Source organism: Streptomyces sp. NPDC028722 (genome assembly GCF_040637655.1).
Lineage (GTDB): Bacteria > Actinomycetota > Actinomycetes > Streptomycetales > Streptomycetaceae > Streptomyces.
On record NZ_JBEZWU010000023.1, the window covers coordinates 1 to 54,836 of the forward strand.

General features: G+C 71.6%; 56 protein-coding genes (1 of these 56 running past the window's edge). 16 read left to right on the forward strand and 40 right to left on the reverse strand.

All coding sequences use genetic code 11. The features are described 5' to 3' along the window. Positions 1-130: 130 nt before the first annotated feature. Both AB0F03_RS28465 and AB0F03_RS28470 read right to left on the reverse strand, forming a co-directional pair. Positions 131-925 (reverse strand): oxidoreductase, encoded by a 795-nt coding sequence (locus AB0F03_RS28465; protein ID WP_361996918.1) that lies wholly within the window; start codon positions 923-925, stop codon positions 131-133. Between the two features lie 363 nt (positions 926-1,288). Next, positions 1,289-1,837, reverse strand: a complete 549-nt coding sequence (locus tag AB0F03_RS28470; RefSeq protein ID WP_361996920.1) for a GNAT family N-acetyltransferase — start codon at positions 1,835-1,837, stop codon at positions 1,289-1,291. Between the two features lie 232 nt (positions 1,838-2,069). Between AB0F03_RS28470 and AB0F03_RS28475 the strand changes: the two genes are divergently transcribed. Further along, a complete protein-coding gene (locus AB0F03_RS28475) occupies positions 2,070-3,848 on the forward strand; it encodes a hypothetical protein (RefSeq protein ID WP_361996922.1) in 1,779 nt (592 codons plus the stop codon). A gap of 360 nt (positions 3,849-4,208) precedes the next feature. After that, entirely contained in the window at positions 4,209-5,315 is a 1,107-nt protein-coding gene (locus tag AB0F03_RS28480; RefSeq protein WP_361996924.1) for an NAD(P)/FAD-dependent oxidoreductase, read from the forward strand. 185 nt (positions 5,316-5,500) lie between these two features. On the opposite strand, the gene AB0F03_RS28485 is transcribed toward AB0F03_RS28480, so the two are convergent. Next, positions 5,501-6,916, reverse strand: coding sequence for a DEAD/DEAH box helicase (locus AB0F03_RS28485; RefSeq protein ID WP_361996926.1), 1,416 nt, complete (start codon positions 6,914-6,916; stop codon positions 5,501-5,503). Between the two features lie 345 nt (positions 6,917-7,261). On the opposite strand from AB0F03_RS28485, the gene AB0F03_RS28490 reads away from it, so the two are divergent. Both AB0F03_RS28490 and AB0F03_RS28495 read left to right on the forward strand, forming a co-directional pair. Further along, a complete protein-coding gene (locus AB0F03_RS28490; protein ID WP_361996928.1) occupies positions 7,262-9,523 on the forward strand; it encodes a helix-turn-helix transcriptional regulator in 2,262 nt (753 codons plus the stop codon). A gap of 13 nt (positions 9,524-9,536) precedes the next feature. Then, on the forward strand, positions 9,537-10,094 hold the full coding sequence (locus AB0F03_RS28495; RefSeq protein ID WP_361996930.1) for an XRE family transcriptional regulator: 558 nt from the start codon (positions 9,537-9,539) through the stop codon (positions 10,092-10,094). A gap of 159 nt (positions 10,095-10,253) precedes the next feature. Here AB0F03_RS28495 and AB0F03_RS28500 read toward each other — a convergent pair whose 3' ends face one another. The 8 genes from AB0F03_RS28500 to AB0F03_RS28535 form a co-directional block, all read right to left on the reverse strand. After that, positions 10,254-10,550: a hypothetical protein gene (locus AB0F03_RS28500; protein ID WP_361996932.1), complete on the reverse strand. Its 297-nt coding sequence runs from the start codon at positions 10,548-10,550 to the stop codon at positions 10,254-10,256. A gap of 144 nt (positions 10,551-10,694) precedes the next feature. Beyond that, positions 10,695-10,943: a hypothetical protein gene (locus tag AB0F03_RS28505; protein WP_361996934.1), complete on the reverse strand. Its 249-nt coding sequence runs from the start codon at positions 10,941-10,943 to the stop codon at positions 10,695-10,697. 186 nt (positions 10,944-11,129) lie between these two features. After that, positions 11,130-11,525, reverse strand: coding sequence for a peptidase inhibitor family I36 protein (locus tag AB0F03_RS28510; protein WP_361996936.1), 396 nt, complete (start codon positions 11,523-11,525; stop codon positions 11,130-11,132). A 448-nt stretch (positions 11,526-11,973) separates the two neighbouring features. Beyond that, the gene (locus AB0F03_RS28515; RefSeq protein WP_361996938.1) at positions 11,974-13,422 is read right to left on the reverse strand and encodes an FAD-dependent monooxygenase; all 1,449 of its coding nucleotides are present in this window, start codon (positions 13,420-13,422) and stop codon (positions 11,974-11,976) included. Positions 13,423-13,454: 32 nt separating this feature from the next. After that, positions 13,455-14,612, reverse strand: coding sequence for an MAB_1171c family putative transporter (locus AB0F03_RS28520; protein WP_361996940.1), 1,158 nt, complete (start codon positions 14,610-14,612; stop codon positions 13,455-13,457). A gap of 61 nt (positions 14,613-14,673) precedes the next feature. Next, positions 14,674-15,831 (reverse strand): hypothetical protein, encoded by a 1,158-nt coding sequence (locus AB0F03_RS28525; RefSeq protein ID WP_361996942.1) that lies wholly within the window; start codon positions 15,829-15,831, stop codon positions 14,674-14,676. Continuing rightward, complete coding sequence (locus tag AB0F03_RS28530) at positions 15,828-16,454, reverse strand: hypothetical protein (RefSeq protein ID WP_361996944.1); 627 nt, start codon at positions 16,452-16,454, stop codon at positions 15,828-15,830. The genes AB0F03_RS28525 and AB0F03_RS28530 overlap by 4 nt, the downstream gene beginning before the upstream one ends. 115 nt (positions 16,455-16,569) lie before the next feature. Then, complete coding sequence (locus AB0F03_RS28535; RefSeq protein WP_361996946.1) at positions 16,570-17,187, reverse strand: helix-turn-helix domain-containing protein; 618 nt, start codon at positions 17,185-17,187, stop codon at positions 16,570-16,572. 365 nt (positions 17,188-17,552) lie between these two features. On the opposite strand from AB0F03_RS28535, the gene AB0F03_RS28540 reads away from it, so the two are divergent. The 3 genes from AB0F03_RS28540 to AB0F03_RS28550 all read left to right on the forward strand — a co-directional run bounded on the left by AB0F03_RS28540 (position 17,553) and on the right by AB0F03_RS28550 (position 19,677). Continuing rightward, positions 17,553-18,290, forward strand: a complete 738-nt coding sequence (locus tag AB0F03_RS28540; protein ID WP_361996948.1) for an SDR family NAD(P)-dependent oxidoreductase — start codon at positions 17,553-17,555, stop codon at positions 18,288-18,290. A 48-nt stretch (positions 18,291-18,338) separates the two neighbouring features. Continuing rightward, a complete protein-coding gene (locus tag AB0F03_RS28545; RefSeq protein ID WP_361996950.1) occupies positions 18,339-18,731 on the forward strand; it encodes a SchA/CurD-like domain-containing protein in 393 nt (130 codons plus the stop codon). Between the two features lie 79 nt (positions 18,732-18,810). Next, a complete protein-coding gene (locus tag AB0F03_RS28550) occupies positions 18,811-19,677 on the forward strand; it encodes an NAD(P)-dependent oxidoreductase (RefSeq protein ID WP_361996952.1) in 867 nt (288 codons plus the stop codon). A 64-nt stretch (positions 19,678-19,741) separates the two neighbouring features. Here the strand turns inward: AB0F03_RS28550 and AB0F03_RS28555 are convergent, their stop codons facing one another. Genes AB0F03_RS28555 through AB0F03_RS28565 form a run of 3 tightly spaced genes read right to left on the reverse strand, consistent with a single transcriptional unit; the run spans position 19,742 to position 21,796 of the window. Next, positions 19,742-20,002: a phosphopantetheine-binding protein gene (locus AB0F03_RS28555; RefSeq protein WP_361996953.1), complete on the reverse strand. Its 261-nt coding sequence runs from the start codon at positions 20,000-20,002 to the stop codon at positions 19,742-19,744. A gap of 25 nt (positions 20,003-20,027) precedes the next feature. Further along, on the reverse strand, positions 20,028-21,023 hold the full coding sequence (locus AB0F03_RS28560) for a beta-ketoacyl-ACP synthase III (RefSeq protein ID WP_361996955.1): 996 nt from the start codon (positions 21,021-21,023) through the stop codon (positions 20,028-20,030). Continuing rightward, positions 21,020-21,796, reverse strand: a complete 777-nt coding sequence (locus tag AB0F03_RS28565) for an NAD-dependent epimerase/dehydratase family protein (protein ID WP_361996957.1) — start codon at positions 21,794-21,796, stop codon at positions 21,020-21,022. The genes AB0F03_RS28560 and AB0F03_RS28565 overlap by 4 nt, the downstream gene beginning before the upstream one ends. A gap of 201 nt (positions 21,797-21,997) precedes the next feature. Between AB0F03_RS28565 and AB0F03_RS28570 the strand changes: the two genes are divergently transcribed. Then, positions 21,998-22,429 (forward strand): SCP2 sterol-binding domain-containing protein, encoded by a 432-nt coding sequence (locus AB0F03_RS28570; RefSeq protein WP_361996959.1) that lies wholly within the window; start codon positions 21,998-22,000, stop codon positions 22,427-22,429. Positions 22,430-22,502: 73 nt separating this feature from the next. Here AB0F03_RS28570 and AB0F03_RS28575 read toward each other — a convergent pair whose 3' ends face one another. From AB0F03_RS28575 to AB0F03_RS28585, 3 genes are all read right to left on the reverse strand, one after another. Further along, the gene (locus tag AB0F03_RS28575) at positions 22,503-23,672 is read right to left on the reverse strand and encodes a nucleotide disphospho-sugar-binding domain-containing protein (protein ID WP_361996961.1); all 1,170 of its coding nucleotides are present in this window, start codon (positions 23,670-23,672) and stop codon (positions 22,503-22,505) included. Between the two features lie 120 nt (positions 23,673-23,792). Next, positions 23,793-24,590, reverse strand: coding sequence for an FkbM family methyltransferase (locus AB0F03_RS28580; RefSeq protein WP_361996963.1), 798 nt, complete (start codon positions 24,588-24,590; stop codon positions 23,793-23,795). Positions 24,591-24,640: 50 nt separating this feature from the next. Then, positions 24,641-26,134, reverse strand: coding sequence for an FAD-dependent monooxygenase (locus AB0F03_RS28585; protein ID WP_361996965.1), 1,494 nt, complete (start codon positions 26,132-26,134; stop codon positions 24,641-24,643). A 266-nt stretch (positions 26,135-26,400) separates the two neighbouring features. On the opposite strand from AB0F03_RS28585, the gene AB0F03_RS28590 reads away from it, so the two are divergent. The 3 genes from AB0F03_RS28590 to AB0F03_RS28600 all read left to right on the forward strand — a co-directional run bounded on the left by AB0F03_RS28590 (position 26,401) and on the right by AB0F03_RS28600 (position 30,308). After that, positions 26,401-27,615, forward strand: coding sequence for an amidohydrolase family protein (locus AB0F03_RS28590; protein ID WP_361996967.1), 1,215 nt, complete (start codon positions 26,401-26,403; stop codon positions 27,613-27,615). A 139-nt stretch (positions 27,616-27,754) separates the two neighbouring features. After that, positions 27,755-29,056, forward strand: coding sequence for a nucleotide disphospho-sugar-binding domain-containing protein (locus tag AB0F03_RS28595; protein ID WP_361996969.1), 1,302 nt, complete (start codon positions 27,755-27,757; stop codon positions 29,054-29,056). Between the two features lie 55 nt (positions 29,057-29,111). After that, entirely contained in the window at positions 29,112-30,308 is a 1,197-nt protein-coding gene (locus AB0F03_RS28600) for a cytochrome P450 (protein WP_361996971.1), read from the forward strand. A gap of 113 nt (positions 30,309-30,421) precedes the next feature. Here the strand turns inward: AB0F03_RS28600 and AB0F03_RS28605 are convergent, their stop codons facing one another. The 17 genes from AB0F03_RS28605 to AB0F03_RS28685 are packed head-to-tail and all read right to left on the reverse strand — an operon-like array spanning position 30,422 to position 43,617. Beyond that, positions 30,422-31,120 carry an N-acyl homoserine lactonase family protein gene (locus tag AB0F03_RS28605; protein WP_361996973.1) on the reverse strand — a complete coding sequence of 233 codons (699 nt, stop codon included), beginning with the start codon at positions 31,118-31,120 and terminating at the stop codon, positions 30,422-30,424. Then, positions 31,117-32,727, reverse strand: coding sequence for an FAD-dependent monooxygenase (locus AB0F03_RS28610; protein WP_361996974.1), 1,611 nt, complete (start codon positions 32,725-32,727; stop codon positions 31,117-31,119). Before AB0F03_RS28610 ends, AB0F03_RS28605 begins: the two co-directional genes overlap by 4 nt. Before the next feature lie 11 nt (positions 32,728-32,738). Beyond that, the gene (locus tag AB0F03_RS28615) at positions 32,739-33,773 is read right to left on the reverse strand and encodes a Gfo/Idh/MocA family oxidoreductase (protein ID WP_361996976.1); all 1,035 of its coding nucleotides are present in this window, start codon (positions 33,771-33,773) and stop codon (positions 32,739-32,741) included. Continuing rightward, positions 33,770-35,233 carry an NDP-hexose 2,3-dehydratase family protein gene (locus AB0F03_RS28620; protein WP_361996978.1) on the reverse strand — a complete coding sequence of 488 codons (1,464 nt, stop codon included), beginning with the start codon at positions 35,231-35,233 and terminating at the stop codon, positions 33,770-33,772. The genes AB0F03_RS28615 and AB0F03_RS28620 overlap by 4 nt, the downstream gene beginning before the upstream one ends. Positions 35,234-35,267: 34 nt before the next feature. Next, positions 35,268-36,335: a glucose-1-phosphate thymidylyltransferase gene (locus tag AB0F03_RS28625; RefSeq protein ID WP_361996980.1), complete on the reverse strand. Its 1,068-nt coding sequence runs from the start codon at positions 36,333-36,335 to the stop codon at positions 35,268-35,270. Then, on the reverse strand, positions 36,332-37,378 hold the full coding sequence (gene rfbB / locus AB0F03_RS28630) for a dTDP-glucose 4,6-dehydratase (RefSeq protein WP_361996982.1): 1,047 nt from the start codon (positions 37,376-37,378) through the stop codon (positions 36,332-36,334). The genes AB0F03_RS28625 and rfbB overlap by 4 nt, the downstream gene beginning before the upstream one ends. Then, a complete protein-coding gene (locus AB0F03_RS28635; protein WP_361996984.1) occupies positions 37,378-37,668 on the reverse strand; it encodes a DUF6059 family protein in 291 nt (96 codons plus the stop codon). The genes rfbB and AB0F03_RS28635 overlap by 1 nt, the downstream gene beginning before the upstream one ends. Before the next feature lie 32 nt (positions 37,669-37,700). Next, a complete protein-coding gene (locus AB0F03_RS28640) occupies positions 37,701-38,024 on the reverse strand; it encodes an antibiotic biosynthesis monooxygenase family protein (RefSeq protein ID WP_361996986.1) in 324 nt (107 codons plus the stop codon). Beyond that, entirely contained in the window at positions 38,021-38,350 is a 330-nt protein-coding gene (locus AB0F03_RS28645) for an antibiotic biosynthesis monooxygenase family protein (protein WP_361996988.1), read from the reverse strand. Before AB0F03_RS28645 ends, AB0F03_RS28640 begins: the two co-directional genes overlap by 4 nt. 1 nt (position 38,351) lies before the next feature. Next, positions 38,352-39,101 carry an SDR family oxidoreductase gene (locus AB0F03_RS28650; RefSeq protein WP_361996990.1) on the reverse strand — a complete coding sequence of 250 codons (750 nt, stop codon included), beginning with the start codon at positions 39,099-39,101 and terminating at the stop codon, positions 38,352-38,354. Positions 39,102-39,126: 25 nt separating this feature from the next. Continuing rightward, positions 39,127-39,585, reverse strand: a complete 459-nt coding sequence (locus AB0F03_RS28655; RefSeq protein ID WP_361996992.1) for a DUF1772 domain-containing protein — start codon at positions 39,583-39,585, stop codon at positions 39,127-39,129. Beyond that, positions 39,582-40,055, reverse strand: coding sequence for an SRPBCC family protein (locus AB0F03_RS28660; RefSeq protein ID WP_361996994.1), 474 nt, complete (start codon positions 40,053-40,055; stop codon positions 39,582-39,584). The genes AB0F03_RS28655 and AB0F03_RS28660 overlap by 4 nt, the downstream gene beginning before the upstream one ends. A 3-nt stretch (positions 40,056-40,058) precedes the next feature. Beyond that, positions 40,059-40,316, reverse strand: a complete 258-nt coding sequence (locus AB0F03_RS28665; RefSeq protein ID WP_361996996.1) for an acyl carrier protein — start codon at positions 40,314-40,316, stop codon at positions 40,059-40,061. A 49-nt stretch (positions 40,317-40,365) separates the two neighbouring features. Then, the gene (locus AB0F03_RS28670; protein WP_361996997.1) at positions 40,366-41,586 is read right to left on the reverse strand and encodes a ketosynthase chain-length factor; all 1,221 of its coding nucleotides are present in this window, start codon (positions 41,584-41,586) and stop codon (positions 40,366-40,368) included. Next, a complete protein-coding gene (locus AB0F03_RS28675; RefSeq protein ID WP_361996999.1) occupies positions 41,583-42,854 on the reverse strand; it encodes a beta-ketoacyl-[acyl-carrier-protein] synthase family protein in 1,272 nt (423 codons plus the stop codon). The genes AB0F03_RS28670 and AB0F03_RS28675 overlap by 4 nt, the downstream gene beginning before the upstream one ends. Next, the gene (locus AB0F03_RS28680; protein WP_361997001.1) at positions 42,851-43,297 is read right to left on the reverse strand and encodes a cupin domain-containing protein; all 447 of its coding nucleotides are present in this window, start codon (positions 43,295-43,297) and stop codon (positions 42,851-42,853) included. The genes AB0F03_RS28675 and AB0F03_RS28680 overlap by 4 nt, the downstream gene beginning before the upstream one ends. Beyond that, complete coding sequence (locus AB0F03_RS28685) at positions 43,294-43,617, reverse strand: TcmI family type II polyketide cyclase (RefSeq protein ID WP_356945811.1); 324 nt, start codon at positions 43,615-43,617, stop codon at positions 43,294-43,296. The genes AB0F03_RS28680 and AB0F03_RS28685 overlap by 4 nt, the downstream gene beginning before the upstream one ends. Positions 43,618-43,821: 204 nt before the next feature. On the opposite strand from AB0F03_RS28685, the gene AB0F03_RS28690 reads away from it, so the two are divergent. Further along, entirely contained in the window at positions 43,822-44,826 is a 1,005-nt protein-coding gene (locus tag AB0F03_RS28690; protein ID WP_361997003.1) for an acyltransferase domain-containing protein, read from the forward strand. A gap of 116 nt (positions 44,827-44,942) precedes the next feature. After that, positions 44,943-46,151, forward strand: coding sequence for a cytochrome P450 (locus AB0F03_RS28695; protein ID WP_361997005.1), 1,209 nt, complete (start codon positions 44,943-44,945; stop codon positions 46,149-46,151). Between the two features lie 81 nt (positions 46,152-46,232). On the opposite strand, the gene AB0F03_RS28700 is transcribed toward AB0F03_RS28695, so the two are convergent. From AB0F03_RS28700 to AB0F03_RS28720, 5 genes are all read right to left on the reverse strand, one after another. Then, entirely contained in the window at positions 46,233-46,775 is a 543-nt protein-coding gene (locus tag AB0F03_RS28700; RefSeq protein ID WP_361997007.1) for a DUF1707 domain-containing protein, read from the reverse strand. A gap of 35 nt (positions 46,776-46,810) precedes the next feature. Continuing rightward, positions 46,811-48,007, reverse strand: coding sequence for a cytochrome P450 (locus tag AB0F03_RS28705; protein ID WP_361997009.1), 1,197 nt, complete (start codon positions 48,005-48,007; stop codon positions 46,811-46,813). Then, positions 48,004-49,671 (reverse strand): BTAD domain-containing putative transcriptional regulator, encoded by a 1,668-nt coding sequence (locus tag AB0F03_RS28710; RefSeq protein ID WP_361997011.1) that lies wholly within the window; start codon positions 49,669-49,671, stop codon positions 48,004-48,006. The genes AB0F03_RS28705 and AB0F03_RS28710 overlap by 4 nt, the downstream gene beginning before the upstream one ends. A 181-nt stretch (positions 49,672-49,852) precedes the next feature. Next, positions 49,853-50,626, reverse strand: coding sequence for a class I SAM-dependent methyltransferase (locus AB0F03_RS28715; protein ID WP_361997012.1), 774 nt, complete (start codon positions 50,624-50,626; stop codon positions 49,853-49,855). Beyond that, entirely contained in the window at positions 50,542-50,997 is a 456-nt protein-coding gene (locus AB0F03_RS28720) for a DUF1772 domain-containing protein (RefSeq protein ID WP_361997014.1), read from the reverse strand. The genes AB0F03_RS28715 and AB0F03_RS28720 overlap by 85 nt, the downstream gene beginning before the upstream one ends. A 280-nt stretch (positions 50,998-51,277) precedes the next feature. On the opposite strand from AB0F03_RS28720, the gene AB0F03_RS28725 reads away from it, so the two are divergent. After that, a complete protein-coding gene (locus AB0F03_RS28725; RefSeq protein ID WP_361997015.1) occupies positions 51,278-52,066 on the forward strand; it encodes an SDR family oxidoreductase in 789 nt (262 codons plus the stop codon). A gap of 70 nt (positions 52,067-52,136) precedes the next feature. Here AB0F03_RS28725 and AB0F03_RS28730 read toward each other — a convergent pair whose 3' ends face one another. After that, the gene (locus AB0F03_RS28730) at positions 52,137-53,849 is read right to left on the reverse strand and encodes an MFS transporter (protein WP_361997017.1); all 1,713 of its coding nucleotides are present in this window, start codon (positions 53,847-53,849) and stop codon (positions 52,137-52,139) included. Positions 53,850-54,058: 209 nt separating this feature from the next. On the opposite strand from AB0F03_RS28730, the gene AB0F03_RS28735 reads away from it, so the two are divergent. Further along, positions 54,059-54,553, forward strand: coding sequence for a MarR family transcriptional regulator (locus AB0F03_RS28735; RefSeq protein ID WP_361997019.1), 495 nt, complete (start codon positions 54,059-54,061; stop codon positions 54,551-54,553). A 123-nt stretch (positions 54,554-54,676) separates the two neighbouring features. Beyond that, positions 54,677-54,836, forward strand: the beginning of a protein-coding gene (locus tag AB0F03_RS28740) for a DUF4097 family beta strand repeat-containing protein (protein WP_361997021.1). 605 nt of this gene lie beyond the right edge of the window; only the first 160 of its 765 coding nucleotides appear in the window; the start codon lies at positions 54,677-54,679; its stop codon lies off the right edge, out of view.

Here is a 54,836-nt window from a genome sequence, read left to right on the forward strand (position 1 = left end):
GACGATCGCTGCCCGAGACGCGTTCCCCACCACGAGACCATGATCCAAGATCACGGGCTCGACGTCCCACCCGCTTACCGTGCACGAGCTCGTTAAGCGGCCGGGCAGGCGGCCCCCTGGAGGCGAGGGATCAGGTGGTCTTGATCTGGCCGCCGTCAATGACGAATTCTGCGCCGGTGATGTTGGCGGCGCGGGGAGAGGCCAGGAAGGCGGAGAGTTCGGCTACTTCCTGGGGTTCGGTGATTCGTCCTGTGGAGATGCCCATCTGCTGGGGCACGATCTTGTCGAGGGTCTCCTCGGCGCTTTTGCCGGTGCCGGCTGCTGCGGCGTCGGCGAAGCCGCCGGGGGCGGTCCAGAACGGGGTGCGGACCGGCCCGGGGGCGATGGCATTGACGCGTACGCCCTTGGGAGCGAACTCCTCCGACAAGGCTTTGGTGAGGTTGCTCAGCGCAGCCTTGGCCGCTGAGTAGTCGACGACCATGGGGAAGGGCAGGCGGGCGTTGACGGAGCTGATGTTGACGATCGCTCCGCCGTTGTCGGCGAGCAGATGAGGCAATGCGGCGCGGGTGGTGCGGACCGCGCTGAAGAAGGTCAGATCGAAGACGCCCTGCCACTCGGCATCGTCGATGTCCAGGAAGCTGGAGCGGGGGCGGGTAGCGCCGAGATTGTTGACCAGCACGTCGATCCGACCGTGGCGCTCGGCAGCGGCATGGATCAGCAGGTCGGGGCCGTGGGCGTCACCCAGATCGACGGGAACGAAAGTGGCGCCGTACCTCTCGCACAGTGCGGCTAGCTCAGGAGTTTGGGTACGGCTGCCGGCGACGACCCGGGCGCCTTCACGGCCGAGGGTTTCGGCAATGGCCAAGCCGATGCCCTTGCTGGCGCCGGTGACGACAGCGACCCTGTCGGTGAGACCCAGGTTCATTGGCATAACTCCCGTACTGCGAGTCGAGACTGGAAAATCGCCCGAGAACTGTCAGATTACGTTCATTATTACGGACGGGATCACACCATGGTCCATCGCCACGGGTCGGGTTCGGAGAATTCCCGCCTAGGGGTTTTCGTTCGGATCACCGTGCGGACCAGAGAATGCTTGCGGATGGTGTTGGAGACGGGGGGACTCCGCAGGCGTGTACGGCTGCACGACCTGCTCGGCGGAACGACACTGCTGCCTCTCGGTCTCCGTCGGTATCAGCCCGATCGGGGCATCACCTCCGCCGCCCAGACTTCTGTCGACCTCAATGCCAGCCCGTTGATCCTGCCGAACCCGCGGCATGACCCTATGACTTCACGCCTCGTCATTCATCCGCGCATACATGAACATGTCCCGGCGTTCGTCCCCCACCAGTTGCCACCCCCGCAGCAGCCCTTCACGTTGAAACCCCACACGCTCGGCAGTGCGTACGGAGGCCGTGTTCCAGGGCTCCACCCACAGTTCGAGCCGGGGAATCCGCAGATCGCGCAAGGCCCAGCCGGCCACCGCGTCGAGCGCAGCCGCGGCGGCACGCTGACCACGCGCCGACCTGACGACCCAGTACCCCAGGGACGCGCGGCCCTCGTCCAGGTTCTTCAGCCACAGCCCCACCTGACCGACCGGCCGATCGTCAGAGGCCACGATGACGAACGTATACCCGGCCCCTGTGGTCGCCCGGCTCCACTGCCGTTCGATGAACGCGACACCCGCCGGCTCCGAGTACGGCGACGGCACCGTCGTGATCAACGGGATGTAGTCGTCCTCCGAAGCCTCATGGACAAGCGGCAGGTCCGAAAGGCGCCACGGCCGAAGGGTGAATCCACCACCGGCAGTGAGTTCCGGTACGTCAAGGGGTTGTTTCATCCAGCCATCCTGCCGTGCTCCGGGAACGGCCCGCACCCAGGTTTTGGAGCCTGCTCCGCGAGCCGGCCGCGCACGGTCATGTCCGCCGCCGCACAGCACCGTTTCGCGATCGCCGGCGACCCCGCACAACGTTTCCGTCCAGTGGACCGGCGCAGCGCTTCGTGATCGTGGTAGGTACGGGTTGACTGCCGGTGTTCTCGCTCTGGGGGCCGACGGAGGCCAGAATGCTGGTATGTCGTGGGGGACGCTGCGGTCGTGGTGGATGGTGTCGGGTCTCGTGCTGGTGGTGGCGGCGCTGACCGCCGGGCCGTTGGTGGTGAAGACCGCGCACGTCGGGGGCCCGGTGTGGCTGGTGCCGGTGATCACCGTGGCGGCGGGGGTGATGCTGGGTGTGTGGAAGCCCCTGCTCGCCGCACGCAGCGACGCCTTGGCGGCCCGGACCAGGGACAGGGCCGGGCAGGAGGCGCTCGCTGCGGCGGTCCTGGAGACGTTGCCCACCCGCAAGGGAAGGATACCGAGGGTGGAGGAGGTCACCAGCCGGGCGGTCCTCAACATCCACGAGGCCATCCCGCTGCGCGCGGGCACCGTCGCTGGGCTGTCGGCGGACCTGCCGAAGTACGTTCCCCGGGACACCGACGCCGCCCTGCGGGACTTTCTGACGCGGCAGTCCACCAGTGGGGGTTTCGCGCTGCTGGTCGGGCCGGCGGCTGCGGGCAAGACCCGTACCGCTTACGAGGCCGTGCGGCAGGTCCTGCCGCGCTGGCGGATGCTCATGCCCGCAACCGGCGCGGAGCTCAACGCGCTGGTGGCCGGCGGAAGCGATCTGGCGCGCAGTGTGATCTGGCTGAACGAGACCCAGGACTTCCTCACCGGCCCTGATCCCCTCACGGCGGTAACCGTCCGTCGCCTGCTCGCCGACGATGCCCACCCGGTCGTGCTCGTCGGCACGATATGGTCCGACCGGCACACCCTGCTGCGCGCCGCTCCCCCGCTGCCTGCCGGCGGCTCCGGAAGCGAAGACGGCGAGGCGGGCGGGACGGCCCAGGCGATGGATATGAAACGTAACAGCCGCGATGTCCTCGCCCAGGCCCGGCTCTTCACCGTGGCCGCCTTCAGCGACCGCGAATGGGAACGCGCCGAGGAACTCGCCACGTGCGATCCGCGCCTGGCCCAGGCCGTGCGTCACCGCGGCGAGGGGCTGGGACTGCCTCAGATCCTGTCGGCAGCCCCCGAGCTCGTCCAGCGTTGGGAAGTGGCCGACAGCCCCTACGGCAAGGCCGTCCTGACTGCTGCCGTCACCGCACGCCGCTGCGGACACCCCGACACCCTCCCCGCCGCCGTCCTGAAGGCGCTCACCGAGGACTTCCTGACCGGTTCCCAGCGCGCCGGTGCCGCCCCGAACTGGTACGAAGACGCCCTCGCCTGGGCTTGCCTGCCCGTCCACCCCACCACCGACATCGCCCCCCTCCGTCCCCACGCCCAGGCGGTGGGCCACATCGACGGCCACCGCGTCTCCGACATCCTCACCCACCACGCCGCGCCCACCACGCCCGCCGGAACTCCCGACAGCGTCCCGGACGAGGTCTGGGAAACCCTGATCCGCGAGGCGACGCCTGCCGCGTGCCACGCCATCGGGTACGTCGCCTCCGATGCCCGCCGACCCGCCCTGGCCGCAGCCGCCTGGACGCGGGCCGCAGTCGACGGCAACACCGAGGCGATGAGCAACCTCGGCGTCCTCATGGCCCAGATGGGGCTCACCGACATCGCCCGCACCTGGTGGACGCAGGCCGCCGACCACGGCAACACCGACGCCATGCACAACCTGGGCGTCTTCCGCTTCCGACAGGGCGACACCGGCACCGCCCGCACCTGGTGGGTCAGGGCCGCCAACGGCGGTCACCCCTTCGCGATGTCGGCGCTGATACGACTCCTTGAACAGCAAGGGGATCAAGTGGCAGCGGCACGCTGGCGTGCGCGCCTCCCCCCGGGTGAGAATCCGCCCGGCGCGTGACCGCCGGCCTCTGCGGGCCGACACGCACTCGGAGCCCAAGTGCATGGTGGGGTGGTGCGGTCCGGAGGTCACGGACTGGTGGTGCTGATGCGACTGAGCTGTTCGCTTGGCCGGGCGAGCGCTTGAGTCGGCGGCCGGCACGTGAGTCGGCAGGGACTCAGGGTTTCGCCGTGGTCGGAGTGAGGGCCGGGACGCGGGGTCGGCGAAGAACTGACGGGTCCGGGTCTGTGCCCGCTCGCAGCGCACCGTCGGCTCGTTACCGGCTGACCGTATTTCACGTGCGCTCTTTCGGTGACTGTGTTTTCTTGCTCGTGCGCCGGGCCTTCCGGCAACTCACCGACCTACCGAGGAGACAGTCCCATGAGCTCCGCTCACGCCCGCATCGCGGTCGTCGGCGCCGGCCTCGGCGGCCTTGCGTTAGCCCGTGTCATGCAGTTCCACGGCCGCCGCGTCACCGTCTTCGAATGTGAGCCTTCCGCCAGCACCCGTGCCCAGGGCGGCAGCCTCGACATCCATGCCGGCACCGGTCAGAGCGCCCTGCGCGCGGCGGGCCTGCTCGACCGGTTCCGCGCGCTGTCCCGCCCCGAGGGCCAGGAGTGGCGCGTGGTCGACCCGGTCACCGGTGCCGTTCTGCCCGTCCCGGGGCCCAGCCACGACGACGACAGCCCGGAGATCGACCGCGGCCAGCTGCGCGGCCTGTTCCTGGAATCCCTCGCCGAGGGCACCGTCCGGTGGGGCTGCACTGTCACCGGGGCCACCCCGCTCGGGGACAGCTGCTGGCGCCTGCTCCTCGACGACGGCACCACCGAGGACGCCGACCTGGTGGTCGGCGCCGACGGCGCCTGGTCGCGTATCCGGCCAGCCCTGTCGGACGCCACACCCGGCTATGCCGGTGTCACCTTCATCGAGACCGGCTTCGACGACGGCGACACCCGCCATCCCGCCCTCGCGCGCATGGTCGGCAACGGCACCCTGCTGGCGGCGGCCGACGGCAAGGCCCTGCTCGCCCAGCGCAACAGCGACGGCCACATCCGCGTCTACGCCGCCTTCCGCGGCCCACATGACCGGCAGATGACCGCCGAGGTCGGCCCGGGCGACACGGCGGCCGTGCGCGCACGCCTGCTGAAGATGTTCGACGGCTGGGACGAGAACCTGCTCGGCCTCCTGCGGCACAACGACGGCGGGTTCGTCGACCGGCCCGTGTTCGTGCTGCCCGCTCCGCACGCCTGGGAACACGTGCCTGGCATCACGTTGCTGGGTGACGCCGCGCATCTGATGCCCCCCGTCGGGCTCGGTGCCAACCTCGCCATGCTCGACGGCGCCGACCTCGCCCACGCCCTCATCACCGAATCCAGCATCGACGACGCCGTCCGCGCCTACGAGAGCCTCATGCTGCCGCGCTCGGCCAAGGCCGCCCAGGACTGCGCCGAGGCACTCGACAACCTCATCCCCGCGACGGACTCCTGAGCAAGCGCCGCCACAAACGCCGCCAGTATCGCCGCCACGAAGACACGGACAGCGCCGGTTGTTCGGCAAGTCGCCGATGGAGCTGTCGGTTTCCGGTCACGGCCTGGTGGGGTGCCCCGACGACGAGCAGGAGGGCTTCAGGGGGGTTGGGGATTCTTCATCGCGGGGTCACGGGGCAGCGGCTCTCAGCCGCCACGACGCGTCAGGGCCGCCTTTCGGGCCTCGGCGAGCTTGCGGGCCTGGTCGGCCTTCCGGGACTTGCCGCCGGTGCCGCGGGAGGCGTCCTTGCTGGTGCCCAGGCCTCGGAAGGGGGCGTTGGTGTTCTTGGGGCGGGGTGCGGCGGGGCCGCCGTCGAAGGGGGTGCCGGAAGGGGCCTTGGCCCCGGTGATCCGGCTCAGCTCAGCCTCGCCCGAGCGCACCTTGGAGACGGTCGGTTGGATGCCTGCCTCGGCCATCAGCCGGCTCATCTCCCGGCGCTGGCCCGACAGCACCAGGGTGACGACGCTGCCTGACTCACCCGCCCGGGCGGTGCGGCCCGCGCGGTGCAGATAGTCCTTGGGGTCGGTGGGCGGGTCGACGTTGACCACGAGATCGAGGTCGTCGACGTGCAGGCCACGGGCCGCGACGTTGGTAGCCACCAGGACGGTGACCTGGCCGCTCTTGAACTGTCCGAGGGTCCGGGTGCGCTGCGGCTGGGACTTGCCGCTGTGCAGGGCAGCGGCGTGCACTCCGCTGGCCCGAAGATGCCGGGTGAGCTGGTCCACCGCGTGCTTGGTGTCCAGGAACAGCAGTACACGGCCGTCGCGGGCGGCGATCTCCGTGGTGACGGCGTACCGGTCGGGTCCGTGGACGACCAGGACGTGGTGGTCCATCGTCGCGACAGCACCCGCGGACGGGTCGACCGAGTGGACGACGGGGTCGTGGAGGTAGCGGCGGACCAGGTCGTCGACGTCACGGTCCAGGGTGGCCGAGAACAGCATCCGCTGGCCGTCGGGGTGCACCTGGTCGAGCACCTCGGTGACTTGCGGCAGGAAGCCCATGTCGCACATCTGATCGGCCTCGTCGAGGACGGTGATCTTGACCCGTCCCAGGCGGCAGGCCGAGCGCTCGATGAGGTCGTGCAGACGGCCGGGGGTGGCGACGACGACCTCGGCTCCTTCGCGCAGCGCAGCGGCCTGTCGGCCGATCGACATACCGCCGACGACGGTGGCCATCCGCAGCCGGAGTGCGTCGGCGTACGGCGCGAGCGCCTCGGTGACCTGTTGGGCCAGCTCCCGGGTCGGCACCAGGATCAGCGCGAGGGGCTGCTTCGGTTCCGCGCGCCGCCCGGCCGTCCGTGCGAGCAGCGGCAGGCCGAACGCGAGCGTCTTGCCTGATCCGGTGCGCCCGCGCCCCAGGACGTCGCGTCCCGCGAGGGCGTCGGGCAGCGTGGCTGCCTGGATCGGGAAGGGCTCGCGCACGCCGAGTTCGGTGAGCGTTCGCAGCACCTCGGCCGGCAGGTCGAGGTCGGCGAAGGAAGCGACCGGGGACACCGTTGGAGCGGTGGCCACCGGCTGCGCCAGGTCGTCGTGCGAGGTGCCGGGGCGGTGGGGGTGGTTCATGCAGACCTTCCGCAGGAGTACGTACCGAGGAAGGCCCGGCAGGAATGAGCAGCCGACGCACGAGGGGAACCCGACGGGCATACTGGCCGGCCGCCACGAGCGCGCGCAAACACGTAAGGATAACACAAAGTGACGGTCGGCGTCGTGGCCCAGTCGGCTCCGCCTGCGGGGCCGGGCCGTGGCCGGCGCTCCCTTCGCGCCGCGGGTTCGTGGGGCGCGCCGCTACGAAGGCCCGTCGCACCTGTGACCGTCGTACGTGAGGCAGACGCGAAAAGCACGTCAACCGCACCCGATGTGTACGCCATGAGTGCGGTTCAGGGCATAGGGTGGGGTCGGAGGTGCCTCATGTCCGAGTTGTTCGACGCGGTCGATGCGCTGGTCGCGTCTCGGTCCCCGCTGCCCCCGCCGACGGAACGCAGGCGGCTGCGCCAGGCTCATGCGCTCACCCTGGACGAAGTGGCCGCCGCCCTGGGCGTGCGGCGCGCGACCGTCGGCGACTGGGAGTCGGGCAAGACCGAGCCGCGTCCGCCGCAGCGGGAGGCGTACGCGCGCCTGATGAAGCAGCTCGCGCAGCTCTACCCCGCCCCTGAGAGCACCGGTGCGCCGCAGGAGGACACCGCTCCGCCGGGCACGTTCACCGGCTCGACGCCCAAGGCACCGCCCGGGCGCAAGGCACCGGCCGCGCCCACGGGCCGGGTGCCCGAGGCCGCGGCCGGTACCTGCACGTCCGACAGCACCCCGCCCGCGCCGCCCACCGCCGTTCCCGCACCGGCCGCCCCCGGACCAGATCCGGTACCTGCTGCCCGGCCGTCGCAGACATCGCGCCCCGGCGCGAAGCAGGGCGCCGGGGCGAACGCTCCCGCGCACGGCGGCGCGTACGCGCACGGTCCGCTGCTCGTCCTCGACGCCGAGGACCGGAAGGTGAGCGGCTACGGCATCGGCGGCCTGATCCTGGACGTACCCGCCAAGTCCCTGCCCGCCCTGGTCGAGTGGACCCTCCAGGAAGCGCAGTTGGGGGCGGAGAGGCTGCACGGCTCCGGGAAGGACGCCGACCCGCTGCTGGTGCTCACCCGGGCGGCCTGCGAGCGGTACGGCCTCCCCGTGGAGCTGTCCGAGGCGGAGCGGCACGCCGGGCGGCTCGGGGACGGGCACAAGGTCATCAAGCAACTCCAGCGTGCCGACTGGCAGCTCACCAGACGCGGGTTCGGGCCCTGGGCGCGGATCTACCGCCCCGCGCAGGGCGGCCGGAGGCAGTGCGTACAGCTGTGCATCCCCTCCTGGCACGCCCTCGACGACCGCGCCTGGGGCCACGCCTCACAGCTCGACCCCGCCCAGCTCGCCCGGGTACTGGGCGTGTACGCCATGCGGGTGATGACGCCGGTCGGCACCACGGCCGTCACCGGCCTCCAGTTGATGACCGCGCTGAACCCGCCGACCCGCGCGAGCGAGCCGGACGCCACCGGCCGGCGGCACGCCGAGCACCGGCCCGGCTCGCTGGGCACTCAGCCGATGGACCCGGCGCCGTGCGAGGCGACCGACGGCCATCCCGTCCTGGCCCACCTGCCCCGCTTCCCCGTGCGCGGCCCCGGCGAGAAGCTGTTCGAGGAGGCGTACGACTGGGCGCGGGACATGACCGACAGCGAGTGCATGAAGCGCTACCTGGTCGGCATCGACGTGAACCTGGCCTTCGGTGCGGCCGCCAACGGCGCCGTCGTCGGCCTGGCGTCGCCGCCCGTGCACGTCACCGACCCGGTCTTCGACGCGACGCTGCCCGGCTCCTGGCTGGTCGATCTCTCCCATGTCGATCTGTCCCGGGTGAAGGTCGGCAAGCAGTGGCGTGAGCTCGACGGCGGGCTGCTGCCCAGCCCGTTCACGCCGACCGGGGAACGCCCCGAGGGGCCGGCCTGGTACGCCACCCCGACGGTCGCCTACGCCGTCGAGCTGGGCTATGACGTCGCCCCGCTGGAGGCGTGGGTGCGCCGGGACAGCGGCCGGTTCCTGGACGGCTGGTACAAACGGCTGCGTGACGCCTACGTCGACACCATGGCGGACCTCGGCGTCGCGGAGAAGCTGCCCCCGGCCGAGTTCCTGAAGGCGATGGACGGCTACAAGAGCCGCGAGCGGGAGATGGCGATCGTCGTGGACGCCATCAAGATGACCGTCAAGGGCGGAATCGGCAAGCTACAGGAGAAGGCGCGCGGCGGCGGCTGGAAGCCGGGGCAGGCCTGGCCCGCCCTCGCCCGGCCGACGTGGCGCCCCGACATCCGCGCCGCCGTGATCTCCCGGGCCCGGATCAACATGCACCGCAAGATGCTCGCCCTCGCGGCGGCCACCGGCCGTTACCCGGTCGCGGTCCTCTCGGACTGCGCCGTGTACGCCGCCGACGGGCCCGGCCCGCTGGACGTCCTGCCCTACGACGCCGAAGGCAGGACCGTGCCGGGTTCCTTCCGGCTGGGGGTGTCGCCCGGGATGGTCAAACACGAAGGCACCCAGAGCGTGCTGTGGGGCGCGGACGTGCTGGAGCAGCTCGGTCAGGACGGCAAGGTCGCCAACCTGGCCCGCTACGTCAAGACCGGCGAGGTCACCGCCAAGGACACCGGAGAGTAGGAGCGTTACGGCGATGGTCACGGTCGGGGAAGGACTCGACAAGGCGGTGCAGGGCGCGTTCACCCGTCCCCTGCCCAAGTCCGCCGGGGCACAGATGCGTTATCTGGTCCGGCAGCACCAGCGCAGCACCCGGCGGGTGGCCGAGCTGCTCGGCGTCAGCCAGCGCACCGTGGAGCGGTACGTGAAGAACCAGATCAAGAAGCCCCGGCCGGAACTCGCCGACCGGCTGGAACGCGAGGTCCGCACCCGCTGGCAGCCGCAGATCAGGGCGAAGGCCAAGCAGACCGCGGCCACCACCGGCGGCATCATGATCGACACGCGTGCCCGGTTCGGTTTCACCGCTGCCCCGGGCAGCACCGACGACGCCCGGCTGCGTCACCTCACCCTCGCCCTGCCGCCCCACCACGCCGCCCGTCTCTTCCAGGCCCAGGAGGCCGGCGCCACGGAGCACCAGCTCCGCGAGATCGCCGCCGAAGCCCTGGGTGAGGTCTACTTCCGCGACAGCGGCCGCCGCGCCCACGGCCTGGAGGTGGAATTCACCGACCTCGGACACCTCGAGTTCGAGCTGTAGGTCCGGCCCCCTGTGTCCGGTCCGGGCCCGGGACGTCGGTGCGGCGAGTTCGGTCAGGTGGTGCGACCCCTGGTCCACGGTGTGCACGCTCCTTGTCACCTCAGCCGGACCTCCGCGGGCGCGGAAGGGCCACGCACGCGAGCAGTGGTCCGATCGTGGTCAGGGCGTGTCGCCGCCGTAGTAGAAGCGACAGGCCACGCCCGGACCCGGTGTGCGGGGTTCGCCGGGCCGTGGGTCGTACAGCGACCGCCCGCCGGGAAACTGTCCCAGCTCGGTGGGCAGGGCCGCGCCGTCGTCGACTTCATCCGGCCGCCAGTCCGTGATGTCCAGCAGCAGCCCGTCCAGCGGGCCGCCTGTGAGCACGGCGTACGTCCGGTGCGCGAGCGGGCCCGGGTCCTGGTCCTCGTATGCGCGGCCGTACACCCGGCCGCGCAGCAGCTGCTCATCTCCGTTCATCCGTCCAGAGTTGCACCCGCCACTGACAATGAGGGCCGGACGGCGACGGGCCGGCCCGAGTGGAGGCCGGCCCGATGCCGTGCGCCGCGGGCCCCGCCACCGGTTGTGCCCGGGGCCGCCCTGTCCTGTCCCGGCGTCCCGTGCTCAGCCGCCCTGGTGTGTCACCATCGTGTCGAGCGCGGCCGCGACCGCGTCCAGATCGCCTGATGCCGATCCCTGCGCGCCCAGGCGCTCGATGAGTTCCCGGCGCGAGACAACGGTCATCGCGCCCTGGGCGCGCTCCGGGTCCGACTCGGAGCTGTCGACCACTTCGACTCGTCCACCCAGCAGCACCAGTACGGCGTCGTCCTGGCCACGGTCCAACAACTCACGAAGGTGATCGGCAGTGATCATCGCTCTCGTCCCGCCTTCCTGCCGGTGACTGACCGGCTCTTGCCTGACGGACGGGCGGGTACCCCGTGAGCGCGAGGGTCTTCGGGCGGTTGCCGGTTCGGTGGTCCGGGTTCCGGTGACTGCCGTCGTGATCGCCATCCGTCTGCGGAGGATGCGGTTACGGCGCCTGGATCCGTGCTTGCGGGCCTACTGCTTCTTGAAGGAGCGGATCTGGTAGCTGCCCTGGAGGTTGCCCCCGTGCCCGGCGGGCGTCGATCCGACGCGCGCGTGGTAGTTGGTCTGCGTGTAGTACTGCACGCGATGACCCGTTCCGTTCCACACGGACAGGACGTTCCTGCCGTTGCGGATGAAGGAGCACAGGTCGGCGGTGTTCGCGACCTTCTCCGACGTCCACTGGCAGCGGGTGCCACCGCCGTCCCAGCCGCTGTAGATGCAGAAATGCCCCGGGTCGCAGCGGAAGGTCGCGGCGGCTGCGCCGGTCCCCTGAGTGGCCGAGGCGGAGGCGGCGGACGCGACGGGGGCTGTACCGAGGGCCGCCGCGAAGGCGACCGAGGCGATGGCGAGCGAAGTGACACGGCGCATGGTGATCATCCCCTTACCACTGATTTCGTCGCCGGTGTCCCCGGACGACGGTTGCCAGTGTCATACGCTGCGAACGGCGGCCACCAGAGCGTGCACAGGGGCGCACGAGGCGTCCCCGGCAGCTGCCGGCATCACCTCTCCCCCGCGTGAGCCGGGGCCTCCGGCGGAGTCAGGTCGCGCGCTGACAGACGGCGCGCGACCCCGAGCCGAGGCGGCCTGTCCCGCCCGGACGAGGTATCGCGGCCGACTTGCACCTGCGGTGTCCGGAGCAGGGCCCGGAGGCCCCCCGGTCATCTGGTCCCTCGCGTCCGTGCCCGCGCCGGCTCCGGGTTGTCACGCTGTCCGGGCAGACGCGGTCCGCGTGGCAGTCGTACCTGCTGGATGTCCCGCTCCGCGAGCTGGTCGCGTTGTTCTGGCAGACGGACGGGCATGCCAGAACAGCGGAGTGCTACGGGTGGGGGACGGATGATGTGATGGTCATCTCGGCGGCCTTCCTGAGCCGGTCGAGTACCTCCCTCTCCGCGGGCCACAGAGGGGGCTCGGACGTCCGGGGGAGGAACGGCCCGGTCAGGCCGGCCAGCAGCGCCTTCGGCCGGAGCACTCGGGTCGGAGTGGCCGTCAGGCTGGTGACGTCCCAGAGTGCCGCCGCGGCGTCGTAGGAACCGGTCGCGGCCTTGGTCAGTCGGCGTGCGTAGTGCGCGGTGACCCGGTCGGCGAGTGTGGGCTCTCCGCCGAGTACCCCCGGGTAGAGGATGTCCATGCCGACGGCGGTGGCCCACGCCGTGTCGACGTGGCGGGCGGCGCCGCGCAGGACGCGCCGGGACAGACCCGGGCCGGTGAGACCGTGCTGCCGGAGTTCGCGGGTCAGGACCTGGGCGCCCAGCGCCGCCACCGACATGCCCTGTCCGTAGGCGGGGTTGAAGGTGGTCAGCGCGTCACCGAGGACGACGAAACGTTCCGGCCACTGCGCCGACTTCTCGAAGTACCGGCGCGCGTTGCTCGTGCTGCGGCCGCGCGTGACCACGACATCGGTGAGGGCCTCCGCGCCGGAGATCAGGTGGCCGACGATGGGGTGCGGCAGGTCGAGGGTGTAGTCGAGGAAGCCCTGCGGGTCCTGGGGAGGTTCACCGCCCCGGGTGCCGCCCGCGCTGACCATCCACCGGTCTCCCTCGATCGGGAGCACCATGGCGCTCCGGCCGGGCCGGCCGTTGTAGGGGTTGGCCTGCACCACTGTCAGCGGGAAGTGTTCGGCGCCCTCCGGTGTGCGGTAGATCCGGGTGGCGTTGGTGAGTCCGGAGTCGATCTTCCGCTCTTCGACGCCCGTGATGCCTATGCCGCCGAGCCACTTCAGGCTGCCTGATCCCCGGCCGCTCGCGTCGACGACGAAGTCCGCTTCCAGCTCCGGGCCCAGGCCGTGGTCCGCTCCGCCGACGCGGACACCGTGGACACGCCGAGCGTTGCCGAGGAGCCCCTCCACGCCGGCCCGGTGGATCGAGATGTTGGCGTAGGAGTCGAGCAGGGCCTGCCGCAGGACCCAGTCCAGCAGGGCGCGTGTGCAGGTGATCATGTGCGGGCCGTTCGACCTCCAGCGGCGGAACCACCCACTGTCCGCGGTGAGGGCGAGCATGCCGTTGCCGAGGGCGATCTCGTGCGCCCCCGCGGCCAGGAGGCGGTCGCGCACGCTGTCCGGGAAGAGCGTCTCCATGGCGGACAGGCCGCCGGCCATGAGCAGGTGGGCGTGGTGGCCCTGGGGAACACCACGCCGGTTCTCGGGGCCTTCGGGAAGCTCGTCCCTGTCCAGAAGGAGGATCTCCAGCGCGGGCTCGGCCCGGGACAGGGCCGCGGCGGCTACCAGCCCGGCTGTGCCGGCTCCGATCACGACGGCTTTTTGCGACAACTGTTACTCCTCGTAGCACTGGTGAGACGGTCTCACTGGATTCTCGCCTGCTGCGGCGCCGCCTCACGGAGGCGGTTCACGGCGTGCGCCAGCTCGACCAGGGCGATGGTGACGCGGAACTTCTCCGGCGGATCGGCAGGACCCTCACCCTTGCCCGAAGCACGCCGGATACCGTCGATGATCATCGCCTGTTCCGAGGCGAACCGGGCCTGGTCCTGTTGCGCGCCGCGCTCCACGGCGGCCGCGTACGCCGCGTGACCGATCCGTTGGTCGAAGTGCGCCGTCAGCTGGAGCAGAGCGTCGTGGATGTTGGCTTCGAGCAGGTAGAGGCGGCTGCTGGGCATCTGCCACCACAGCTGCCACCACGTCGGTTCCGCGACCGGTGGTGCCGTGACGACGTCCTTCACCGCGGACCACAGCGGTGTCAGCGCGCGGTAGGTGGCCAGGCTCTGCCGCTCCGCGGCGGCGGCGGACGCGAGACGCGGCAGGACGAATCCGGCGGAGTAGATGAGAGCGCCGAGCGCGGCGGCGGGCGGGGCGACGGTGGTGGACAGGACGTCGAGGTCGTACCCCAGCCAGCGTGCGACGACCGCGGTGACCTTGGCGAGGGTGAATCCGAGGGCGTCGAGCAGGAGGCCGGCGAGGATCAGCCGGAGGCCGACGCGCAGCAGCCCTGTCACCTCGTCGCGCGCCCACTTCAGGCAGACGGCGCTCAGGACGACGGTGCTCGCCAGATGACCCACGAGGTAGAGAGTGATCATCTCGCGCATGTACGGGGTGTTGGCGTAGTACGTGTCCAGGTCGGTGAGCCGCTCCGTGTGGGCGTCCGCGAGGCTGAACAGCAGGACGATGGCGACGATGAGCGTCCCGTAGACGGCGACCGTCATCCGCGTCATCCGCCGTATCCGCTCCTTGGGGCCGCCTCTCCAGTGGATCAGCAGGATGATCAGGGAGCAGCTCAGGGCAGAGATCGAGCCGTAGGTCAGCGGGGCGCCCACGTTGGGGATGCCCGTGGCGTGGTTGACCGCGGCGAGCGTCGCCGGAGCGGACCAGAAGAAGCATGTGGCGGCGATGAACGCAGTGGCCCGCGTGGCGTTGGACAGGGGTGAGCGGGGAGTCCTGCGTGGTCGGCGAAGCAGTATGGCGGCCAGGGCCAGCAGGACGGACGCCATATACACGACAAGACTCATCGTTTCGGGGACTCCGTTCAGGTCCGCGGATGTGGGGGGAATCGTGTACTCGCAGCCGGGGTCAGAGCGATCGGGCCTCGACGGTGTCGGGCTCTCGCACCGTCCGCTCGGTCCTCTTCACGGCATCGGCGATCCGGACCAGGGCCTCGGCGTCCCGTGGGTGGCAGAGCCGGGTCGGCGCGCCCGCGGGCCCGAGCGCCGGGCGGGTGCTGCGCCGTACGGCCGCGGCGATGGTCACGGCCCACGCGGCGGCCGTAGCGCTCTGCGAGTCGCCCGTCCTGTCCAGCTCCGTGCAGAAGGCCTCGTCGTAGAGCCTTTCGTCGAAGTGTGACTCCAGCGCAAGGAGACCGTTGTGGATGGTGCTCCAGCGCCAGGTGCCCCACAGGAGCGGGGAACGGGGGCGCTCGACGCGCAGGGCGCGTTCTTTGAGCACCGGGTCCAACACGGCATCAAGGGGCGCGAGACGGAAGAAGTCACGCCACGCCGAAAGGTGGTGGCCGGCCACGGGAAGGAGGACACCCACCACGGTGAGCAGGGCGCCGAGACCGGCGCAGAGGGGCGGGATGGAGGTGCCGAGGACCGTCCAGTCCCGGCCGGCCCACCGCGCGATGACGGCGACCAGTTTGGAGACGCTGTACCCGGCGCTGATGACCGTGCCGGCGCCGATCGTCAGCAGGCTGGCCCGCAGCCAGGGCAGTCGGCGGACCTCCGCCTCGAAGGCCCAGCGCAGCGACCAGACGGCACTGACCGTGACAGCCGTCAGATGTGCGACCAGGTACAGGACGACCATTTCGGAGATCCAGGGCGCCGTCGCGTAGTACGTGTCGAAGTCGCTGCGGCGCTCCTCCGCGGCGTCCCCCAGGATGTAGAGGATCGCGACAGCGAGAAGAACGGCCGTGTAGCCGTAGAGCCAGCTCCGTGTCGTACGGCGGGCTGAGGGGCCTCCCCGCCAGCAGGCGATCAGGATCAGAAGTGTCGCGCTGTACGCGGTGATCGAGGCGTAGGTCAGTGGGGCGGCCAGGTTGGGCACGCCGCTGAGCCGGTTGATCACCTCGACCGAACGGGGCGCCCCGAAGAGGAAGCACAGCGACGCGAACGCCAGCACCCCGTTGATGGCACGCAGCGAAGGCTCGCTGCCGTTGCGGATCAGGCCCGGCAGTTTCACCAGGAGCCCGATCCACAGCAGGCCGCAGCTTATGTAGTTGATCGACCCACTCATTTCCGGTTCCCTCGATAGCTGAGAGCGTCCGCGATACGGCGGGCGGTCGCGCCCGTGATCACGTCCCGTTCCATCAGCGCCCGCATCTCCTGCCCGACCCGGATGCCGAACAGTTCGGCCTCCTTCTCGGGGTCCTCGTCGAAGCGCGAACGCGCGGCGGCCGGGTGCGCACCGTGCGCGTGCCCGGACTGCAACTCGTCCCAAGCCCCGCCCGCCAGTTGCTCGGGTGTGAAGCCGTCCTTCTGCCGCATGTGCCACAGCTCGTGACCGAAGATCTGCGCCTGATGCCAGATGGCCGCGTCCTGCTCGATGATGACGTCGTCACGGTCGACTCGCTCCAGCCACATCCCGGTGGCCTTGAACTCACGCGGGATGTGAACCTTGTGCACCTCGAGCCGGCGATCGCCGCGCCACCGCCGGGCGGACTCGACCAGAGCTTCGAACAGGGCTTCGGGATCCGTCGGCGCTTCCACGTCACCGTCCGGGCCGGCAACGCTGCCGTCCACCCCGGCATCACCCAGTCTTCCCCGGACCGGAGCGATGAGCGTCTCGGCGAACTGACGCATCTCCCTGTCGCGCGCCCGTAACCGCTGCCACTGGCGGAGCCGGGTCAGAGGGGTCATCGCCCGCCCCGGCGGTTCGGGTCAGCAGCGGCATCACGGACCGTGCCGGGCTCCTGCCGGTCGGCGCGGACACGCTGGGGTCGCGGGAGGCGGGGTGCCTCACTGCATGCGGAGATCACGAGGCGAGTCCTCCTTCGTCCTGGCCCGCACCGCGGACGCCCGGTGCGACAGGCCGGGTGACTGCCTCCGCCCACTGGGCCATCGCCTGCACCCCGGTGGGCGACAGCAGCCCGCGCGCCGCGAGCCGCAGTATCTCGGGCGTACGGAGCTCGGCGAAGGGATCCGACCTCGACTCCAGTTCCTGGAGGCGTTGTTGCAGCGCTTCGTCGAGTGCCTCCGGCTCGTCGGCGAAGAAGAACCCGGGCGGCAGGGAGAAGAACCGGCGGAGCCGATCGGCGGACTCCAGGCTGGGTATGCCCTTCTTGCGCCACTCACTCATCGTCTGACGGGTCACGCCGGCGGCCGCGGCGATCTCTTCGAGGGCATACCTCTTCCCGTCGCCACGCCGGCGCGTCTCACGGAGGAAGTCGAGCCGCTGCCGTACGCGTTCCGCCACCGAGACGTCCTCGGCCCGCCCGCCCGCGAGCAGGGTCAGTACGACGCTCTTAGGGATCCCCGTCTCGTACGACAGGTCCGCACTGTCGAGCACCTCGGACAACTCGGCTCGTCCCGAGGCGCGTTGGATGCGCTCCAGGGTTCCGGCCAGTCTTGCGTAGGCATCGTCTGCTGCCACCGAGCATTCTCCTGGGCGCGTCGCTGATCAGGGGCGGGACGTACGCGAGCGTATCCGCATCCCCTCAACTGGTCGACACAGTCGGGGAAGAGCGCCTCGGTGAGCGGGGCGGCTCGACACCTCATGGGCGTGCGGCAGCGCGATCACCGCACGCCGGCAGAAGCCGGCGAGGCAGAGGTCGTCCGCCCACCGGTACAGCGATCACCTGGAGGGGGTGAGCAGGACAGGGCCATCCGTTCAGGGCCCGGGGACCGTCCTGCCCGGCGGCCGGTGAGGGCGATGTGAGACGAGCGGTCCAGCTGTTGTCCAGGCACCGGCACCAGACTCCTCATGCAAGGGAAGCGCCCGGCGATTCTGGAGGCACCGTGGATCTACGGTTGGACGGCAGGCTGGCACTGGTCACCGGGGCGACCCGCGGTGTCGGCTTCGCTACCGCGCTGGCTCTGGCACGGGCCGGCGCCGATGTCGTCGGCTGCTACCACGGCGAGGAGCGGACCGCCGAGGACGCCCTGCGCGTCCTGGCGGAGGCGGGCGGCAAGCACCGGATGATCCGGGCCGACGTGACCCGCCCCGACGACGTGAACAGGCTGGCGGGCGCCTGCCGCGAGGCCGGCGCTCCGCTCGCGGTGCTCGTCAACAACGTAGGCGTCGACGCGGTGTCCGCCTTCGCCGATCTCACCGAGGACGCGTGGCAGCACGTGCTCCAGACCAACCTGACCAGCGCCTACCGGGTCACCCGGGCCGTCCTCGGACTGCTCGGCCCGGACGCCTCGGTGGTCTGTGTCGGCTCCTCTGCGGCAGCCCGCGGGGTGCCCGGTCGTGCGCACTACGGAGCCGCGAAATCCGGCATCACCGGCATGACGCGCGCTCTGAGCAAGGAACTGGGACCGAAAGGTGTACGGGTCAACGCCGTCGCTCCCGGCATCGTCGACACGGGCCCGGACAGCGGCCTGCCCGCCGAGGTGCGGGCCCGGATGGCCCGGATGTCCGCGCTGGGCCGCCTGGTGACCGCCGACGAGGTGGCGCAGGGCGTCCTGTTCCTGGCCTGTGACACCGCCCGGTACATCACCGGCGTCACGCTGAACGTCGACGGTGGACTGTAGCCCGACGACTCACTCATTCAACTGCCCCACCCCGACCAGGAGGTTCGTGTGGCCACCGCAGCCATCACCTACAAGATCAAGCCCGGGCACGAGGAGGAGATCGCCGAGATCTTCGCCCACTTCAAGCGGGCGGCCTCGCCGATCCTGCGGGACGAGGCCGGCAAGGAGACAGGCCGGATCAGGGCGACCGCGCTGTTCATCAAGGACGACCACATGGTGCGCTTCATCCAGTTCGACGGGACGCTGGAGGACGTCGGCCGCCACATGGCGCAGCAGGACGGGGTCCGTGAAGCGGAGCGCAGACTCGCCCCGTATCTCGCCGAGCCGCGTGACACCACGACCGTCGAGGGGTTCCTCACCTACTTCCGCAACAGTTCGATGCGCTGCCTGTCGGAACTCTCCGTGGACAGCCTGCCGCCCGAGGTCCTCGCCAAGCTGTGACGCCCGCGCGCCACACCCCGCCGTCCACCCGGTCCGCAGCGGTTCGACGCTGCGGACCGTCCTCTCGGGAAGGGTCGTGATGACCGGCCGACACATCGCCTTCACAGGGCTCGGCAACATGGGAAGCGGCATGGCGCTGCGCCTGATCGACTCGGGCTTCCGCGTCACCGTGCACAACCGGACCAAGGAGCGAGCGCTGCCCGTGGTGGCCGCGGGCGCGGAGTTCGCCGGCTCGGCCGCCGAGGCGGTGGCCTCCGCCGGGACGCTGGTGGTCAGCGTGGCCGACGAGGCCGCCGTGGACGACGTCCTCTTCGGCCACGGCGGGCTGCGTCCGGGGACCCTGGTGATCAACACCTCCACCGTGTCCCCGGGGTACGCCCGCGACGCGAGCACGCGCGTGGCGAAAGCCGAAGCGCACTGGATCGACGCCTGTGTCATCGGCAATCCGCGTCAGGCCCGCGAGGGTGCCATGCGGGTGCTGGTGTCCGGGGCCCAGGAGCACGTTGCTGCGGCCCGGCCCGTGCTCGAGGCACTGGGCGGCGTCGTCGCCCTCGGGCCGGTGGGTCAGGCCCCCGCCATGAAGCTCGCGTTCAACCTGCTGCTGGGCGCTCAGGTCGCCTCCCTGGCGGACGCCGTGCGCTACGGGCGGAACGCGGGGCTGGACCGTGACCTCCTGCTGGCGGTCATCGCGGGCAGCGGCTTCAGCTCCAAGGTCATGGCGTTCCGCGCCGAGGTCATGCGCACCGGCGCGTACGAACCGGCGGCCTTCCGTACCAGCCTCATGCACAAGGATCTGCGCATGGTGCTGGACGACGCCCGGCAGTCGGGTCTGGAGCTGGCGGTGACGGCGAGCGCGTCCCGCTACTTCGAGGAGGCGATCGCCCGGGGCAGGGGTGATGCCGATGCCGCGGTGGTCGGTGAGGCGACCGGCCCGGCGGACGGCTGACGGCTGTAGGGCGCGCACACGAAGGGCGGCGGAGGCCGATGGCCTCCGCCGCCCTTCGGTGATGTCAGTGCCGTTCGCCGGTAAGGCGGTGCCGTACGTACGTCAGCACCGCGCCGGCCGTCGTGAGGCCGTCCAGGTCGTCGTCCGGGATCTCCAGGCCCAGGTCGGCCTCGAGCCGGGTGAACATCTCGTAGACCGCCAGCGAGTCGAGCCCCAGCTCCGCGAACGTGACGTCCATCGCGGAGTCGTCGAAGACGACCCTCTCGTCGGTGCCCACGCAGGCGTCGACGCTCTTCTGGAAGTCGGCCACCGTGAATCTCCGCACCTTCTCCTCCTTCTCCGAGTAGCCGTCAGGGCAACAGGGCGACCTGGCCGGCGTAGTTGAGACCTGCTCCGAACCCGACGAGCAGCGCCGGATCGCCGCTGCGCACCGTCCCCTCGCTCAGCAGCCGCTCCATGGCCAGCGGGATCGAGGCCGAGGAGGTGTTGCCGCTGCGGCACACGTCCGTGGCCACCGCCACGTCCGCGGGCAGACCGAGACGGTCCGCCATGACCTCGATCATCCGCAGGTTGGCCTGGTGCGGGATGAACGCGGCCAGCCGCGCCGCGTCCACACCCGCCTGCGCCATGGCCTGCTGCCCGGCGGGCACGATCCGGCTCACCGCCCACCGGAAGACACCGCGGCCGTCCATGCGCATGTACGGGCGCGGCCGGTCCGGACCGGCCCCGGCCCACGCACCGTCCATGCGCAGCGCGCCGGCGTAGGAGCCGTCGGCCCCGCGCACGGCCGGCGCGATGCCGGGTTCGTCGGACGGCCCCACGACCACGGCGCCCGCGCCGTCCGCGAAGAGGAACGCGATGGTGCGGTCCTCCGGGTCGACGATGTCGGTCATCCGTTCCGCGCCGACCACCAGTACGTGCGCGGCGCCGCCGGAGGAGACGAGGTCGCCGGCGACCGCCAGTGCGTGGCAGAAGCCGGCGCAGGCCGCCGAGAGGTCGAAGGCGCCCGCCCGGTGCGCGCCCAGTGCGTGGGCGACGGCGACCGAGACCGGCGGTGTCTGGAGCAGGTTCGACATGCTGGCCACGAGCACACAGTCGAGCCGCTCGGGTTCCAGTCCCGCGTGGGCGAGGGCTTCGGCGCCGGCCGACGCGGCCATCACGGCGAGTGTCTCGTCGGGGGCCGCGAAGTGGCGGGTGACGATGCCGGAACGGCTCTCGATCCATTCCTCGGTGGAGTCGATGCGGGTACAGATCTCGGCGTTGGTCACCACCCGGCGGGGCCGGTAGGCACCGACACCGAGGATGCGGCTGTACCGGTGTTCCGGCGTGCGCAGACGTACGTTCACCGCTGTTCCCCCTCGGTGGCGGCTCGCGCGGGCGGGGGTGGCGAACCCAGGTAGCGGTCGATGACCGTGCGGTAGTAGGCCGGGTCGGCGACCCGTGCGTGCACGCCCGGCTGCAACCGCGCGAGCCGCTCGACGGACACGGTGTAGGCAGCGGCGCCATGGCGGTACGTCTTGTGCGCGACGGTGCCCAGTGACCGCTCGATGTGGGCCACGATCTCCTCGACGGGCACCGAGGTGCCGGACGCCACGTTGATCACCTGTCTCGGTTCGGCGACGGTCAGCAGACCGTCAAAGAAGGCGACGGCGTCCCGGACGTCGAGCACGTCGCGGTGGGCGCCGCGGTGCACGACCACCGAGCCGCCGCGGATCTGCTCGGTCAGCGAGGGCAGCAGCTGGTGCGGCCGTTGGCCGGGTCCGACCAGATGGGTCGTGCGCAGGACGAGGTGGTCGGCGCGGGAGGCCGCCAGGACCGCTTCCAGGGCCAGCTTGTGCCGGGCGTATGCCGATCCGGGGAAGACGGGTTCGTCCTCCCGTCCGCGGCACCCCCGCGCCCCGTACATGCCGGCGGAACTGGTGGAGAGGTACACCAGCCGCCGCCCGTCGGCCGTGCAGCGCCGGATCACCGAGTAGAGCAGGTCCGCCTCCCGTGCGAACTGCTCCTCCGAGAGCGATCCGGCGCTCGACACCCCGGCGGCGAACACCACTGTGTCCGGATGGCGGTGCGCGAGCGGACGCAGATGCCGGGCGATGAACCCGTTTCCGATGATCTCCATGGGGCGCCGGTCCCTCCTCACGTGTGCCGGGCCTTCGGGACGAGCCTGGTGCCGGGTGCTGGCAGGTCGCTGGACGGGAGGCGTCTGCCGGGCGGACGGGCGGTCCGTCGCCCGGAACCGGTGGCGAACCGCCCGTCCACGGCGCGTCCAGTGGGACCTGGGACGGTGCGAGCCGGTCACGACTGCTCAAAGAGGGGAGCGATGATGGAGTCACCTGCCCGCAGCTTCGAGGAACTGCGCACACTCGTCGAGGGGGGTTCGCCCGAGGATGCGGCGGCGAGGGCGCAGGAGGCGTTCGGCAGCCCGGACGCCGCCCTGGACGCGCTCTTCGCCCTGTATCAGGGGGCGTTCGTCCCGCAGCGGGCTTCCGGTGCCGCGGGTGAGTTCCGGTTCGACGTCGCGACGTCGGCGGGTATGCGGCAGTACACGGTCTCGGTGGGCGACGGCCGGTGCCGGATCCGCCGGGGCACGGACACCTCGCCCACCGCCGTCACCACGATCGGCCTGGGCGACCTGCTGTTGCTGTCCACGGGGCTGGCCACCGGTTTCGAGCTCAGCGCGCAGCGGCGACTGCGCACCGAGGGAGATCTGGTCGCCGCGATCAGCTTCAAGGACTGGTTCGACCTCGGCTGAGAACAGTACGCGCGGGAGGGGAGACGGATGCCTCCCCTCCCGCGCGCGGGCGATGTCGTTCCCGGTCGTGTGGTCAGCGGCCCGCGGCCAGCTCCTCCAGCAGGGTGACGGTCTCGGCGGGCGACGGCATGGCCGTCATCTCGTCGCGCAGCCCCCGCGCGGCCCGGGTGTAGGCGGAGTCCTCCAGCAGATCGGTGACCGCCTGCCGCAGACCCTCGACGCTGTTCTGCTTCTCCACGGTGTCCAGCGCGATGCCCGCGCCGACGGCGGCGATCCGGTCGCCGAAGTCGAACTGGTCGAGGAACTGGGGTACGACGAGCTGCGGCAGTCCGAAGGACGTGGCGGTCAGGGCCGTGCCGGCGCCGCCGTGGTGGACGACCGCGTCACAGTGGTGGAGGAAGAGCTGGAGCGGCAGGGAGTCCACCAGGCGCACGTTGCCGGGTACGTCTCCGACCAGGGGCAGGTCCGACGACGACACCGCGACGACGACCTCGGTCCGGTCGATGCCGCTGACCGCTTCGATGAGCCGGCGAAGCAGTGGCATGCCGTTGAGCGCGATGGTCTGGTTGCCCAGGGAGACACAGACGCGGCGCACGTCACGCGGCATGTCCACGGCCCAGCCGGGAAGGACGCCGGTGCCGTTGTACGGGACGAACCGCAGTGGCTGGGCGCCGCCGATGCCCGGGTACTGCAGGGTGGGCGGGCAGGGGTCCAGGGTCAGGGCCGGTTCGGGCAGGCCGGACTCCAGGCCGAGGCGGTCCGCGGTCCTGGACAGCACCTCTCTGGCCGTCCCGTCGAAGCGCCCGGTCAGGCCGTTGACCCCGAGTCCGTGCCGCACCGAGGGAATCTTCAGGACCCCGCCGGCCAGCCGGCCGGTGAACTCGAACGGCTCGGAGACGATCAGGTCCGGCCGCCAGGCCGTGGCGAACTCCACGTACCTGTCGACGGCGTACTGGGTGAAGGTGGCCCAGGTGCGCGCGGCTATCGCGGCCATGACCTCACCCTGCCGGCCCCACGCCTCGATGGGCGGCTGGTCGTCGGGCAGTCGCTCGCGCAGCATGGCCAGCTGGTCCAGGTGCTCACCCACCGCGTGGGCGGGCAGGCCCGCTCCGCGGATGACGGGCGCCAGGTCCGGCTGGCTGACGACCACGACCTCGTGGCCCGCCGCACGCAGTCCCCAGGCCAGCGGGACCATCAGGGTGAGGTGTCCCGGTGCCGGGATGGCTGTCATGAGCACTCGCATGTGATCTCCATAGCGTCGAGGTGATCGCGGGACGTGGGAACGGAGGGCTCGTGATGCTCTCAGGGCGTACTCGCAGGGGGCTGGACACCGGGCGGCGGCCGCACCCGGCAGGGGGTCCGCTCAACGGTCGCGGACGGCCAGCACCATCTGTACGCCGGTCCCGGTGAGCATCTCCTCCTGGCCGACACCGACGGTGAATCCCCGCCGGGTCAGCCCCGCCACGACGGCCGCCAGCCGGCCGTCCCTGTCGTGGACCTCCGCCACGACACGGCGGATCCGGGGCCAGTCGCTCTCTTCGACGCCGTCCAGGACGTCCTGTTCGGCACGCTCCACGTCGATCTTGAGCAGCGCGATCTCGTCGACGCCGTGCTCGGCCATGGCGGCGGTCACGGTGGTGACGTCCACCTGGTACCGGCGGCCCTGGTACATCGTCTCCCCCAGGGCGCGGGCCGTGTCCTCGTCGATGCCGGTGTTGGCCAGATAGGTCATGAGGTGGCGCCGGTCCTCGTCCTCGTCGGGGTAGAGGCTGCTCTGCGCGGGCGACCGCGGATAGTACGTCAGCTCCCCCGTGCCCGGACGGGAGCCGACGGCGGCCTGGACTGCAGTGATGCCGGTCCCGTGCCGGCGCGTGTTCTCCCGCAGGCAGGCGAAGCAGTCCTCGGCCGGTTCGAAGGAGTACACCCGCAGACCCGGGACCAGGTCGGAGAAGAACAGGGCGGCGAGACCCAGGTTCGCGCCCACGTCGAAGACGACGTCCCCGGCCGCGAGGCCCTCCACGCCCCTGGCGTACAGGTCGTTCCCGGTGACCTCGTGCCACAGCACGGCCGCCTGGTTGGGATCCGGGGCCACGATCCTGCGGCCGTCGGGAAGTGCGATCTCGTGGGCGGCGTCCGTGCGTTCCGCGTCCGTTTCCGGCATCCGCTTCTCCTCGTGCTGTCCACTGTCCTCGGGTGCGCCTGTGGGTGATGTCAGCTGCCGTACGTCTCACGCAGGTACCGCGCCGGTGCACCGCTGTCGCCCGGGCCGACACGGCACCCGAGGTAGCCGTCGGGCCGGATGAGCAGCGTCTCGCCCTCGGCCAGGGCGTACGGGTCCGCCGGGTTGCCGGCGGCCGTGGCGGCGGGTCGCGCGCTCCGCACCCCGTGCGGCAGGCCGGTCCGCGGTACGGCGGCGACGGACACCCAGTCACCGTGGCGCAGTTCGTCGTAGAGGGTGGTGGGGCTGCCGTCCGCGCCGGTCAGGGCGATCTGGGGGGCGCGGTCACCGGCCCTGAGACCGGGGCGTTCGGCCCACTGGCGGCTGAGCGTGCTGTCCCGGTAGTCCACGGCCTGGTCCGACCGTGCCTGCTGCTGCCTGCGGACTCCCACGGTGACGGCCTCTGGGGTCGGCGGGGTGCCGACGCCTCCCCAGAACGAGCGCTCGGTGCGGCGCAGCAGGTCGTGGGCGACCGGGAGCCGTTCGGCCGCGTAGGTGTCCAGCAGCTGTTCGCCGGCGCCGCCGACGACGGCCGCGAGTTTCCAGCCGAGGTTGAATGCGTCCTGGATGCCGGTGTTCATCCCCTGGGCGGTGACCGGCATGACGGTGCGGGCGGCATCGCCGGCCAGCAGGCAGCGGCCGTACCGGAAGGAGCCGGCGACGCTGTTGTGCAGCCGCACCCGCCAGCTGTGGCGGGGTGAGCGGAGCCGGACGTCCGGCACGCCGGAGAGCTTGCGGACGTACGCCTCGACCTCGTCCACGGACGGGTCGCTCCGGTCCCCGGGGTCCGGGTCGGCGACGGCCGCGAAGAGCCGGCGCCGGCCGTCGGGCAGGGGCAGGTCGCCGAGGAACCCGTCCGCGGTCAGGTGGAGATGGGCCGCACCGGCGCCGTCGCCGGGCAGTCCGTGCGCGACGGCGTCCACCTGGACGAGCTGGGTGCCCGTGAAGCGCCGGGTGTGCCAGGGCACGCCCAGTGCCTCCCGGACCATGCTGTGGGAGCCTTCGGCGGAGACCACCCACTGCGCCCGGACGGTCTCGCGGGTTCCCGTGGCGTGGTCGAGGGTGAGGGTCACGCCCTCGGCGTCCTGTTCCGCTCCGGCCGCGCGCACGCCGCGCTCGACCTCGGTGCCCAGGTCCCGCAGCCGCTCCGTCAGGGCCCGCTCGGTCTCCTGCTGGCCGATCAGCAGCGGCAGCGGATACGGCGTGTTCCCCTCACGCAGGTCGACGGCCAACTCGGGTCCGCCGAACGGGTGGTAGACCCTGCGCCGGTAGCTCACCGCCCGTGACACGAAGTCGGCCATGGGCAGACCCATCAGATCGAACGTCTCCAGGGTGCGCTGCCACACGGTGCAGCCCCGCGTGCCCGGGCGGGGTTCGGCCCTGCGGTCCACCACCCGGCACTTCACGCGCCGTCTGGCGAGTTCGACCGCCACGGACAGCCCTACGGGGCCCGCCCCCACCACCACCACTTCAGCCGCCGCCACCATGACCGTCGTGCCTCCTCACTGGATTCCCCGCCGCAGCGGAACCGGCCGGCGCGGCCCGGACCGGACCGGCCGGGGCTCCATGGACACCCGTCCGCTCCTCGCCTACGGTGGACCGCGACCGGCTTCCCACGGCCCTGTCGGCGAGTCCCTGTCAGCGCGGTGCACAGGTTGACGCGGATCTCCGGAACCGCGTTCCCAGCCTCACCCGAGGCGCTGGACGCTCGATCGACGCGCGATGGCAGCGCGCGATCCACAGGAGGACTCCCATGGGCCGAACCATCTTCCGCAACGTGCGTGTCTTCGACGGGCGGCGTGTCCGTGCCGAGGACACCGTCGTCGTCGCCTGCGGCCGTATCGAGGCGGTCGGCAGCGCGCTGCCGGTGCCCGCCGGCGCCGAAGTGGTCGAGGGCGGCGGACGCACCCTGCTGCCGGGACTCATCGATGCCCACACCCACGTGGTCGGGGACGCCCTGCGGCAGGCGCTGCGGTGGGGCGTCGCCACCGAACTGGACATGGCCAACTTCCCCGACGCGGTCGCCGCCGCGAAGAAGGAGCAGGACGGGCCGCTCGGCTCGTCGATCGCGGACCTGAGGTCCGCCGGCTGCGCCGCCACCGTGCCCGGCGGCCACGGCTCCGCGCGCTTCCCGGACATCCCGACGCTCACCGAGCCCGAGGAGGCGGCCGGTTTCGTCGAGGCGCGCATCGCCGAGGGCTCGGACTACATCAAGGTCCACTACGACGACGGCCAGGTCTCCGGACGGATGCACGGCACCGAGCTGCCGGTCATCCGCAAGGCCACCATGGCGGCCGTCATCGCGGCGGCCCGGGACCGCGGCCTGCTCACCCTGGTGCACACCGGGACCGTACGGGCCGCTCTCGACGCGGTGGAGGCCGGCGCGCACGGGCTCGCCCACCTGCTCGTCGACGAGGCGCCCGGGCAGGGGTTCGGGGAGGCGCTCGCGGAGCACGGGGTCTTCGCCGTACCCACGCTGACCATGGTCGAGTTGTTCTCCGGCAGCCCCGCGCTGGGCACGCTCGCCGACGACGAGACCGTGGCGCGCCATCTGTGCGCGCGGGACCGGGAACTGCTGGAGCGGCACCGGACGGGCACGGCACGGCGGCTCGCCGTCGACCTCGGTGCCGCACAGGCCGCCGTCCGCTCGGCCCACGCCGCGGGCGTGCCGCTGCTCGCCGGGACCGATGCGGTGATGTGGTTGCACGGCATCGGACTCCACCGCGAGCTGGAGCTGCTGGTCCAGGCCGGACTCACCCCGGGCGAGGCGCTCACCGCGGCGACCGCGACCCCCGCGGCGGTCTTCTCCCTGACCGACCGGGGCCGGATCGCGCCGGGCCTGCGCGCTGATCTCCTCCTGGTCGACGGCGACCCCACACGGGACATCCGGGCGAGCCGGGCCGTGTCCGGCGTGTGGAAGCGCGGGGTCAGGGTCGCGCGGCAGCCCGTCGAGGACGCCCGCGGCTGAGCCGTCCGCCGGACCGACGCCCGCACCGCGCCGTGTCCAGCCGGAGTCCAGCGGCACGGGTGACCGTGGCCGGAGCGCCGGTCCGGCGCCGTGCGCCCACACCCTGCGGCGGGCACCATCCCGAGTGACGGAGCGGACGATGTCCACGATCCTCCTGGCCACCCTCGCGGCCAGCGGCCATGTCAATCCCTGCGGCCCCGTCGCGGCGGAGCTGACCGCCCGCGGGCACCGTGTCGTCTGGTACACGGGCGCCCGGTACGCGGACCGGGTGGCGCGCTCCGGTGCCGAGTACGCGCCGCCGGAGCGGGGCGCGTTCGTCGACCTGGACCGGTTGACCGACGAGCACCCCGAGTTCCTCGCGCTCCCGCCGCGGGCCCGCGGGGCGTGGTTCACCGAGCAGGTCTTCGTCCGGCCGGTGCCGGGCCAGTACGAGGACCTGCGCACGCTGATGGCACGGCACCGGGCCGATGTCCTGCTCGCCGACTCCACACTCGTCGCCGCCTCCCTGATGCACGAGCTGCACGGGGAGTTGTGGGCGACGATCAGTGTGGCGCCGCTGGCGATCCCGGATCCGCTGGTGCCGCCGTTCGGCAAGGGCTGGCCGCCGGGCGGGCAGCCCTGGCGGCGGGCCCGGCGCCGGTACGCCGAAGCGGTCGAGCGCCGCCGCTTCCCGGAACCGTTGCGGCTGATGAACGTCATCCGCGCAGACCTAGGCCTGCCGCCGCTCCGCAGCAGTCCGTTCGACGCCAATCTCACCCCCTACCTGTACGCCCAGGCCACCGTGGAGGAGTTCGAATACCCGCGGGCCAGGCTGCCCGAGCAGGTGCGGTTCATCGGGCCGCTGCTCCCCGCCCCGGCGCCCTCCGGTCCGCTCCCGCACTGGTGGCCGGAGCTGGCCGAGGGCCGGCCGGCGGTCCTGGTCACGCAGGGGACGGGCGCCCGCGACCTGGGCGAGCTGGTGGTGCCGGCCGTCCGGGCGCTCCGCGACCAGGACATCACCGTCGTCGTGACCACGGCGGGCGCCTCCCACGAGGCACTGCGCCCCGGCTCGCTGCCGGCCAACGTCCATGTCGAACCGTTCCTGCCCTACGCCCGGCTGATGCCGCACCTGGACGCCGTGGTCACCAACGGCGGGTACGGCACCGTACAGCTCGCGCTCGCGCACGGCGTCCCGGTCGTGGCCTCGGGCGTGACCGAGGACAAGCCTGAGGTGTGCGCACGGATCGCGTGGAGCGGCACCGGCGTCGACCTGCGGCGGCGGCGCCCGCCGGAACCCCTTCTCGCCGCGGCCGTGCACCGCGTGCTCACCGACCCCGCGGTCCGGCGGGCGGCGTCCGCGATGCGTGCCGCCTTCGCCGGACGACAGGCGCCACGGGAACTCGCGTCGCTGCTCGAGCGGCTGATCGAGACCCGCCGTCCGGTGACGGCGCCCGGCGGGTGACATCCCGCCCGCCCGTCAGTCCCGCCGTACGCCCCGACACCGTCAGGAGACCCACGTGACGAACGACCACCCGCCGCTGCTGTTCCCCTTCCCGTCCGCCGAACCGTGGCATCCGGCACCGCAGTTCGCGGAGTTGCGCGAGACGGACGGCCTGCGGCGCGTGACCCTGCCCACCGGGGACCGGGCCTGGATCGCCGCTCGCTACGAGGACAACCGGCGCCTGCTCTCGGACCCCCGCTTCAGCCGGGCCGCCGCCGCGCGGGCCCACGCCCCCCGGGCCCGGCGCACCGCACTCGAAGCCCGCTCGCTCACCACCATGGACCCGCCCGAACACACCCGGCTGCGCAGGATCGCCATGCGGGCGTTCACCACCCGGCGGGTGGACCTGCTGCGGCCGGGCGTCCGCCGCACCGTCGGCCGGCTGCTGGACGCCATGGCGGCGGCCGGTCCGGGCGCCGATCTCGTCGCGGCGGTGGCCAGGCCCCTGCCGGTCACGGTGATCTGCGAACTGCTCGGAGTGCCCGCCGGGGACCAGGAGCGGTTCGGAGCCTGGACCAAGGACTACCTGAGTGTCACCGACCGCACGGCCGGGCAGATCGAGGCCGCCGCGGCGGCGCTCAAGGACTACCTGGCCCGCCTGATCGCCGAGAAGCGGCGCCGGCCCGGCGCCGGGCTGCTCAGCGACCTGGCCAACGCACCCGAAGGGGAGCGGCTGGACGAGGAGGAGCTGGTGACGTTCGGGGTGACCCTGCTGGTCGCCGGGGTGGAAACGGTCGCCCATGAGATCAGCGGCGGCGTCCTGGCTCTGCTGGAGCACCGGCACCAGTGGGACCGGTTGCGCGAACAGCCCTCGCTGCTCGACGGCGCCGTGGAGGAACTGGTCCGCTACACCCCGGCGGCGGTCAGCGGCGGCACCGTCCGCATAGCGCTGGAGGACGTCGAACTGGGCGGCGTTCTGGTACGCCGGGGGGAGGCGGTCCTGCCGGCCGTGATCTCGGCGGACCGGGACGCCGCCGTGTTCACCGGCCCCGACGAGCTGGACGTGACGCGGCACCCCAATCCGCACCTCGGCTTCGGCCACGGCCCCCACCGCTGCCTCGGTGCCCAACTGGCCCGCGCGGAGCTGGGCATCACCCTGGGCGCGCTGATCGCCCGGTTCCCCGGGCTGCGCCTCGCCGTGCCCGTGACGGACCTGGAGTGGGAGCTGCGCACCATGCAGCGGGGACCGAAGGCCCTGCCGGTCCTGTGGTGAGCCCCGGACGGGGGGGTGAGGGCGGCGGGGAGAGGAACACCCTCTCCCCGCCGCCCTCACCCCTTGCTGCGGAGTGCCCGCAGCGGGGCAGGCCGCCCGCACGCGGCCCGCCGTCACTCGTAGCAGTCGTCCGGTCCCGTGCGCAGTGCCGGCCACTGCTGGGCGTCGTGCCCGCGCACGAGCAGCGCGTCCTCCGCCTTCGCCAGTGCGACCAGTTTGCGGGTGCTGGCGCGCACCGCGGACTCGTTCACGTCGAAGGGGGTCATGGCCCGGGCGTCCGGGTCGAGGTGCTCACCCGACGGGATGGCGTCGCCCGCGAGCAGCACGGCGCCGGTCCGGGGCAGTCGTACGAGGACCGACTGGTGGCCCTCGACGTGCCCCGGGCTCTCCACGAGGTCCACACCGGGGAGCAGCTCCGTGTCGCCGTCGACCAGCCGGTACTTCAGACGGGGCTGGTCCCAGGCGGCCCTGGCCATCTCCAGCCGGGCCGGCACCCCTGCCTTCGCCCGCTCGTAGTGGCCGCGCTGGATGACGAACTCCGCGTCCGGGAAGAGGTCGTGGTTGCCGGCGTGGTCCGGGTCCAGGTGGGTGCAGACCACCAGCGCGATGTCGGCGGGGCGCAGTCCGACGGCCGCGAGCCTGGCCTCCACGCCTTCGTCCGGCCCGACAGTGACGAAGACCCGGGGGCCCGACGCCGTCCGCGGAAAACCACTGTCGACGAGCACGTTGGTGCCGTCGTCGGTCTGGACGAGGTAGCCGGGCACCGGCCCGCCGACCGGGTTGGTGCCGAGTTTGAACAGGTGCAGTCTCATTCCGCGCTCCCCGTTGTCGTGGCGGACCCCGCCGTGGGGCGCGGGGCGGCCGGGCGGCCGAGGAAGGTGCTCAGCGTGCCGGTCAGGGCGGCGCCGGGGGCGGATCCGTCGAAGCGCTCCAGTACGTAACCGTCCGGGCGGACGAGGACCGCCCCGGTCGGCGGCACCCCGTGAACCTCCGCCCACCGGCCCAGGGGATCGGCCAGGCCGTGGGCCCCGATGTGGTGGGACGTCACGAGGGGTGAGAGACGGCGGGCGGCGTCGTACCAGTGCCGTGCCCGCTCCCCCGCCACCAGGACGATGCTCCTGCCGTCGTACAGGTCCAGGCTGGAGATCCGGTTCCCGTCGCGCTCCAGCCACATGTGCGGTGCCCGCGTGCCCGGCGTGCCCGTGAGCCGCCGCACGAGTACGCCGTCGTCGGTGGTGGCGCCGGGCGCCGGGTAGCGGCAGCCGAGCGCCACCGCGTGGTCCGGCAGGATCGTGCCGGCCGGTGCCGTCGCCTTGCGGCCGGGGCGGTCCAGGGAGCGGAGCACCGCCTGCTCCACCGTGGCCCGGGCGGCGGGCAGCCGTTCGCTCTCGTAGGTGTCGAGCAGGTGCGCGTCCGCGTCGCCGCGCAGGACGGTGGCGAGCTTCCAGGCGAGGTTGTGGGCGTCCTGGACGCCGGTGCCCGAGCCGAAGGCGCCTGTGGGCGGCATGGCGTGAGCCGCGTCGCCGGCCAGGAAGATCCGCCCGTGGCGGAATCTGTTGGCCACCAGTGCCGCGGCATCCCACGGCTGGGCCCCCAGGATCTTCACCGGCAGCTGCGGTACACCGGCCGCGGCCCGCACGGCCGCCTCGCACCGCTGCTCGTTCCAGGACTCCCGGTCCGAGCCGAGCGGCACGTGCAGCAGCCAGCGGTCCTTGTTGTTGACGGGGAGCAGTCCCGCGCTCACGTCGGCGTTGTGCACGTAGGCCATCAGGAAGCGCCGGTCGCCTAGGACCTCGGTGAGATCGGCGCGGAAGTGGATGTTGAGGTACCGGGCCAGGACGCCCCGCCCGGACCGGGGGATGCCCAGCTCCCCCCGCACCGGGCCGGCGGCACCGTCGGCTGCCACCAGGTAGCGCGCCCGGACGGTGTACCGCGCGTCGGTGGCCAGGTCGCGCACGGTGGCCGTGACACCGTCGGCGTCCTGGGCGTGGGCGATCAGCTCGTGCCCGAAGCGCAGGTCGGCCCCGGCCTCCTCGGCGCGTTCGCGCAGCAGCGGTTCCAGTTCGTCCTGTTCGCACAGGGTCCATCCGGTGGGGCTCAGGTCTTCGGTGCCGTCCTCCAGGTAGCCCGGCAGGAACTCCCTCTGCCGGTGGCCGGCGAGCGAGTCGAGCTGGACGATGCCACTGTTGTCCGCCAGGGCGCGGGCGGACTCGGTGGCCCGTATCCGCTCCTCGAGTCCGACCTGCCGGAACAGCTCCATCGCCCGGACGTTCACGCCTCTGGCCCGGGGGTGGGCCGAGGTACCGGGACGGCGTTCGACCAGGAGAGGCCGTTGGCCCTGCCAGGTGAGGAACACCGCCGCGGACAGGCCGACGAGTCCTCCCCCCACGATGAGCACGGGGGTTCGTACGTCTGTCATGTCTTTCCCTCTCAGGATGCGTCCGGGCGGCGTGCCGGCCGGGTCGTCCGGGCGGCGGCGCGAACGGCGCTCAGCAGGGCTGCCTGGCGCAGGATCTGCGTGTACTCCTCCTCGTGGGCCGCTGCCGGACCACGGGTGAGGTGCGCGAAGTGGTCGGCCACACGGGCGAACTGGTCCTCGGCGCCGAGCACGAAGTGCTGGAGGTGGTCCTGCCGGGCCAGCCGCGTCACCGGGCGGGCGGTGGCCGGCGGGGAGAAGGGCTGTTCCAGGACGAGCCGCCCCGTGCCGCCCCACAGGGAGCAGTGGCTGCGGTAGCTGTGCTCGAAGCCGAAGCTCAGCTCGGCCGTGGCACCGCGGGGCGATGCCAGCAGGGCGCTCCCGGCCACGTCCACCCCTCGCTCCGGGTCCAGGCGCAGGGTCGAGCCGACCACCTCCAAGTCGTCACCCAGGTACATCAGGGCCGCCCGTACCGGATAGGCGCCGACGTCCAGCAGCGCTCCGCCGCCGAGGTCCGGCCGGTAGCGGATGTCCGCCGGTGGCCGCGGCGGGATGCCGAACGACGCCTGGAGAACCCTGAGTTCGCCGATCTCGTCGCCGTCCAGTCGTCGTCGGGCAGCCGCGTGCTGGCCGTGGTGGACGAAGGCGAAGTTCTCCATGAGCGCCAGCCCGCGCTCACGCGCCAGGCCCACCACCTCGTGCGCCTCGGCGAGCGTGGCGGTCGCGGACTTCTCCACCAGCACGTGCTTGCCCGCCTCCAGGGCACGGAGCGTCCACCGGGCGTGCAGGCCGGTGGGCAGCGGGATGTAGACCGCGTCGATGTCGGGCCGGGCGAGCAGCCGCGCGTAGTCGTCGACGGCCTCGCAGCCGAACCGCGCGGCGAACGGCGCGGTCCTCGCGGGGTCCCGGCCGGCGATCGCGGTGACGCGTACGCGGGATCCGGCGGCCATGGCGGGCAGCATCCTGCGTGCGGCGATGTCCGCGCATCCGAGCACGCCCAGGGCGACCGGTGCCCCGCCGGTCCGTTCCCCGGGAGGGGTGCCGCTCACCGGACGCCCTCCCACAGCGATTGCAGGCAGGAGATGAGCGTGCGGGCCTCGACGCTGACGTAGGTCCCGTACCTCAGCAGACGCTTGAGTTGACGCACCGTGACCCAGCGCATGGTGTCGGGCTCGGCGACGGGGAAGTCCTCACCGGCCTCGACCACGAGGTACCGGTTGTCGCGCCGGTAGAACCTGCCGCCCTCCTCGGGGAGCACGGCGTCGAACCGGATCCGTGCGGGGTCGGCGCCCAGCACGTGATCCAGCAGCGGGGGCCGCTCGCCGGGCGGCAGCGCGCGCCAGTCGCGCGAGACGCAGCTCACGGTCGGCGCCAGCTCGATGCCGTCGCGGAGTCCGGGCTGCGCCTTTCCCCGCACCAGTACGTGCAGGACACCGTCGATGCGCCGGACCACGAACGCCGCGACGCCCTGGCCGGGGAACTCCAGCATCGGCTGGGTCCAGTGAGTCACCTCCCGGGTGCCGGCGCTGACCGAGACGGCGATCACCCGGTGGCACCGCCCGGACGGCTCGCTGATGGCGTCCTCGCTCCGCCGCCAGCCCGCCAGCGCGCTCAGGGGGATCAGCCGGGCGGACCGGGAGGTTCCCGTGCGCAGGTCGGTGAGCCAGGTGAGCAGTTCCAGCTCGTCGTGGCGGACGGGCGCGCCGGGGCCCAGGGAGCGGGTCAGTGCCTCCTGGAAGGTGTCGGCGCGAGGCACCGTGGGACCGTGGGCGGGCGTCGTCCCCGGGCCGAGCGGCAGGCAGGCCAGCACGGTACGGACGTCCATGTTGACCACGTGATCGAGACCCATCAGGGTGTGGACCTGACCGAGTGTCATCCAGCGGTGGCCGCGGCCCACGGCGACGTCCTCGAAGACCTCGACGGCCATGTTGCGGTTGCGTTTGTGCAGGAAGCTGTCGCCCTGCTCGGACTGGAGCGTGTCGACCAGGACCCGGCCCCGGCCGGGGCCGGTGAAGTGCTCCAGATAGCGGGTGCCGCCACCGCGGTGGACCCGGGTGTAATTGCTCCGGGTGGCCTGGACGGTGGGGCCCAGCTGCACCAGTCCGGTGTTGCCCGGTTCCATCTTGGCCTGCATGAGCAGGTGCGGCACACCGTCGAACTCGCGGACCAGGATGCCGAGGATCCCGTGTTCCGGCTGGCTGATGATGGGCTGGGTGAAGCCGCCGGCGGGCCAGTCCTCGCCGGTCACCCGCAGTCCCTCGACGGTGAAGAACCGCCCGCTGCGGTGCACGAGGTTGCCGGTCTCCTCGTGGAAGCTCCACTGGTCCAGCTCGGCGAAGGGGATGCGGGAGACGGCGAACCCGCCGTCGCGGCGCTCCCGTGCCAGCCAGGGCACCACGTCCTCTGTAGGGAGACCGGGGCTGTCCCTGACGGCCGCTGATCGGGCCAGCCGTTCGGCCAGGGACGCGGCGGCCCCCGGCCGGGTGCCCGGCGCGGCGGTGTGCGGCATGGTGTCTCCTTCGGTAGGTCGGCCGGCCCCGGCCTCAGTGGTTCAGCCGGACCCGGCTGTGGTCGCCCACGATCAGCTGGTTGCCGCGCGGCGTCGGAGCCGCGGGGGACACCTCCACGTCCCTGCCGATGAGCGAGTTGTGGATCCGGCGCACCCCGCTGATGGACGAGCGGTCCATGACGATGGAGTACTCGATCTCCGTGTGGTCCAGCCGGCACCCGGCGCCCACCGACGTGAACGGGCCGATGTAGCTGTCCTCGACCACCGTGCCCGGGCCGATGGAGAGCGGGCCCACCAGCCGGGAGCGCAGTACGACGGTGTCCTCGGCGATGTCCAGCCGCCCGATGGCCTCGCTCTCGGCGTCCACCGTTCCCCGGATGCGGGGCTCGACGGTCTCCAGGACCATGCGGTTGCACTCGAGCATGTCCTCGACCTTGCCCGTGTCCTTCCAGTAGCCGGTGATGATGTGCGAACGCACGTCGGCACGCTGGACGATCAGCTGCTGGATGGCCTCGGTGATCTCCAGCTCGCCCCGGAGGCTGGGCCGCAGCCCTTGGACGACCTGGTGGACGGCCGGGGTGAACATGTAGATCCCGGCGAGGGCGAGGTCGCTCTTGGGGTGGCTGGGTTTCTCCGCCACGCCCACCACCCGGCCGTCGGCGTCCAGTTCGGCCACCCCGAACTGCGTGGGGTCGGCGACCTTGGTCAGCAGGACCTGCGCGTCGGGTCGCTGGGTCCGGAAGTCGGTCACGAAGCCGCGTATGCCGTCGATGACGAAGTTGTCCCCGAGGTACATCAGGAAGTCGTGGTCGCCGAGGAACTCGCGGGCGATCAGCACGCAGTGCGCGAGGCCCAGCGGCGCCTCCTGCGGGATGTAGGTGACGGACAGGCCGAATGCGGAGCCGTCGCCCACCGCGCGGCGCACCTCGGCCGCCGTCTCGCCCACGATGATGCCGACATCGCGGATGCCGCTCTCGCGGATGGCCTCCAGGCCGTAGAAGAGGACCGGTTTGTTGGCGATGGGGACGAGCTGCTTGGCGGAGGTGTGGGTGATGGGCCGCAGCCGCGAGCCGGTGCCTCCGGCGAGGACGAGGGCCTTCATCGCGCACCCGCCCCGGACGGCTGCCAGACGGCCGGGTCCTCCGTGACCGGACGGCGTCCCAGCAGGGGCTCCCACCACTCGGGGTGATCGCGGTACCACCGGATGGTCTCCCGCAGGCCGGTGCCGAACGCGACGGTGGGCCGCCAGCCCAGTTCCCGCCCGATCCTGGTGGAGTCCAGCAGGTACCGGCGGTCGTGTCCCGGCCGGTCCGCCACGGTCGTCTGCAAGGAGGCGGGCAGTCCCAGCTCGCCGAGCACCGCGTCGGCGATGTCCTGGACGCTCGCCTCCACTCCGGTGCCGACGTGGTAGGTCTCCCCCGGCACCCCGTCGGCCAGCACCATGTCGATGGCCCGGCAGTGGTCGGAGACGTGGATCCACTCCCGCCGGTGGTGCCGGGAGGCGTACACGGGCAGGCTCCTGCCGCGCAGGGCGTTGGTGACGAACAGCGGGATCACTTTCTCCGGGAACTGGAGCGGCCCGTAGTTGTTGGCGCAGTTGGTCACCGTGACGGGCAGCCCGAAGGTCTCGTGGTAGGCCCGCACCGCGTGGTCGGCGCCGGCCTTGCTGGCGTTGTACGGAGTACGCGGGCGGTAGGGGGAGCCCTCGTGGAAGGCGTCCGTGCTGTCGAGCGCGAGGTCCCCGTACACCTCGCAGGTCGAGATGTGGTGGAACCGTTCGACCCCGTGGCGCAAGGACGCCTCCAGGAGTCGCTGGGTGCCCATGACGTTGGTGCGGAAGAACCTCCCGGGGTCGAGGACGGCGAGGCTGTTGTGGGATTCGGCGGCGAAGTTCACCACGGTCCGGACGCGGTGGTCGCGCAGGACCTTCGCCACCCGGTCGCCGTCGCCGATGTCGGCGTGCACGAACACGATCCCGTCGCGTACCCCGGCGAGGTTCTCCTCGTTGCCGGCGTAGGTGAGCGCGTCGAGGGCGACGACGGTGTCGTCCGGATGCTGCTCGCGCCAGTAGTGGACGAAGTTGGCACCGATGAAACCCGCCGCACCGGTGACGAGCAGGGTGCGGGAGGGGGCGGCAGTGGACATCAGGGGGCTTCTTCCTTGCCGGAGCGTTCCGCGGGCCACCGCAGGTCCCGGCTCAGTTCGCTGATCAGTGACCGTTCGGCGGAGGTCGCCTCGCCCTCGCGGGTGAGGCGCTCGGGGGACCCCGGGGGCGGCTCGGCCAGGGTCGGGATGCCGTAGTGACCCAGCAGGAACGCGGCCGCGGCGGGGCTCTGATGGAAGTCCTGCCACGGGGGCAGGGGGAAGTACGCCGCCCCCAGAGTCTGGAATCCCTCGGACACCCCTCGCCCCACAGCGCGCAGCAGGCGACGCATCACGGCTTCCTTTCCGTGCCGGGGACGGCGGCTCACGACTCGGTGAACGAGGCCGCGTCCCGGACCTCGTAGATCCCGTAGTGCCGGCTGCCGCCGCGGTCCTGGTACCGGCGCAACGGCGAGGTCTGCGAGCGGTGGGCGGCCCCCTGTTCCCAGTCGCGGAACGACTGGGCGTCCTGCCAGTAGCTCAGGACGGCGAAGTCCTCCCCCTGGAGGGTGGAGTGGAGCAGTTCGCTGCGCAGCAGGCCGGGCACCTCGGCGAGGTCCTCGTTGATGCCGAGGAAAGCGGCCTCGAGAGGGGCGGGTCCCTCCTCGGGGGCCCGGCAGTACACGATCACCCGGATCTCGCGGTTCATACCGCCGCCTTCGCCGAGGGCAGGTGGTGGATGACCCGCATGGTGGACATGGAGCCGCCGGAGCGGTACGGGTGGAGCCTCTCGCGGTGCTCGACGTGCTGCTCGCTGTGCTCGAAGGCGCGGAAGCCCTGCTCGTCGGTCCAGTCGCTGATGATGAAGTAGACGTGCTCCTCCTCGGTCGAACGCAGCAGCCACTGCCCCAGGTTGGCCGGGTCGGCGGTGACCGCGTGGCCTATCTCCAGCCAGGTCCGCTCGAAGTCGGCTCCCATGCCCGGGTGTGTCTGCACGCGCAGCAGGACCCGGAAGACGCCGTCGGCACGCTCCATGTCAGATCCCTCCGTCGACGTGGATGGTCTCGCCCGTCAGGTAGCCCGACGCGGAGCCGGCGAGGTAGACGACGACCGAGGCGACCTCGGCGGGAAGTCCGAGCCGGCCGAGCGCGGTCATGTGGCGGTACCTCTGCTGGAGGGCCTCGTACTCCTCGGGCGGCAGCTTGGCCGCCTCCTCGGTCTCGATCACGCCGGGGGCGACGACGTTGACGCGGATGCCCCGGGGCCCCAGCTCCTTGGCCAGGGAGCGGCTGAGCCCGATCACGCCGGCCTTGCTCGCGGTGTAGTGGGCCCGCAGCGGAAGACCGACCGTGGCGACCCGGGAGCCGATGTTGATGACCGAGGCCTTCTCGGCGAGCAGCGGCAGCGCCTTCTGGGTGACGAGGAAGGGCGCGGTGAGGTTGGCGTCGAGGATGCGCCGCCACTCCTCGAGGGACAGCTCGGCGAAGGGCACGTGGGAGATGACTCCCGCGTTGTTGACGACGGTGTCGAGCCTGCCGAACCGGATCCTGCACTCCTCCAGCAGCCGGTCCACGTCCTCCGGGCGGCCGACGTCGGCTTTGACCACGTGGTGGTCGCCGGGCAGTTCCTTCAGGACGCGGACGAGGCTCTGGGCGTCGTCGTTGTCCTGGCGGTGGCAGGTGAGGACGTCGGCGCCCGCGGCGGCCAGGGCCAGTACCACGGCCCGGCCGATTCCTCGGGTGCCTCCCGTGACGAGCACGTGCTGCCCGTCCAGCGACAGGTTCATCGGGGCGTCTCCAATCGTCTTCGGTTCACAGGGAGAGTGCGGCGCCGACGGCGTTGGCCAGCAGTGCCGCGACCGCGAGCGCGGTCCTGACGAGGTTCCAGTTGCGCCATCGCACCCGGGGGTCGAGCCGGTCCCAGTCGGGCGGTACGGCACCCGGTTCGAGGGAGCCGACCCACCTGTTGATCGGCACGTTCCTGGTGACGGACACGACGATCGCGCCGAGGAGCAGGACGCCGGCGGTCCCAGCGGCGGCCGGGACCCGGCCGGCGCCCAGGGCGGCCAGGGCGGCGTCGCAGAGCATCGCGGTGATCATGCAGATCGGCATGAAGGGGTCGAAGCGGGTGACCAGGAACTGGTGCACCGGGACGTAGCGCTCGACCGGAAGGCTGAGGAGCAGCGGGGCTCCTCCCAGCGAGGCGATCATCAGTCCGCCGGCCGCCATCCCGCTCCCGACCAGGGCGAGCGGCAGCAGGATCTGGTTCATGACCCGGAACCGGTCCGCCGGCCGGCCGCCTGCTCGACGAGCTTCTTGATCCGGGCCATCTGCACCTTGGTGTTGGCGTCGAGGTGCGCGGCCATCGCCTCGTCGTCGAAGGGCATCGCGGGCCGTACGTGGAACTCCTGGACCCAGCGCATCCGCACGCCGGCGTCGGTCTCCCGGTAGTCCCAGGCGATGTCCATGAACTCGAAGGGGCCCGTCTCCACCCGGTGGGCGCGTACGGTGCGGGTGGCGGGGTCCGGCTTGCGCAGGGAGACCCAGCTCCAGACCTTGCCGTCCTCGTCGGGGTGCATGGTCAGCCGGAAGCGGACGGTTCCGTCCGGCGCCCGGTCCAGGATCTCGGCCGAGGCGTACTCGTCGAAGAGCTGCGGCCAGGACTCGATGTCGTTGGTCATCCGCCACACCAGTTCCATGGGCGCGTCGACGACCACGGAGTTCTCTGTCCGTGCGGCCATGGGTCAGCGTCCTTCCGGGAGGTGGTGGTCGATGTAGTCGAGGACGGCCCGGGGGGTCGTCATCAGCTCCATGTGCTCGTCGGGGACGGCAACGCCCAGGTCGTGCTGGATGCGGGCGGTGATCTCCAGCATCGCGAGGGAGTCGTAGCCCAGGCTGCTGAAAGGGGTGTCGAGGATGTCACCGCCGAGGTCCACCGACTCGTCGACGCCGACGCTTTCCTGGAGCATCGATCTGAGTTCGTCGAGAGTGAATGCGCTCACGGTCGTTCCTCCGCTCCTTCGTGGTGGTGTGGCTGCACTGCCCCGCACGTCATCCGGTCCGCCGCACGACGGCCACGGCGTTGAACCCGCCGTAACCCCGGGCGACGACCATGGCGGTGCGCAGGGGCAGTTCGCGCGGCTGGTCGAGGACCAGGTCCAGGTGGTGGTGGGCGGCCGGGCCGGTGACGTGCACGGTGGGCGGGACGACCTGGTCCCTCAGGGCCAGCAGGGCGCCCGCGGTGTCCAGGGCGCCGGCCCCCGCGTACAGCCGGCCGGTCATGGTCTTGGGCACGGTCACCGGGACCCCGTGGGGGCCGAAGACCGCGGCGAGCGCCTGCGACTCCTGGTGGTCGCGCTCCGGGCTGCCGTGCCCGTCGGCGAAGACGACGTCGACGTCCTCCGGCCGCAGTCGCGCGTCGGTCAGGGCCTCGCGCATGCAGCGGGCGAGCGACGGGGGCCGCTGCGATCCGGGGCGGGGGTCGAACGTCGCTGCGTAGCCGACGAGTTCGCCGTAGGGGTCGGTGTCCAGCTCACGCGCGGCGCGGGCGCTCGCCAGCAGCAGGATCGCGCCGCCCTCGCCGGGGACGAAGCCGGATGCGCCGGTGTCGAACGGCAGGTAGGCGCCGGCCGGGTCGGTGACCGGGGAGAGCTGTCCGGTGGGCAGCTGGGAGACGAAGCCGGCCGGGGAGAGCGAGGAGTCCGTGCCGCCGGTGACGACGAGACGGGCGCCGTCGCGCACCACGCGGCGTGCCTGCCCCAGCGCGTCCAGTCCGCCCGCCTGTTCGCTGACGATGACCCCGCACGGTCCGCGCATCCCGTGCCCGATGGAGATCTGGCCGGTGGTGGCGGCGTAGAACCAGGCGATGGACATGTACGGGCTCACGTCCCGCGGGCCGCCACGCCAGAGCTTCTGCAACTCGCGCTGGCCGAACTCGGCTCCGCCGGTGGCGTTGGCGGTGATCACGCCCAGCTCGTACTCCGGCAGCCGGGACGGGTCGACGGCCGCGTCGTCCAGCGCCATCCGGGTGGCCGCCAGGGCGAAGTGGCTCATGCGGGACGTCTCGACGACGACACGGGGCGAGAGGTACTCCGTCGGATCGAAGTCCCTTATCTCACCTGCGAGTTGAGAGGGGTAGTCGCGGGCGTCGAAGGTGCCGACCGTGTCGATGGCGCTCTTGCCCGCCAGCGTGGCCGCCCACCATTCCTCCGTGCCCTGCCCGTTGGGGGCCGTCACGCCGATGCCGACGAACACCGCGGATGTGCCGCTCATGCGACGGCCCTGCCGGGGCCGGCCAGCACGATGGCGCTCTGGAAGCCGCCGAACCCGCTGCCGACCGACAGCGCGACCGAGACCTTCTGCTCGCGTGCCGTCAACGGCACGTAGTCCAGGTCGCATTCGGGATCGCGCTCCCGCAGATTGGCCGTGGGCGGGACGGCGCCCCGCTCGATCGCCAGCGCACAGGCCGCGACCTCGATGGAACCGATGGCCCCCAGAGAGTGCCCGACCACCGACTTGATGGAACTCATCGGCACCTCGAAGGCCCGGTCGCCCAGGCTCTTCTTGACCGCCGCCGTCTCGTGGCGGTCGTTCTGCCTGGTGCCGGAGCCGTGCGCGTTGACGTAGTCGATGTCCCGCGGGTCCACCCTGGCCTGGTTCATCGCGGCACCGATGGCCTCGGCCATCTCCCGGCCGTCCGGGCGCAGTCCGGTCATGTGGTAGCCGTTGGCGCGGGTGGCGTAGCCGAGGATGCGCCCGTAGACCCGTGCGCCGCGGCGCCGGGCGTGCTCGGCGTTCTCCAGCACGAACATGGCGGCTCCTTCTCCGAGGACGAGCCCCCGGCGGCTGCGGTCGAAGGGCCGGCATGCCTGCTCGGGTTCGTCGTTGTACGTGGAGGTGGCCTTGATCGCGTCGAAGCAGGCCATGGTGATGGGTGAGATCGGCGCGTCGGCGGAGCCCGCGACCACCACGTCGGCGCTGCCCTCCGCCAGCAGCCCGGCCGCGTGACCGAGGGCGTCGATGCCCGAGGTGCAGCCGGAGGAGACCACCGACGCCGGGCCCTCGGCGCCGGCCCACCAGGCCACCTCGGCCGCGATCGAGCTGGGCACCAGGTAGTTGTACAGCTCGGGTACGGCGTAGGTGTGGTCCACGATCCACTGCCGCCCGTCGTCGCTGAGGACGCGGTACTCCCGCTCCAGGCCGGTGGTGCACCCCACGGCGTTGCCGACCGTCACGGCGAGGCGTCCCGGATCCAGTGCGCCGGTGTCGAGCCCGCTGTCGGTCACCGCCTCGTCCGTGGCGGCGACGGCGAACTGGGCGGCCCGGTCCATGCGCCGGGTGTGCTGAGGGGTCAGTCCGTGGGCCTCGGGGTGGAAGTCGACCTCGGCGGCCACCTGGCAGCGGTAGCCCGTCGGGTCGAAGTGGGTGACCCGGCGGGTGGCCGCGCGTCCCGAGATGATCCGCTGCCAGAACGCGTCACGCCCCACCCCGCCGGGGGCCAGTACGCCGATGCCGGTGATGGCCACGTCCATGCTCCTCATGTGCCCGCCCCGCCCGCCGGGGGGCCGCCGACCTGGAGCGGGGGCGCCTGCTCGGCACCGGGCAGGAACTCGGTGTCGACATGCCCCAGTTCGGGCCGGGGCGCCAGCGGCCCCAGGTGGAAGACGGCCTGTGCCTGCACCGGGCCGGTGTTCACCAGCCGGTGCCGCAGCCCGATCGGGACCAGCGCCGAGTCGCCCGGTTCCAGGGTCAGCGTGGTGCCGTCGATGGTGATCTCGACGGTCCCGCGGACCAGATGCACGAACTCCTCGGAGTAGGGGTGGTAGTGCTCGCACACGTACTCCCCGGGCTCCAGCGTGACCGTCCCCATGAAGCCCGAGGTGGCGCCGACCGTCCGGGGACTCAGCAGGACCCGGACGTCCCCGCCCCTGCGCCGGTTGGGCGTGACGTCGGTGCGGGCCACCTTTGTCGCGTCGGAACTCATCGCTTCTTCTCCCACGTGTAGAAGGCCGAGGCCATGGCGTCCTTCGGCTCGCTCCACGCGGGGTCGTACGGCGTGATGTGCCGGGCGAGCCTGACGTGGATGTCCTCGTAGAGCGGGTGGCTGCGCGCCCGGTAGAGGTTGGGGGTGATCTCCTGGTCGGCCTCCACGAGATGGAAGTACAGATCGTGGAAGCGCCACAGTGTGCGCCGGGAGACCCCGATCAGATCGGGCAGCTCCGAGGCGTCGGACTCGGCGAATATCTGCGCGACCGAAGCGGCCTGCGACGGTTCCATCCGGGCGACGATCAGGTTCTGGTGCAAGGGTTCCTCCCCCATACGGCGCGGTCCGAGGTGGCTACGGCGAGCCAGCCTGGGCGGCTCCGCTGGACAGGTGCTGACAGGTCGCTGGCGGGAGCACGGCGGCACCCGTCCACCGGGCTGCGAGTGGCTCGACAGCGGTGCGCCCCACCTTCGGACCGGCGCCCGGCTGCGAGCGCCTGACCGTCGTCCCCGGGAGGGCCCCGCATGGTGACCACTGGCGCACTCCGGCCGCGGCCCGTGGCCTTGCTGTTCGCGGGCCAGGGCGCCCAGCACCCCGGTATGGGGCTGCACCTGTACGGCGTGGAGCCGTGCTTCACCGACGCCATGGACGAGGTGTTCGCCCTGTTGGGCCCGGACGGACCGGACCTGCGGGACGGCTGGCTCGCCGGACGCACGGACGGCTTCGACGACGCCGGACGGGCGCAGCCGCTGCTCTTCGCCCTGGGGTACGCGCTGGCCCGTCTGCTCCTCGGACGGGGCGTGCGGCCGGCGGCGCTGCTGGGCCACAGCGTCGGGGAGACCGTCGCGGCCGTCGTGGCGGACGTGGTGTCCCTGCCGGACGCGGTGCGGCTCCTGGTGGCGCGGACCGCCGCGGCACGGACGACGCCGCCCGGCGGCATGCTGGCCGTGGCCGCGTCACCCGGCACGCTGGCCGGCCTCCTGCCGGAGGGCGTGGCCGTGGCCGCGGTCAACGGCCCGAACCAGATCCTGCTCGCCGGAGCCCGTGAGCCGCTCGCCGAGGCGGAGCGCCGGCTGCGGGCCCGGGGGGTGCCCTGCCGTCCGGCCCGTGCCCGGCAGGGGTTCCACAGTCCCCTGATGGAGCCCGCGGTCGCGGCGACGCTCCCGGAGTACGAGCGGACCCGCTGGCGTGCCCCCGCCGTCCGGCTGTACTCGGCGGCCACGGGGGGTCCACTCACCGCCGGGGAGGCGACCGATCCACGGTTCTGGGGCCGGCAGCTGGCCGGGCCCGTCCTGTTCGGACCGGCGCTGCACCGGATGCTCACCGACGACGACTTCGTCCTGGTGGACGCCGGCCCCGGCCAGAGCCTGCTGAGTCTGGCCCGCCGGCACCCGGCGGTCGCCTCGGGTCGCAGCCGCGCCGTGTCCCTGCTGCCCGCGGCGCACGCCGCGCCCGGCCCCGCGGGGCGGGCACTCGCGGACGCCGTCGAGCGCATCCGGGCGGAGGGACACACTCCCCCTGTCCAGTGATCGTCCATCGCCGGCCACCAGACTCGTGACGTGACCGGCCCTGCCGTGGCGTGGCCCCGGCAGGGTCCACCAGTGAGCCTGTCGTGCCGGGCCCGACCGACGTGGAAGTGAGACGTATGACGACGAGCCCCACAAACCCGACCGCGTGCCCGTACCCGTTCAAGCGGCCGTCCGCGCTCGAACAGCCTCCGGAGCTGCGCACCATCCACCAGGACCCGGTCGTCCCGGTGACCCTGCCCAGTGGCGACCGGGCCCTGCTGATCACCCGCTACGCGGACATGCGCGCGGTCCTCTCCGACGAACGGGTGAGCCGCGACCTGACCCGGCCGGGGACCGCACGCATGACGAAGGACAACGTCATGTTCCAGGACCCCGTGATCAGCCCGGACCCGCCGGAGCACACCCGGATGCGGCGCCTGATCACCAAGGCGTTCACGGCCCGGCGGGTCGAGCAGCTGCGGCCCCGCGCCGAGAAGGTGGTCGCGGAACTGCTGGACGCGATGGAGGCCGGCCCCCGGCCCGCCGACATCAACGAGGCCCTGGCCTTCCCGCTGACCATCCGGATGACCTGCGAACTCCTCGGCGTCCCGCTGGAGGACCAGAACCGGTTCCGCGTCTGGACCGACCACTTCCTGTCCGTGAGCCGCTTCACCGGGGAGGAGATCGGCCGGGCCCGCGGCGAACTGATCGCCTATGTACAGCAGTTGGTGGCGGCCAAGCGGGACGAACCCGGGGACGACCTGATCAGCGCGATGATCACGGCCCAGGACGATGACGCCTCGGGCCTCACCGAGTACGAGCTCGTCTACTGGACGATGCTGCTGCTGATCGCCGGCTACGAGACCACGGCCGGGCAGCTGGGTTCCAGCCTGGTCGTCATGCTGAGCGAGCCGGAGGCACTGGCGCAGATCCGCGGCCGGCCCGAACTGCTGCCCTCCGCCGTGGAGGAGCTCCTGCGCCTCCAGGTCATGGGTTCCTCGCTGTCCATGCTGCGGTACGTGAAGGAGGACATCGAGGTGAGCGGGGTCCGGATCCCGGCCGGATCGAGCATCGTCCCCTCGATCGAGTCGGCCAACATGGACCCGGAGGTCTTCTCCGCTCCCGAGACCTTCGACATCACCCGGCAGGACAACCGGCATGTCACCTTCAGCACGGGCCTGCACTACTGTGCCGGGGCCGCGCTGGCCCGGATGGAACTCCAGGTGGCGCTGGGCGAGGTGGTGCGGCGCTTCCCCGGGCTGCGGCTGGCGGCGCCCGCGGACGAGCTGCCGAGGAACGAGGGCGCTCTGATCCAGAACTTCACCGAGATCCCCGTCCACTGGTGACCACGCGGCCGGGCCGCGCACCCGAGGAGGGTGCGCGGCCCGGACCGTCGTGCCGGCGGGTCCCGTGCGAGGACGGGTCTGTCAGCGCAGCAGGAGCAGGGCCTTCGACACGTGCCCCGTGACGGTGAAGTGCGGGGCGCCCGGCGGATCGCGCCGAACGCCGGCCCGGTTGCGGACGAATCCCTTGTGGAGTGCCAGTCCGTGCACGGACACGGACGCCCCTGGCGGCAGCAGCAGCCTCACCAGGCTCTTCTGCGCCGCCAACTCGATGCGCACCTCGGGGTGTCGCAGTACGGCGTCGCGGAAGTCCAGCCGGATGAGGGCGTCGTAGCCGTCGACGAACAGAACGGCCGGCACCTCCCAGCGGCCGTCGAGCCGGGATACCGCCTTCACCGCGTGCACCCGGAGCGGAGCCGGGGCCACCGCGGCAGGCAGATCGGCCACGGCCGCCTCGACCTCGGCCCGGGTGCCGGCGGAGAGGACCGAGGCGAGACGGTGGTCCAGCTCGTCCAGCGGGATCCGGCCCTCCCCCACCGCGTCCTGCACCTGCCGCGCCGCCCGTTCCCGCTCCGCGTCGGACGCCCGCAGCCGCTTCGCTCGGGTGTGGTCCGGCTCCTCGGTCATGGCCGGCAGTCCCCTTTCCCAGGTTCGGCTCCGCTTCACCATACGACGGGCAGGGCGACGAGGTTCCGTATGACGCCCGACGTGCAGACCAGTTCCTCCACCGGCCCGGCAAGACGCAGCCCGGGGAATCTGGCGAGGAGCCGGCCGAGAGCCACCGTCAGTTCCAGCCGGGCCAGTTGTGAACCGAGGCAGTAGTGCACACCCAGACCGAAGGCCAGATGCGGGTTGTGCTCGCGCTCGGGGTCGAAGACGGCCGCGTCGCCGAAGACGGCTTCGTCCCGGTTGGCCGACGTGATCGCGGGCAGGACCGCCTCACCGGCCCGTACGAGGACACCGCCCAGCTGTACGTCTTCCGTGGCGACCCGGATGGTGCCGCCGTTGACGCCCGCCGTGCTGTACCGCAGGACCTCCTCGACGGCGGGCGGGATCCGTTCCGGGTGACGCGCGAGCCGGTCCGCCAGCCCGGGGCGGCTCAGCAGCTGCACCGCTCCGTTGGCCAGGGTGCTGGACGTCGTGTGGTAGCCCGCGATCAGCAGCGTGACGCCGAAGACGACCAGTTCCTGCTCGCTCAGCCGGTCGCCGTCCTCCCGCGCGGCGATCAGCAGATCCAGCAGGTCCTCCTGGGCCGGTCTGCCGCGCTTGGCCTCGATCAGCCCGGCCAGATACCGGGCGAGTCCGGCGCGTGCCGCGCGCACCTGGTCGGGAGTGTGGCTGCCGAGGCTGAGCATCACGTCGGCCCAGTGACAGAACCGGTCACGGTCGTCGTACGGCACGCCGAGCAACTGGCAGATGACGGCCACGGGCAGGGGCATGGCCAGGCCGCTCACCAGGTCGGCCGGTGGCCCTGTGCGCTCCATCGCGGCCAGAAGGTCGTCGGTGATCCGCTCGGCGAAGGGCCGCAGCCGCTCGATCGGCTTCTTGCCGAAGGCGCGGGCGACCAGCTTGTGCAGCCGCGTGTGCTCGGGCGGATCCATCGACAGTATGGTCGACGGGTCCGGAAGCAGGGGCCGCATGCGGGGTGCGTCGGGGCGGGCCGCGGCCGCCCGGCTGAAGCGCGCGTCCGTCAGCACCGTACGCACGTCGTCGTACCGGGTGACCAGCCATCCGCTGTCGCCGGTGGCGAACCGCACCCGGGCGACCGGGCAGCCGGCCCGGAGTTCCGCGTATTCCTCGGCGATCTCCACCGGCCCCGGGCTGGGGAACGGGAAGCGCCTCGCCTCCGGCTGGCTCATCGCCTCTCCTTCACCAACTGGGCCACGCCCTGGGTCTGGGCGGCCGGACAGTGCGCGGCGTGCCCGTCCTGGACCGGCGGCTCGGAGCCGAAAGCCGGGCCGCGGTCCGCTTCGAGGAGCTGCAAGCCGCTTCGGCCCAGCTCCGCGCCGGAGAGTTCGAAGGTCCTGCACAGGTCGCCCTCGGGCGACCCGAGGGCCTTCAGCCGGCTCTGCGGATCGGCGAGCCAGGCGGCGAGATCCCGCAGCCGCCACCGCGGCTGCTGACGGAACTGGTGCGCCGCGGCGCTTATGGCGGCCGGCAGACAGCCGCACATCCTGACCACCTGTTCGGCGTGCTCCCGGTCGTTCACCACGTGCTCCGGCAGGATCAGCGACGCCAGCAGCTGAACCCCTTCATTGACCGACAGCGGGGCCAGGTCGAACGCCACCACATCGCCCAGCCCGACCAGGTGCGACCGGCTGGTGAGGATGGTCGCGCACTCCGGACCGCTGGGCAGGAGGGGCAGCACCTGATCGGCCGACGTGACGTTGTCCAGAATGACCAGCAGCCGGCGGTCCGCGCTCCAGGAACGGAACCGCCTCCTGCCCTCCGCCGGACCCTCCGACGGGCTGAACTCGATCCCGGCCTGCCGCAGCATGCGGGCCATCGCCTCGGCGCAGGTCAGGGGACGCCCTTGCCCGTCCCGGAGGTCCAGGTACAACTGGCCGCCGGCAAACCGGGGACGAAGGCGTTGGGCCACGTGCAGCGCCAGGGCGCTCTTGCCCACTCCCGGCATGCCGTGCAGGGCCACGAGCTGCGGCCGGGAGTCGGCGCGGGGCACGTCCATGAAGGCGGTGCTCAGCAGCGCCTCCAGCTGAGCAGCCGAGAACTGGTGGATGATCACCTGCTGCTTGTCCGCGGGCAGGGCCCGGGGCGGGTACGTCAGCTGCACCCCCGTCCGCTTCTCGCCCGGGAGGTCCAGGCCCGGGTCGGCCCGCAGGATCGCCCGGTTCAGGTGCTCCAGTTCGCTCGACGGGTCGACACCGAGTTCGTCGACGAGCCGGCGCCGCAGGGAGTGGTACACCTCCAGCGCCTCCAGCCGGCGATCCGAGCGGTAGAGGGCCAGCATGAGCTGGGCGGGGAATCCCTCGTGCAGCGGATGACTCGTGGTGAGGGCCTTCAGGTCGGGAATCAGCTCCTGGTGCCTGCCGAGCTGGAGACCTGCCTCCATGCGCATCTCGAAGGCGCGCAGCCGCGCTTCCTCGAAGTGGACGAGACTCGCCTCCAGGAGCGGTCCGACCGAGATGTCCTCGAGCATGTTGCCGCGCCACAGGGACAGCGCCTCTCCGAGCAGCGTCGACGCCCGGTCCGGCCGGCCGCCTCCCAGCGCCTCCTGTCCCATGCGGAACAACTGCTCGAACAGGGTGAGGTCCAGTTGTTCGGCCTGGGTCCTTAAGAGGTAGCTCGAGTTGACAGTGAGGAGCAGTTCGCGCTCTCCGACGCGCCGGTAGGGGCACAGTTTCTTCCGCAGCCGGTAGATGTAGGTCTGGAGCGTGGTGGCGGCGCTGACCGGCGGCTCGCCCGACCACAGTTCGTCGATGAGGGATTCGGGCCTGAGCGGACGGTTCGCATGCAGGATCAGTGCGGCCAGCACGTGCCGCAGTTTGGGTGAGGTCGGAGTCACCAACGTCTCTCCGCTGTAGACTTCGAGGCTCCCCAGTATTCCGAATTGCATGCTGTTCCCCCTTTTGTTGAACTGCCACTGTGCTGGGAAGCGCTTTCACGCGTCCCGGGAAAACCACCTCGCACCGACCGCTCCTACCGGACCGCCACCGGGCCCGTCATTTCGTCGAGGAGCAGCCTTTTCACCTGCGCACCATGAGGAAGCAGGCAGCGTGTTCGGGGCGAGGCGGATCCGGTAACCGTTCGATGGTGAAGGCGTGTCCGAACAGACGCTGCTCCTCCCCGGGCTCCATAACCGTATGGAGCAGCCGGGAGATTCGCCGCCGGGCCACCAACGGCAGCTCCTTCTTGTCCGCCGAGAAGCACCACAGGAAGAACTGGGTCCCGCTGCGGGACATCCGGAACACGGTGCGCACCATCGCGCTGCGGACGGGGCCCGTGGTGTCATCCAGGGTTCCGTAATCGACGAGCAGATCGAAAGGCCCGTCGACACCGGGGATACGGTCGGCCGAGAGGTCGCCGTGGACGAAGCGGCAGTGGTCGGCGACGCCCGCCTCGCGGGCGCGTTCGCGAGCGCGCTCCAGCGCGTACTCGGTGAAGTCGACGCCGACGACGTCGAAGCCGTTCTCGGCCAGGAACACGGCGTTGGCTCCTGTGCCGCACCCCAGGTCAAGGGCTCTGGGGCGGTCCGGGGACCGCGGGTCGGCCGTGATTCGCCCCTGAGCCAGGAGTTCACGCAGCTCCGGCCCGACGCCGTGCTCCCATGCGGCGCCTCGCTTGTACAGCAGTGTGTAGAGCCACGGTCTCATCATAAATCCTTTCGATTGGCCGGCACCCGTGGTCCGAAATTCGGCCGATTCCCGCCCCTGGCTCAGTGACCAAGTGTGACCGCCAGACCGTTCAGCAGCAGAACGATGAAGGCGGAGACCGTTCTGATCCCGTGCCAGCGCCGCCATAAGGGCCGAGGATCGTGCCAGTCGGCCGGCACCGTGTCGTCGGCGACCTGCCGGACCAGTTTGTTCAATGGCACGTTGCAGAGGTGCGAAACCGCCTCCACCACCAGAATGCCGACAATGGATACGAGCAACAGGGACCGGGCCGTCCAGGAATCCGTCAGCAGTACCAGCACGACGTCCGCCAGGAGGGTCGCGTTGACCAGCAGCGGCATCGTCGGGTGATACCCCTTTCCCAGCAGGTGGTGCGTCTGTACATACCTGTCCGGCGGCATGGCGCTGAGGGCGGGAAGCACGCTGACGGCCACCGCGAAGAACACGCCGGCCACCAGGCCGCTGCCGAATATGACGGTGACACTGACGAGTTGGACCACTCCGACATCCCTTCTCCTGCGCGCTCCTCTTTCCGTCCGCGGACAGCGGTCCGGTGATGCCGCGATGTGCTCGATCGTCCGTACGGACACTCGCAGCTCACTGGACACAGTCGCGGCGACCCCGCCGTACGGTCCCGGGTGTGCCTGCGGTCGTGCGGCGCGTCGCCGGACCGTCCAGCGATGTGCCAGCGACGCCGGGCAGCATCGTCGGCAAAGTGAGCGGAACGCTCGGTCGCCTGCCGGCTGCCGGGTCGCCCACACGCAGACGAGGTGACATGGGATGGTGACGTACGCGTCGGCTCTGGTGACCGGAGCCTCCAGCGGTATCGGGCAGAGCCTGGCCCGGCGGCTCGCGGCACAGGGGACCGATGTCGTGGTGGTGGCCCGTCGCACCGGGCGTCTCGAGGAGCTGGCCGAGGAACTGCGCGGCCGCCACGGGGTGTCCGTCGAGGTGCTGCCGGCAGATCTGACGGTGCCGGAGGAACTGGACACCGTGGCGAAGCGCCTGGCCGCCGCCGAGCGGCCGATCGATCTGCTGGTCAACAACGCCGGGGCGGGCTCCCGTCCGCCGCACCCCCTCGTCGACCAGCCGCTGGATCACGAGTTGCGGAAGGTGGGACTGAACGTCGTGGCTCCGCTGCGGCTGACGCACGCGGCACTGTCCGCGTTCCTGCCGCGTCGGCACGGCGGCATTCTCAACGTCTCGTCGATAGCGGGCTTCCTGCCCCAGCCCCAGGGCGCGACCTACGCCGCGTCCAAGGCGTTCATGACGTCCATGACCGAGACCGTGTACTGCGAGGCACGCCGCTCGGGTGTCCACGTCACCGTGGTCTGCCCCGGTTTCGTCCGGCGCGGTGAGGGCGGGGCGGACGGCGGCACCCGGAGTTTCCGCCTTCCGGAGTCGTTCTGGCTGGACCGGGACGACGTGGCCCGTGAGGCGATCGAGGCGGTGCAGACCGGCCGGCCGGTCTGCATTCCCGGGCGTCCCTACCGGGCCGCCGTCGCCCTGAGCCGGGTACTCCCCCGTGCGGTCTCCCGCCGTGCCTTCGAGCGCCTGTGGGCACGCTGAGCCGAGCCGGCCCCCGCTCGGGGTGGCCAGGCCGCCGGGCCCGGCCACCCCGGTCGTGCGGGGCCTGCCGCTAGCCCCAATTACGGGCGCGCGGCGGGAGGATGAAGGACAGCAGGAAGACCAGGACCATGGCTCCCACCGTGCACCACAGGGTGCGCTGGAGCGCGAGGGTGAAGTTCTGGCCGTTGGCCCTGGAGCCGGCGTGCTCCAGCGCGACCGCCACCTTCTTGTCCGCCAGGGCCGGCGGGGCGTCGGACCCCTTGCCGTCGTCGGCCGCGGCGGCACGGCAACTCTCGGGCGTCGCCGCCTGGTCCGTGGCGGCCATCCTGTCGTGGTAGCACGTCTTGAAGGCGCGGATCACCTGGTCCTGGGCGTCGGCCGGGAGGTGTGCGGCGGACATCTCCGCCCTCAGCTCGGGAGCGACCCGGTCCACCATGCCGGAGGACTGGGTCCCCAGCAGCGAGAAGAAGACGACGCCGAGGATCGCGATCCCCGCCGACGCACCGACCTGGGTGATGGCGTTGACCAGGCCGGAGGCCGACCCGATCTCCCGTGGTTCCACGGCCGCGAGGACGATACCGAACAGCGACGAGACCACGGCGCCCATCCCCAGACCCGCGACGAGCAGGCTGGGCATCAGCTGCCAGGACGTGGCGTGCAGGCCCTGGTGGTGCAGGGTCAGGATGACTCCGGTGAAGGCCGCGGCCATGACCAGCGCGCCGAGGCTGAGGAGCTTGCGGCCGAGCCTTGGGGCGAGCACCGCCCCGGAAACACCCGACCCCACCGCCATGCCCAGCGACCAGGGCAGCGCGGTGAGTCCCGCGTGCATGATCTCGAAGCCGCGCCCGATCTGGAGGTACAGCATGAAGACGAAGAAGAACCCGATCAGCGCGGCGAAGAACAGGAACGCGATGACCAGGCCGCCGTTGAAGGGCACCTTGCGGAACAGGCTCATCTCGACCAGCGGGGAGCGCTGGGCGCGGCCCTTGCGGATCTGGACGACGGCGAACAGGGCGAAGACGGGAACCGACGCGGCCATGGACAGGTAGGTCCACAGCGGCCACCCGAGGTCCCGGCCCTTGAGCAGGGGGAACATCACGAGCAGCATCGCCGTGGTGACCAGCAGGCTGCCCACCACGTCCACCCGCTGGGCATGCTCCGACCTGGTGTTCCGCACGAACAGGGCCGCACCGACGAGAGCGATGGCACCGACCGGGATGTTCACCAGGAAGATCGACCGCCACTCCAGGCCGAACACGTCGGCCTTGATCAGCAGTGCGCCCAGCATGGGGCCGCTGACCACGGCGAGGCCGGAGACCCCGCCGAACATACCGCCGACCATGGCCCCTTCCTTGGGCGGGAACGTCGCCATGAGCGTGGACAGCACCTGGGGCACCATGAGCGCGGCGGCAGCGCCCTGGAGCAGCCGGGCGACGATCAGCATCGCCGGATCCTGCGCCGCGCCGCAGAGCGCCGAGAACACGACGAAGCCGGCTACGCCGAGCACGAACAGGTTCTTGCGGCCGAAGATGTCCCCCAGCCGGCTGCCGGTGATCAGGACCAGCGCGAACGCGAGCGCATAGCCCGAAGCCACCCACTGCGCATCGGAGTTGCTGACACCGAGATCCCGCTGGAGCGACGGGATGGCCACATTGACGATGGTCCCGTCCAGCAGGTCCATGAAGCTCGCCAGCAGCAGGGCGACGAGCGCCCACCATCGCCGCGCGCTCCGGGCCTGCCCGCCGTTCGGTTCGGCGGACACCCCTGACTCAGCTGTAGTCACGTCGGTCTCCTTGCTCGGTCATCCCCTGACCGGGGAGGACACGTAATAGACACGTAAGGAAGGGGTGGGAGCACGACGGCCGCCCGGATCGCCTGCGCATCCTAGCTGCCCATCTTCGGGTAGTTTGACCGCCCCGCAGGCATTGAAAACCACCCTGCTAGAGTGTATTTTGATTTGCGAGCTAAGATATTAGGAGGGCTTGAGTAAGCATGTCAACCGATCTGCCATCCAGGGACGAACTCGTCGGGGCGCTCTCCTGGAAGATGCGCCGGCTCAGCGCCGAGACGGTGCTGTTCCACCAGCGGATCGCCGACCGCCTCGGCATCAACGCCACCGACCTGAAGTGCCTCGACCTCGCCGCCGGCCCCGAACCGCTCACCGCCGGCCGGCTGGCCGAGGTCTCCGGGCTCACCTCCGGCTCGATCACCGGTGTGGTCAACCGACTGGAGAGGGCGGGGCTCGTACGCCGGGAGCAGGACCCGAACGACCGCCGCAAAGTGATCATCACCGTCAGCCCGGACGTGCCGTCCCGCGTCGCCGGACTCTTCGGCTCGATCACGACCTCGATGCTCGATCTCTGCGCGCGCTACGAGGACCACGAGATCGCACTGGTCCTGGACTTCATCAGCCACGCGACCGAGACCACCCACGCGGAGGCGATGAAGCTCAGGCAAGGCTTCGAACAACCCGCTGCCCGCAACTGACACCGGGGTGCCGCAGTACCGGCCACCGGCCGCCTCGTCGGGGACACGGGCGCCCCGTGAGCGACGAACCCCCAGGGGCCACACGGACCGCGGACGCCGACTTGTGCGAATCGGAGGACCTTTATGAAGCACATGCAGATCGACCGGCCCCAGCGCATGACCCTGCAAGGAGTGACGGCCGTCCGCTCCTTCGTCGTGCGCGGCCGCCTTCAGGTGATCGGCACGAACGACGACTTCGTGACGCTGGAGGTCGCGGAACTCGACCGGCATCCGTTACGCCTCC

Excerpts from the sequence above, each read along its gene's own strand:
- AB0F03_RS28465 (WP_361996918.1), bottom strand. The coding sequence starts at position 925 with ATGAACCTGGGTCTCACCGACAGGGTCGCTGTCGTCACCGGCGCCAGC.
- AB0F03_RS28470 (WP_361996920.1), bottom strand. The coding sequence starts at position 1,837 with ATGAAACAACCCCTTGACGTACCGGAACTCACTGCCGGTGGTGGATTC.
- AB0F03_RS28475 (WP_361996922.1), top strand. The coding sequence starts at position 2,070 with ATGTCGTGGGGGACGCTGCGGTCGTGGTGGATGGTGTCGGGTCTCGTG.
- AB0F03_RS28480 (WP_361996924.1), top strand. The coding sequence starts at position 4,209 with ATGAGCTCCGCTCACGCCCGCATCGCGGTCGTCGGCGCCGGCCTCGGC.
- AB0F03_RS28485 (WP_361996926.1), bottom strand. The coding sequence starts at position 6,916 with ATGAACCACCCCCACCGCCCCGGCACCTCGCACGACGACCTGGCGCAG.
- AB0F03_RS28490 (WP_361996928.1), top strand. The coding sequence starts at position 7,262 with ATGTCCGAGTTGTTCGACGCGGTCGATGCGCTGGTCGCGTCTCGGTCC.
- AB0F03_RS28495 (WP_361996930.1), top strand. The coding sequence starts at position 9,537 with ATGGTCACGGTCGGGGAAGGACTCGACAAGGCGGTGCAGGGCGCGTTC.
- AB0F03_RS28500 (WP_361996932.1), bottom strand. The coding sequence starts at position 10,550 with ATGAACGGAGATGAGCAGCTGCTGCGCGGCCGGGTGTACGGCCGCGCA.
- AB0F03_RS28505 (WP_361996934.1), bottom strand. The coding sequence starts at position 10,943 with ATGATCACTGCCGATCACCTTCGTGAGTTGTTGGACCGTGGCCAGGAC.
- AB0F03_RS28510 (WP_361996936.1), bottom strand. The coding sequence starts at position 11,525 with ATGCGCCGTGTCACTTCGCTCGCCATCGCCTCGGTCGCCTTCGCGGCG.
- AB0F03_RS28520 (WP_361996940.1), bottom strand. The coding sequence starts at position 14,612 with ATGAGTCTTGTCGTGTATATGGCGTCCGTCCTGCTGGCCCTGGCCGCC.
- AB0F03_RS28525 (WP_361996942.1), bottom strand. The coding sequence starts at position 15,831 with ATGAGTGGGTCGATCAACTACATAAGCTGCGGCCTGCTGTGGATCGGG.
- AB0F03_RS28530 (WP_361996944.1), bottom strand. The coding sequence starts at position 16,454 with ATGACCCCTCTGACCCGGCTCCGCCAGTGGCAGCGGTTACGGGCGCGC.
- AB0F03_RS28550 (WP_361996952.1), top strand. The coding sequence starts at position 18,811 with ATGACCGGCCGACACATCGCCTTCACAGGGCTCGGCAACATGGGAAGC.
- AB0F03_RS28565 (WP_361996957.1), bottom strand. The coding sequence starts at position 21,796 with ATGGAGATCATCGGAAACGGGTTCATCGCCCGGCATCTGCGTCCGCTC.
- AB0F03_RS28570 (WP_361996959.1), top strand. The coding sequence starts at position 21,998 with ATGATGGAGTCACCTGCCCGCAGCTTCGAGGAACTGCGCACACTCGTC.
- AB0F03_RS28575 (WP_361996961.1), bottom strand. The coding sequence starts at position 23,672 with ATGCGAGTGCTCATGACAGCCATCCCGGCACCGGGACACCTCACCCTG.
- AB0F03_RS28580 (WP_361996963.1), bottom strand. The coding sequence starts at position 24,590 with ATGCCGGAAACGGACGCGGAACGCACGGACGCCGCCCACGAGATCGCA.
- AB0F03_RS28585 (WP_361996965.1), bottom strand. The coding sequence starts at position 26,134 with ATGGTGGCGGCGGCTGAAGTGGTGGTGGTGGGGGCGGGCCCCGTAGGG.
- AB0F03_RS28590 (WP_361996967.1), top strand. The coding sequence starts at position 26,401 with ATGGGCCGAACCATCTTCCGCAACGTGCGTGTCTTCGACGGGCGGCGT.
- AB0F03_RS28595 (WP_361996969.1), top strand. The coding sequence starts at position 27,755 with ATGTCCACGATCCTCCTGGCCACCCTCGCGGCCAGCGGCCATGTCAAT.
- AB0F03_RS28605 (WP_361996973.1), bottom strand. The coding sequence starts at position 31,120 with ATGAGACTGCACCTGTTCAAACTCGGCACCAACCCGGTCGGCGGGCCG.
- AB0F03_RS28610 (WP_361996974.1), bottom strand. The coding sequence starts at position 32,727 with ATGACAGACGTACGAACCCCCGTGCTCATCGTGGGGGGAGGACTCGTC.
- AB0F03_RS28620 (WP_361996978.1), bottom strand. The coding sequence starts at position 35,233 with ATGCCGCACACCGCCGCGCCGGGCACCCGGCCGGGGGCCGCCGCGTCC.
- AB0F03_RS28625 (WP_361996980.1), bottom strand. The coding sequence starts at position 36,335 with ATGAAGGCCCTCGTCCTCGCCGGAGGCACCGGCTCGCGGCTGCGGCCC.
- rfbB (WP_361996982.1), bottom strand. The coding sequence starts at position 37,378 with ATGTCCACTGCCGCCCCCTCCCGCACCCTGCTCGTCACCGGTGCGGCG.
- AB0F03_RS28635 (WP_361996984.1), bottom strand. The coding sequence starts at position 37,668 with ATGCGTCGCCTGCTGCGCGCTGTGGGGCGAGGGGTGTCCGAGGGATTC.
- AB0F03_RS28640 (WP_361996986.1), bottom strand. The coding sequence starts at position 38,024 with ATGAACCGCGAGATCCGGGTGATCGTGTACTGCCGGGCCCCCGAGGAG.
- AB0F03_RS28645 (WP_361996988.1), bottom strand. The coding sequence starts at position 38,350 with ATGGAGCGTGCCGACGGCGTCTTCCGGGTCCTGCTGCGCGTGCAGACA.
- AB0F03_RS28650 (WP_361996990.1), bottom strand. The coding sequence starts at position 39,101 with ATGAACCTGTCGCTGGACGGGCAGCACGTGCTCGTCACGGGAGGCACC.
- AB0F03_RS28655 (WP_361996992.1), bottom strand. The coding sequence starts at position 39,585 with ATGAACCAGATCCTGCTGCCGCTCGCCCTGGTCGGGAGCGGGATGGCG.
- AB0F03_RS28660 (WP_361996994.1), bottom strand. The coding sequence starts at position 40,055 with ATGGCCGCACGGACAGAGAACTCCGTGGTCGTCGACGCGCCCATGGAA.
- AB0F03_RS28670 (WP_361996997.1), bottom strand. The coding sequence starts at position 41,586 with ATGAGCGGCACATCCGCGGTGTTCGTCGGCATCGGCGTGACGGCCCCC.
- AB0F03_RS28675 (WP_361996999.1), bottom strand. The coding sequence starts at position 42,854 with ATGAGGAGCATGGACGTGGCCATCACCGGCATCGGCGTACTGGCCCCC.
- AB0F03_RS28680 (WP_361997001.1), bottom strand. The coding sequence starts at position 43,297 with ATGAGTTCCGACGCGACAAAGGTGGCCCGCACCGACGTCACGCCCAAC.
- AB0F03_RS28690 (WP_361997003.1), top strand. The coding sequence starts at position 43,822 with ATGGTGACCACTGGCGCACTCCGGCCGCGGCCCGTGGCCTTGCTGTTC.
- AB0F03_RS28695 (WP_361997005.1), top strand. The coding sequence starts at position 44,943 with ATGACGACGAGCCCCACAAACCCGACCGCGTGCCCGTACCCGTTCAAG.
- AB0F03_RS28700 (WP_361997007.1), bottom strand. The coding sequence starts at position 46,775 with ATGACCGAGGAGCCGGACCACACCCGAGCGAAGCGGCTGCGGGCGTCC.
- AB0F03_RS28705 (WP_361997009.1), bottom strand. The coding sequence starts at position 48,007 with ATGAGCCAGCCGGAGGCGAGGCGCTTCCCGTTCCCCAGCCCGGGGCCG.
- AB0F03_RS28715 (WP_361997012.1), bottom strand. The coding sequence starts at position 50,626 with ATGGCGGCGCTGGCACGGGATCAGAACGGTCTCCGCCTTCATCGTTCT.
- AB0F03_RS28725 (WP_361997015.1), top strand. The coding sequence starts at position 51,278 with ATGGTGACGTACGCGTCGGCTCTGGTGACCGGAGCCTCCAGCGGTATC.
- AB0F03_RS28735 (WP_361997019.1), top strand. The coding sequence starts at position 54,059 with ATGTCAACCGATCTGCCATCCAGGGACGAACTCGTCGGGGCGCTCTCC.